This is a genomic window from Endozoicomonas sp. GU-1 (assembly GCF_027366395.1).
Taxonomy (GTDB): Bacteria; Pseudomonadota; Gammaproteobacteria; order Pseudomonadales; family Endozoicomonadaceae; genus Endozoicomonas.
The window spans coordinates 1,153,427-1,211,097 of sequence record NZ_CP114771.1 but is presented as its reverse complement, the minus strand read 5'-3'; the positions used below and the strand labels follow the sequence as shown (position 1 = coordinate 1,211,097).

Annotated in this window: 53 protein-coding genes, 1 tRNA gene and 4 pseudogenes (2 of these 58 running past the window's edge); 23 read left to right on the top strand and 35 right to left on the bottom strand. The window is 46.9% G+C overall.

Features of this window, described 5'->3' with window-relative positions; all coding sequences use genetic code 11:
- The 7 genes from O3276_RS04950 to O3276_RS04920 form a co-directional block, all read right to left on the bottom strand.
- On the bottom strand, positions 1–421 hold the 5' portion of the coding sequence (locus O3276_RS04950) for an SDR family NAD(P)-dependent oxidoreductase (RefSeq protein ID WP_269674638.1). The gene continues 233 nt to the left of window position 1, outside the view; only the first 421 of its 654 coding nucleotides appear in the window; the start codon lies at positions 419–421; its stop codon lies beyond the left edge, outside the window.
- Positions 418–1,110, bottom strand: coding sequence for a queuosine precursor transporter (locus tag O3276_RS04945; protein WP_269674637.1), 693 nt, complete (start codon positions 1,108–1,110; stop codon positions 418–420). Before O3276_RS04945 ends, O3276_RS04950 begins: the two co-directional genes overlap by 4 nt.
- 137 nt (positions 1,111–1,247) lie before the next feature.
- A complete protein-coding gene (locus O3276_RS04940) occupies positions 1,248–3,233 on the bottom strand; it encodes a hypothetical protein (protein ID WP_269674636.1) in 1,986 nt (661 codons plus the stop codon).
- A 379-nt stretch (positions 3,234–3,612) separates the two neighbouring features.
- Complete coding sequence (locus O3276_RS04935; RefSeq protein ID WP_269674635.1) at positions 3,613–5,931, bottom strand: hypothetical protein; 2,319 nt, start codon at positions 5,929–5,931, stop codon at positions 3,613–3,615.
- A gap of 50 nt (positions 5,932–5,981) precedes the next feature.
- Entirely contained in the window at positions 5,982–8,312 is a 2,331-nt protein-coding gene (locus O3276_RS04930) for a hypothetical protein (protein ID WP_269674634.1), read from the bottom strand.
- Between the two features lie 50 nt (positions 8,313–8,362).
- Entirely contained in the window at positions 8,363–10,714 is a 2,352-nt protein-coding gene (locus O3276_RS04925; RefSeq protein ID WP_269674633.1) for a hypothetical protein, read from the bottom strand.
- A gap of 105 nt (positions 10,715–10,819) precedes the next feature.
- Positions 10,820–14,107, bottom strand: a complete 3,288-nt coding sequence (locus O3276_RS04920; RefSeq protein WP_269674632.1) for a hypothetical protein — start codon at positions 14,105–14,107, stop codon at positions 10,820–10,822.
- Positions 14,108–14,604: 497 nt separating this feature from the next.
- Between O3276_RS04920 and O3276_RS04915 the strand changes: the two genes are divergently transcribed.
- Complete coding sequence (locus O3276_RS04915) at positions 14,605–15,045, top strand: hypothetical protein (protein ID WP_269674631.1); 441 nt, start codon at positions 14,605–14,607, stop codon at positions 15,043–15,045.
- A gap of 171 nt (positions 15,046–15,216) precedes the next feature.
- On the opposite strand, the gene glk is transcribed toward O3276_RS04915, so the two are convergent.
- Positions 15,217–16,191, bottom strand: a complete 975-nt coding sequence (gene glk / locus O3276_RS04910; protein WP_269674630.1) for a glucokinase — start codon at positions 16,189–16,191, stop codon at positions 15,217–15,219.
- 733 nt (positions 16,192–16,924) lie between these two features.
- Between glk and prfB the strand changes: the two genes are divergently transcribed.
- The 3 genes and pseudogenes from prfB (at position 16,925) to O3276_RS04895 (ending at position 20,732) form a co-directional block, all read left to right on the top strand.
- Positions 16,925–18,023, top strand: a protein-coding gene (prfB, locus tag O3276_RS04905) for a peptide chain release factor 2 (protein ID WP_269674629.1) whose coding sequence is annotated in 2 segments (ribosomal slippage) — positions 16,925–16,999 and positions 17,001–18,023 — 1,098 coding nt in all. Because the reading frame shifts where the segments join, the coding sequence is not laid out codon by codon here.
- Positions 18,024–18,053: 30 nt separating this feature from the next.
- A pseudogene (gene lysS / locus O3276_RS04900) lies at positions 18,054–19,557 on the top strand (lysine--tRNA ligase).
- 452 nt (positions 19,558–20,009) lie between these two features.
- Positions 20,010–20,732 (top strand): TetR/AcrR family transcriptional regulator, encoded by a 723-nt coding sequence (locus O3276_RS04895; RefSeq protein WP_241693334.1) that lies wholly within the window; start codon positions 20,010–20,012, stop codon positions 20,730–20,732.
- Positions 20,733–20,921: 189 nt separating this feature from the next.
- Here the strand turns inward: O3276_RS04895 and O3276_RS04890 are convergent, their stop codons facing one another.
- Positions 20,922–21,920 carry a Ppx/GppA phosphatase family protein gene (locus O3276_RS04890; RefSeq protein ID WP_269674628.1) on the bottom strand — a complete coding sequence of 333 codons (999 nt, stop codon included), beginning with the start codon at positions 21,918–21,920 and terminating at the stop codon, positions 20,922–20,924.
- 144 nt (positions 21,921–22,064) lie between these two features.
- On the opposite strand from O3276_RS04890, the gene ung reads away from it, so the two are divergent.
- Positions 22,065–22,751 (top strand): uracil-DNA glycosylase, encoded by a 687-nt coding sequence (ung, locus tag O3276_RS04885; protein ID WP_269674627.1) that lies wholly within the window; start codon positions 22,065–22,067, stop codon positions 22,749–22,751.
- Between the two features lie 114 nt (positions 22,752–22,865).
- Positions 22,866–22,942: transfer RNA gene (locus O3276_RS04880), tRNA-Arg, on the top strand.
- 24 nt (positions 22,943–22,966) lie between these two features.
- Here O3276_RS04880 and O3276_RS04875 read toward each other — a convergent pair.
- Together O3276_RS04875 and O3276_RS04870 are read right to left on the bottom strand one after the other, a co-directional pair.
- On the bottom strand, positions 22,967–23,935 hold the full coding sequence (locus O3276_RS04875; RefSeq protein ID WP_269674626.1) for a hypothetical protein: 969 nt from the start codon (positions 23,933–23,935) through the stop codon (positions 22,967–22,969).
- Between the two features lie 224 nt (positions 23,936–24,159).
- Positions 24,160–24,888 carry a hypothetical protein gene (locus tag O3276_RS04870; protein ID WP_269674625.1) on the bottom strand — a complete coding sequence of 243 codons (729 nt, stop codon included), beginning with the start codon at positions 24,886–24,888 and terminating at the stop codon, positions 24,160–24,162.
- A 605-nt stretch (positions 24,889–25,493) separates the two neighbouring features.
- Between O3276_RS04870 and O3276_RS04865 the strand changes: the two genes are divergently transcribed.
- Positions 25,494–25,688, top strand: a complete 195-nt coding sequence (locus tag O3276_RS04865) for a hypothetical protein (RefSeq protein ID WP_269674624.1) — start codon at positions 25,494–25,496, stop codon at positions 25,686–25,688.
- 759 nt (positions 25,689–26,447) lie between these two features.
- Here O3276_RS04865 and O3276_RS04860 read toward each other — a convergent pair.
- The gene (locus tag O3276_RS04860) at positions 26,448–27,158 is read right to left on the bottom strand and encodes a hypothetical protein (protein ID WP_269674623.1); all 711 of its coding nucleotides are present in this window, start codon (positions 27,156–27,158) and stop codon (positions 26,448–26,450) included.
- A 753-nt stretch (positions 27,159–27,911) separates the two neighbouring features.
- Complete coding sequence (locus tag O3276_RS04855) at positions 27,912–28,805, bottom strand: hypothetical protein (RefSeq protein WP_269674622.1); 894 nt, start codon at positions 28,803–28,805, stop codon at positions 27,912–27,914.
- Positions 28,806–28,954: 149 nt separating this feature from the next.
- Between O3276_RS04855 and O3276_RS04850 the strand changes: the two genes are divergently transcribed.
- The gene (locus tag O3276_RS04850; protein ID WP_269674621.1) at positions 28,955–29,137 is read left to right on the top strand and encodes a hypothetical protein; all 183 of its coding nucleotides are present in this window, start codon (positions 28,955–28,957) and stop codon (positions 29,135–29,137) included.
- Positions 29,138–29,262: 125 nt separating this feature from the next.
- On the opposite strand, the gene O3276_RS04845 is transcribed toward O3276_RS04850, so the two are convergent.
- Both O3276_RS04845 and O3276_RS04840 read right to left on the bottom strand, forming a co-directional pair.
- Positions 29,263–30,576, bottom strand: coding sequence for an IS701 family transposase (locus O3276_RS04845; RefSeq protein ID WP_442876589.1), 1,314 nt, complete (start codon positions 30,574–30,576; stop codon positions 29,263–29,265).
- Positions 30,577–30,623: 47 nt separating this feature from the next.
- Complete coding sequence (locus tag O3276_RS04840) at positions 30,624–31,163, bottom strand: hypothetical protein (protein ID WP_269674619.1); 540 nt, start codon at positions 31,161–31,163, stop codon at positions 30,624–30,626.
- A 634-nt stretch (positions 31,164–31,797) separates the two neighbouring features.
- On the opposite strand from O3276_RS04840, the gene O3276_RS04835 reads away from it, so the two are divergent.
- Positions 31,798–32,388, top strand: a complete 591-nt coding sequence (locus tag O3276_RS04835; protein WP_269674618.1) for a hypothetical protein — start codon at positions 31,798–31,800, stop codon at positions 32,386–32,388.
- A gap of 36 nt (positions 32,389–32,424) precedes the next feature.
- Here the strand turns inward: O3276_RS04835 and O3276_RS04830 are convergent, their stop codons facing one another.
- The 5 genes and pseudogenes from O3276_RS04830 to O3276_RS04810 form a co-directional block, all read right to left on the bottom strand.
- Positions 32,425–32,808 (bottom strand): hypothetical protein, encoded by a 384-nt coding sequence (locus O3276_RS04830; RefSeq protein WP_269674617.1) that lies wholly within the window; start codon positions 32,806–32,808, stop codon positions 32,425–32,427.
- Complete coding sequence (locus tag O3276_RS04825) at positions 32,808–34,049, bottom strand: GumC domain-containing protein (protein ID WP_269674616.1); 1,242 nt, start codon at positions 34,047–34,049, stop codon at positions 32,808–32,810. Before O3276_RS04825 ends, O3276_RS04830 begins: the two co-directional genes overlap by 1 nt.
- Positions 34,006–34,938, bottom strand: a pseudogene (locus O3276_RS04820) (tape measure protein). The gene O3276_RS04825 and the pseudogene O3276_RS04820 overlap by 44 nt, the downstream one beginning before the upstream one ends.
- Positions 34,907–35,494 (bottom strand): hypothetical protein, encoded by a 588-nt coding sequence (locus O3276_RS04815; RefSeq protein ID WP_269674615.1) that lies wholly within the window; start codon positions 35,492–35,494, stop codon positions 34,907–34,909. The pseudogene O3276_RS04820 and the gene O3276_RS04815 overlap by 32 nt, the downstream one beginning before the upstream one ends.
- Positions 35,495–35,617: 123 nt before the next feature.
- Entirely contained in the window at positions 35,618–36,055 is a 438-nt protein-coding gene (locus tag O3276_RS04810) for a hypothetical protein (protein WP_269674614.1), read from the bottom strand.
- A gap of 35 nt (positions 36,056–36,090) precedes the next feature.
- On the opposite strand from O3276_RS04810, the gene O3276_RS04805 reads away from it, so the two are divergent.
- Positions 36,091–36,489 (top strand): DUF2237 family protein, encoded by a 399-nt coding sequence (locus O3276_RS04805; RefSeq protein WP_269674613.1) that lies wholly within the window; start codon positions 36,091–36,093, stop codon positions 36,487–36,489.
- Here the strand turns inward: O3276_RS04805 and O3276_RS04800 are convergent.
- The 11 genes and pseudogenes from O3276_RS04800 to O3276_RS04750 form a co-directional block, all read right to left on the bottom strand.
- On the bottom strand, positions 36,486–36,713 hold the full coding sequence (locus O3276_RS04800; RefSeq protein WP_269674612.1) for a hypothetical protein: 228 nt from the start codon (positions 36,711–36,713) through the stop codon (positions 36,486–36,488). The genes O3276_RS04805 and O3276_RS04800 overlap by 4 nt on opposite strands.
- Entirely contained in the window at positions 36,703–36,996 is a 294-nt protein-coding gene (locus O3276_RS04795) for a hypothetical protein (RefSeq protein ID WP_269674611.1), read from the bottom strand. The genes O3276_RS04800 and O3276_RS04795 overlap by 11 nt, the downstream gene beginning before the upstream one ends.
- A 24-nt stretch (positions 36,997–37,020) precedes the next feature.
- A pseudogene (locus tag O3276_RS04790) lies at positions 37,021–37,212 on the bottom strand (major capsid protein); the annotation flags it as partial.
- Between the two features lie 58 nt (positions 37,213–37,270).
- Positions 37,271–38,044 (bottom strand): terminase gpA endonuclease subunit, encoded by a 774-nt coding sequence (locus O3276_RS04785; protein WP_269674610.1) that lies wholly within the window; start codon positions 38,042–38,044, stop codon positions 37,271–37,273.
- 75 nt (positions 38,045–38,119) lie between these two features.
- Positions 38,120–38,497, bottom strand: coding sequence for a transposase (locus O3276_RS04780; RefSeq protein ID WP_269675938.1), 378 nt, complete (start codon positions 38,495–38,497; stop codon positions 38,120–38,122).
- A 17-nt stretch (positions 38,498–38,514) separates the two neighbouring features.
- On the bottom strand, positions 38,515–38,709 hold the full coding sequence (locus O3276_RS04775; protein WP_269674609.1) for a hypothetical protein: 195 nt from the start codon (positions 38,707–38,709) through the stop codon (positions 38,515–38,517).
- Positions 38,710–38,820: 111 nt separating this feature from the next.
- Positions 38,821–39,579 (bottom strand): M48 family metallopeptidase, encoded by a 759-nt coding sequence (locus O3276_RS04770; protein ID WP_269674608.1) that lies wholly within the window; start codon positions 39,577–39,579, stop codon positions 38,821–38,823.
- Positions 39,539–42,838, bottom strand: coding sequence for a type I restriction endonuclease subunit R (locus tag O3276_RS04765; RefSeq protein WP_269674607.1), 3,300 nt, complete (start codon positions 42,836–42,838; stop codon positions 39,539–39,541). The genes O3276_RS04770 and O3276_RS04765 overlap by 41 nt, the downstream gene beginning before the upstream one ends.
- 131 nt (positions 42,839–42,969) lie before the next feature.
- Positions 42,970–44,145, bottom strand: a complete 1,176-nt coding sequence (locus O3276_RS04760) for a restriction endonuclease subunit S (protein ID WP_269674606.1) — start codon at positions 44,143–44,145, stop codon at positions 42,970–42,972.
- Positions 44,135–45,700, bottom strand: a complete 1,566-nt coding sequence (locus tag O3276_RS04755; RefSeq protein ID WP_269674605.1) for a type I restriction-modification system subunit M — start codon at positions 45,698–45,700, stop codon at positions 44,135–44,137. The genes O3276_RS04760 and O3276_RS04755 overlap by 11 nt, the downstream gene beginning before the upstream one ends.
- On the bottom strand, positions 45,693–46,304 hold the full coding sequence (locus O3276_RS04750; protein ID WP_269674604.1) for a restriction endonuclease subunit S domain-containing protein: 612 nt from the start codon (positions 46,302–46,304) through the stop codon (positions 45,693–45,695). Before O3276_RS04750 ends, O3276_RS04755 begins: the two co-directional genes overlap by 8 nt.
- Positions 46,305–46,522: 218 nt before the next feature.
- Here O3276_RS04750 and O3276_RS04745 point away from each other — a divergent pair.
- Positions 46,523–46,867: pseudogene (locus O3276_RS04745) on the top strand (DEAD/DEAH box helicase); the annotation flags it as partial.
- A 322-nt stretch (positions 46,868–47,189) separates the two neighbouring features.
- Here the strand turns inward: O3276_RS04745 and O3276_RS04740 are convergent.
- The 3 genes from O3276_RS04740 to O3276_RS04730 all read right to left on the bottom strand — a co-directional run bounded on the left by O3276_RS04740 (position 47,190) and on the right by O3276_RS04730 (position 48,238).
- Positions 47,190–47,435, bottom strand: a complete 246-nt coding sequence (locus tag O3276_RS04740) for a type II toxin-antitoxin system ParD family antitoxin (protein ID WP_269674602.1) — start codon at positions 47,433–47,435, stop codon at positions 47,190–47,192.
- Between the two features lie 251 nt (positions 47,436–47,686).
- Entirely contained in the window at positions 47,687–47,962 is a 276-nt protein-coding gene (locus tag O3276_RS04735) for a site-specific integrase (RefSeq protein WP_269674601.1), read from the bottom strand.
- A 24-nt stretch (positions 47,963–47,986) separates the two neighbouring features.
- Positions 47,987–48,238, bottom strand: a complete 252-nt coding sequence (locus tag O3276_RS04730; RefSeq protein ID WP_269674600.1) for a site-specific integrase — start codon at positions 48,236–48,238, stop codon at positions 47,987–47,989.
- 116 nt (positions 48,239–48,354) lie between these two features.
- Here O3276_RS04730 and O3276_RS04725 point away from each other — a divergent pair, with 116 nt between their 5' ends.
- From O3276_RS04725 to O3276_RS04710, 5 genes are all read left to right on the top strand, one after another.
- Positions 48,355–48,609, top strand: coding sequence for an ISAzo13-like element transposase-related protein (locus O3276_RS04725; protein WP_332328184.1), 255 nt, complete (start codon positions 48,355–48,357; stop codon positions 48,607–48,609).
- A gap of 39 nt (positions 48,610–48,648) precedes the next feature.
- Entirely contained in the window at positions 48,649–48,852 is a 204-nt protein-coding gene (locus tag O3276_RS04720) for a transposase (protein WP_269674599.1), read from the top strand.
- Positions 48,853–48,913: 61 nt separating this feature from the next.
- Positions 48,914–49,141 (top strand): transposase, encoded by a 228-nt coding sequence (locus tag O3276_RS25635; RefSeq protein WP_442876561.1) that lies wholly within the window; start codon positions 48,914–48,916, stop codon positions 49,139–49,141.
- A 233-nt stretch (positions 49,142–49,374) separates the two neighbouring features.
- Positions 49,375–50,769: a hypothetical protein gene (locus O3276_RS04715; RefSeq protein WP_269674598.1), complete on the top strand. Its 1,395-nt coding sequence runs from the start codon at positions 49,375–49,377 to the stop codon at positions 50,767–50,769.
- An 871-nt stretch (positions 50,770–51,640) separates the two neighbouring features.
- Positions 51,641–52,249, top strand: coding sequence for a hypothetical protein (locus O3276_RS04710; protein WP_269674597.1), 609 nt, complete (start codon positions 51,641–51,643; stop codon positions 52,247–52,249).
- A 335-nt stretch (positions 52,250–52,584) separates the two neighbouring features.
- Here the strand turns inward: O3276_RS04710 and O3276_RS04705 are convergent, their stop codons facing one another.
- Complete coding sequence (locus O3276_RS04705) at positions 52,585–52,788, bottom strand: hypothetical protein (protein ID WP_269674596.1); 204 nt, start codon at positions 52,786–52,788, stop codon at positions 52,585–52,587.
- Positions 52,789–53,602: 814 nt separating this feature from the next.
- Here O3276_RS04705 and O3276_RS04700 point away from each other — a divergent pair.
- The 7 genes from O3276_RS04700 to O3276_RS04670 form a co-directional block, all read left to right on the top strand.
- Positions 53,603–53,827 (top strand): type I restriction endonuclease, encoded by a 225-nt coding sequence (locus O3276_RS04700; RefSeq protein WP_442876560.1) that lies wholly within the window; start codon positions 53,603–53,605, stop codon positions 53,825–53,827.
- A 57-nt stretch (positions 53,828–53,884) separates the two neighbouring features.
- Positions 53,885–54,316, top strand: coding sequence for a type I restriction enzyme endonuclease domain-containing protein (locus O3276_RS04695; protein ID WP_442876588.1), 432 nt, complete (start codon positions 53,885–53,887; stop codon positions 54,314–54,316).
- Entirely contained in the window at positions 54,313–54,693 is a 381-nt protein-coding gene (locus tag O3276_RS04690; RefSeq protein ID WP_269674594.1) for a type I restriction enzyme endonuclease domain-containing protein, read from the top strand. The genes O3276_RS04695 and O3276_RS04690 overlap by 4 nt, the downstream gene beginning before the upstream one ends.
- A 169-nt stretch (positions 54,694–54,862) precedes the next feature.
- Complete coding sequence (locus tag O3276_RS04685; RefSeq protein ID WP_269674593.1) at positions 54,863–56,515, top strand: IS1634 family transposase; 1,653 nt, start codon at positions 54,863–54,865, stop codon at positions 56,513–56,515.
- Positions 56,516–56,543: 28 nt separating this feature from the next.
- A complete protein-coding gene (locus O3276_RS04680) occupies positions 56,544–56,795 on the top strand; it encodes a hypothetical protein (RefSeq protein WP_269674592.1) in 252 nt (83 codons plus the stop codon).
- 89 nt (positions 56,796–56,884) lie between these two features.
- Positions 56,885–57,094 (top strand): hypothetical protein, encoded by a 210-nt coding sequence (locus tag O3276_RS04675; protein WP_269674591.1) that lies wholly within the window; start codon positions 56,885–56,887, stop codon positions 57,092–57,094.
- Positions 57,095–57,398: 304 nt separating this feature from the next.
- Positions 57,399–57,671, top strand: the 5' end (the start) of a protein-coding gene (locus tag O3276_RS04670) for a hypothetical protein (protein ID WP_269674590.1). Its footprint extends 441 nt past the window's final position; 273 of the gene's 714 nt are visible here — the first part of the coding sequence; it begins with the start codon at positions 57,399–57,401; its stop codon lies off the right edge, out of view.

Here is a 57,671-nt window from a genome sequence, read left to right as displayed (position 1 = left end):
CACCGTATTGAGCAACCTGCAGCGCAGTCCATTTAGTGTAGGCGACAACACCGCCTTTGGAGGCAACATACTCTGGAAATTCAGCACCGGAATGAGCACTGGCGGAGGCAACATTGACAATGGCTTGAATCGCCGGCTGCAGGCCGTACAGCCTGGTACAGTTCATCACCCCGCCTAAATTGATGGCGATGTCCTGTGTGGTGTTTTGCACCCCGGCGTTGTTGATCAGATGTGTTACGCCCTTAATGTCTGGGAGCGATTCCGGGTTGGCCACATCGGCTGAAAAATGGTGATAACGGTCGTTAACCAGTTCGCCGGGATTAACATCGATACCCACCACGGTGATGCGCTCATCTTGCAGAAAACGCTGACAAACCGCCAGGCCAATACCGGCACTGGCTCCGGTAATAATGACTTTCATGTACGTTCCCATATTTCCCTGACCTTGATTTTTCTGCACAGATACACGGCAGGAGTATCACACAGGCTGGTCACCACAAAGATACCATAGCTGGTGATGATGATACTGAGCAGGTCCGGCACCGGGAACACCCCGTAAAACGCTCCGAAAGTAAACAGAACCGCATTCAGGAACTGGGAAATCATGGTGGACACATTGTTGCGCAGCCACAGATAATTCTCGGTAAGCCCGGTCCAGTGCCAGATTTTGTGGTAAAGCCACACATCAAAGCGCTGTGTAATGGCATAAACCAGCAGGCCGGTAATCATCAGGCGAGGCGTGTTGCTGAAGATGGCCTGAATATGCGGCATGGCAAAATCCAGGGAATTGGGCATGAAATACAGCCAGCTCTGGGAAATGGCAATAAACAGTGCCGAGGTAAAGAAGCCGACATTGACTGCGTAGTCAGACCATTTTTTACCACCCACCTCACTGAGGATATCGGTCACCAGGAAGGTGGAGGCAAACATGATATTCCCCAGGGTCATCTCCATGCCGAAGGCATTGATCTGCACCAGTACTTCAATATTAGCGGCCACGATGGCCAGCACGGTGTAACAGAGGAGCCCCATTTTGCCGAACAGGCGGTAAGTTAAAATGACCATGCCGTAAAATAACAACAGCTGGCCAATCAATAGTATTTCGTTCAAGTGTACCCTCAGATATCAATTGCTTGTTATGTTGCTACGAGTGCCGATTAACGGATGTTTGAGAGCAATTTTCAATACCAACATATACCGAATTATTGGTGTCACCGGCCATCAGGCTGTTGCCTTATGGCGTGCTCTTATTTTTTATGTCTTGATATTCTATGGTGCGCTAAGTCTGTATCGGCTGCCAGCCAGCCAGATTCCTTCAGCTTTTCCGCTCTTGCATGCATCTCAACCATTTGGTCTTTAAATGCGTAATCCATCAGATCATCGGGTAGTTTGATGTTGTGTTTTTTCAGGCTACTGATAAAACTGAAAGATCGAAGAGCACAACCTGTTGAGCCGACATACAATAATTTGTCGTATAATTCTGAATGCTTTTTCCGTGAGGTAATGCGTTTCAGCATTTGATAGATTGTACTTGTAGGAGCCTGATGGTAAATCTCTTTTTTGTTAAAGCCGTAATGATAGACATAGTACAACATCCAGTCTGCCTTCTGTGGTACGGAGTTAAACGTGATTCCTTCTATTGGACTTATGTTAACAATCAGGTTTGCATTCTTTAGCCTGCTATCGAAATTTTTGAAATTAAACTGATATCTGGTAAGTCTATTGAGAAACCAGGCGTGAAACTCCCTGGGTAAGGCTGGTATAACATTTTTTTTGCCAACGGCAGGATAGGGAGTAACCGTATTTGCCCAGGTGCCGCCAAACTTATCGACACATAAATCAGCCAGTTTTCGTAATGTCAATATATTCCAGCGGGTGATTCCTTCAATGGCAGGGAGGGGGAGGGGGGGAGTCCCTTCTTTAATGCTAATCAAGGCACTTTCCAGTACTCGGGAGCCCTGGTTTTTAACCAGCTTATTTTGCAAATACTCATGCAGATAGCGTAAATAGGTATCTTGTGATTCCGCAGGATTCAGTACTCGCATGACTTTAATGAGTTCCCAGTCTGAAAATGGTCGTTCCGGTTTGGCGACTCTATGCAGATGCCTGATATGGGCAGGAAGCCATTTTTTGTAAGGTAAAAAATATCTTTTGCATGGTTCGGGAAATGGAAATACATGCTTGATAAAGCGGCGGGTCATATTGGTAACATGGTTTGATGATTCGATGGTTGATTTACCTAAAAAGTCAATCAAATATTGATAGTAGTCCTCTGATTTTGGATTAATGATGGCTAAATCTTCAAGGTAAAGAACTTTTACATCAAGGTTCATTTTCCAGGCCAGAACTTGTATCAGACTGGTTGACCATGCTTTTCTGTGTGTTGATTTTACAGTGTTAAATGACGGGATCTTTACATTATTTCTTACCAGTCTTTGCCTGGTGATCTCAGTATCCTGTTGTTTACTTACGAACTCTGCAAGATAAAAATAGGCAGGTATGGCTGAATAGTCTGTGGTATCCCTGTTAACGGGCACTGCCTGTATATCGGCGGCCGGTAGTGCCTTAACGGCAGTTTGTGAATGATAGGGCGTTATTTTTACATTTATCTTCTTATAATCTTTACCGGTTGTTGATAGATATTGGTCAGCTATAGTGCTGATATATTGCTGCCACTGGCTGCCTGGCCAATATTCATGCTGACATGGATCAGCAATGTAAATATCGGAAGCAGCCAGATAAGATGGCTGATGATAGCTCCCGTCAGCACAATGCAGATCACTATGCATATAATGGTGTTTAGCTTCATACCATTGGCTTTGCGTCTGTACACTATCACCTGAAAGACTTGGGCATACCATCAAACATACATGGGTGGTGGTTCCATCATTACCTTTCTTTGGTCCGGTTCTTACACAAAGAAAGCTGATAACCATTTTGAACAGGCTGATGGTCGGGTTTTCCAGGCAGCAGGAAGCCATTAAATGGGTCATCTCATCACATTGGGCCACTTTGTAGGTTTTGACTAACTCTGCTATTTGCATGGCATATTTGGTCTGCTGTTGTGTCAAGTCATTAATAGGGGAAAGTTCTTGTATCAAGTGATGAATCTTCGGTACCAGTAAATACTTATAAATGTTTTCAAGACAGATGAAATTACCGTGAATGGGTAATCTTTTATGCTCTGGCATTTGAGCGGATTTATCAGAGGTTATGACATACTCAATATCCATTTTACCAATGTCATCCAGTACTTTACTCAGTATTGTGGGGATTGAATGACTTTCAGCGCTCTGCTTTGCATCAATCTGCAGTTTACTTTTCTGAGAGTTTTGGTAAACAGGCTGGCCTTTTGCCATGGCAACCTGATATTCCGGTAGTTTCTTTTGAACGCTTTTCTGTTTAACACGCCCCTGATGATTAATCCGGGTGGTGTCCAGTCTGATCTTTTTCGAGGGATTGTTGTTATCCTGTTGCTGTTTTCTTTTATTTTGACGGTTTTTCTGGGGCTTTTGATCATCCATAAGCCGTGTGTGGTGATGGGTAGCAGTGGATACCAGCATATTATGATTTAACCTGTTAATGGCAGTGGTGTTGTGATCTCTCAAGGCATTAGAAAACTTTTTTATGTTTTATTTTTTTATGGTGTGACAGGTCTGTATCCGCTGCCAGCCAGCCAGATTCCTTCAGTTTTTTCGCTCTTGCATGCATCTCAGTCACCTGCTCTTTGACTGTGTAATCCATTAAATCATCGGGTATTTTAAAGTTGTGTTCTTTCAGGCTCCTGATAGCAGTGAGCGATTGAAGACTAAAACCTGTTGAGCAGACATACAATAATTTATCGTATAATTCTGAATGCTTTTTCCGGGAGGTAATGCGTTTCAACATTTGATAGATTGTTCTGGTCGATGCCTGATTGTAAATCTCTTTTTTGTCAAAGCCGTAATGGTAGATATAGTACAGCATCCAGTCTGCCTTCTGTGGTACGGGGTTAAATGTGATACCTTCTATTGGACTGATGTTAACAATCTGGTTTGCACGCTTTAGCCTGCCATCAAAATTACTGAAATTAAACTGATATCTGGTAAGTCTATGGAGAAACCAGGTGGCAAACTCCCTGGGTGAGGTTGGTATAATTTCTTTTTTGTCAACGGAAGTACCGGGAGTAACCATTTTTATTGAGATGCCGCCAAACTTTTCGACACATAAATCAGCCAGTTTTCGTAATGTAAATATATTCCAGCGGGTGAGTCCGTTAATGGCCGGGAGGGGGATGTTAGCCTTTTTAATGGTGCTGAAGGCATTTTGCAGTATTCGAGGCCCCTGGTTTTTAACCAGCCTACTTTGCAAATACTCATGTAGATAGCGTAAATAGGTATCTTGTGATTCCACAGGATTCAGTACTCTCAATATTTTAATGAATTCCCAGTCCGGCAATGGTCGTTCAGGTTTGGCTACTTTGAGCAGATGCCTGATATGGCCTGGCAGCCACTTTTCTGATGGTAAAAAATATCGACTGCATGGTTCAGGAAATGGAAAACCCTGGCTGTTAAAGCTGTCGGTCATATTGGCAACATGATTTGATGATTCGACTGTTGATTTAGCTAACAAGTCAATCATATATTGATAGTAGTCCTCTGATTTTGGATTAATGATGGCTAAATCCTGACAGTACAGAACTTTACTATCAAGTTTCATTTTCCAGGCCATAACTCGTATTAAACGTATTGACCATGCTTTCCTGTATGCTGATTTTACGGTGTTGAATGAAGGGATCTTTACTTTATTTTTTATCAGTTTTTGCCTGGTGATCTCAGTAGCCTGTTGTTTATTTACGAACTCTGCAAGATAAAAATAGGCCGGTATGGCTGAATAGTCTGTGGTATCCCTGTTAACTGGTACTGCCTGTATATCTACGGCCGGTAGAACCTTAACGGCAGTTTCCGAATGATAGGGGGTTATTTGTACCTTTATTTTCTTAAAATCTTTACCCGTTGGTGATAGATATTGATCGGCAATATTGCTGATAAATTGTTGCCACTGGTTTCCTGGCCAATATGCATGCTGACACGGATCAGCAATGTAAATATCGGAAGCAGCCATATAGGGTGGCTGATGATAGCTCCCGTCTGCACAATGCAGATCACTACGAATAGCTCGGTGTTTAGCTTCATACCATTGGCTTTGTGTCTGCACACTTTCACCAGAAAGACGTGGGCATACCATCAAACATACATGAGTGGTGGTTCCTTCGACAACTCCTTTTTTTGCTCCGTTTCTGACAAAAAAAAAGCTGATAACCATTTTGAACAGGCTGATGGACGGGTTTTTCAGGCAGCAGGAAGCCATTAAATGGGTCAACTCATCACATTGGGCTACTTTGTAGGTTTTGACTAGTTCTGCTATGTGCATGGCATATTTGGTCTGCTGTTGTTGCAAATCAGTAACATGAGCAAGTTCTCGTATCAAGTGATGAATCTTTGGTACCAGTAAATACTTATAAATTGTTTCAACACAGGTGAAATTGCCGTGAATAGATAACCTTTTATGCTCTGGCATTTGAGCGGATTTATCAGAGCTTATGGCATACTCAATATCCATTTTACGAATATCTTCCAGTACTTTACTCAGTATTGTGGGAATTGAATGACTTTCAGTGCTCTGATTTTTGTCAATCCGTAGTTTACTTTTTTGAGAGTTTTGGTGAACAGGCTGACGTTTTGCCATAGTAACCTGGTATTCTGGTAGTTTCTTTTGAACTCTCGTCTGTTTAACACGCCCCTGATGATTCATTCGGGTAGTGTCCAGCCTGACCTTTTTCGGGGGATTGTTGTTATCCTGTTGCTGATTCCTTTTATTTTGACGGTTTTTTGGGGGCTTTTGATAATTCATAAGCCGTGTGTTTTGATGGGTAGCAGTGGATACAAGCATATTATGATTTAACCTGTTACTGACAGCGGTTGTTATGATTTCTCCAGGTGTTAGAAAACTTTTTTATGTTTTGATTTTTTATGGTACGACAGGTCTATATTCGCTGTCAGCCAGCCAGACTCCTTCAGTTTTTCCGCTCTTGCTTGCATCTCAATTATCCGGCTCTTGACTGTGTAATTCATTAAATCATCGGGTAGTTTGATGTTGTGTTCTTTCAATTTTTTCCAATAATGGTGGGTGTGAAGACCACTGCATGTTGAACTGAGATACAGTAATCTATCGTATAATTCTGTGTGCTTTTCTGGTGAGGTAATGCGTTTCAACAATTGATAGAGTGTTGTTGAAGAGGCTTGGTAGTAAATCTCTTTTTTGTCAAAACCGAACTGATAGATATAGTACAACATCCAGTCTGCCTTCTGCGGTACGGGATCAAATGTAATACCTTCTATCGGAGTGATGTTAACAATCCGGTTTGCAGTCTTCAGGCTGCCATTGAATCTATTGAAATCAAATTGGCAGTTAGTAAGTTTGTTGAGAAACCAGTGGGCAAACTTATTGGGTGAGGTTGGTATAACTTCTTTTTTGCCAGCAGAAGGATCGGGAACAACCATTTTTGCGGAGATGCCGCCAAACTTTTTTACACATAAATCAGCCAGTTTTCGTAATGTCAATATATTCCAGCTGGTCATTCCTTGAATGGCAGGGGGAGGGATTTTTCCCCGCCTAATGTAGCCGATGGCATTTTCCAGTACCCGGGGGCCCTGGTTTTTAACCAGCTTATTCTGCAAATACTCATGTAGATAGCGTAAATAGGTATCTTGTAGTTCCACAGGATTCAGTACTTTCAATACTTTAATCAGTTGGTAGTCCGAAAATGATCGTTCAGGTTTGGCTAGTCTGATCAAATGCCTGATATGGCCTGGCAGCCACTCCTCCGATGGTAAAAAATATCGACTGCATGGTTCAGGAAATGGAAACCCATGGTTGTTAAAGCTTTTGGTCATTTTGATAACATCCATTGATGATTCGATGGTTGATTTACCTAAAAAGTCAATCATATATTGATAGTAGTCCTCTGATTTTGGATTAATGATGGCTAAATCCGTACGGTGCAGAACTTTAACATCAAGGTTCATTTTCCAGGCCAGAACTCGTATCAGATTTGTTGACCATTTTTTCCTGTGTGATGATTTTACGATCTCAAATGAAGGGATCTTTACACTATTTCTTATCAGTCTTTGCATGGTGATATCAGCAGCCCGTGGTTTATTGATTGGTTTCTTTACAAATTCTTCAAGATAAGAATAGACCTGCATGGCTGAATAGTCTGTGGTATCACTGCTAACTGGCGCTGTCTGTACATCTTCCGCCGGTAGCTCCATAACGGCAGCTTCGGAATGATAGGGCGTTATTTGTACCTTTATTTTCTTAAAATCTTTACCTGTTGGTGTGAGATATTGATCGGCAATATTGCTGATAAATTGCTGCCACTGGCTTCCTGGCCAAAATTCATGCTGACACGGATCAGCAATGTAAATATCGGAAGTAGCCATATAGGATGGCTGATGATAGCTCCCGTCAGCACAATGCAGATCACTATGAGCATGTTTGTGTTCAGCTTCATACCATTGGCTTTGCATCTGCACACTATCACCTGAAAGACGTGGGCATACCAGCAAACATACATGTGTGGAGGATCTTTGCATCCTTCCTTTCTTTGCTATGGCTCTTGCACTAAAAAAGCTGACAACCATTTTGAACAGGCTGATGTCCGGATTTTCCAGGCAACAGGAAGCCATTAAATGAGTCATCTCATCACATTGGGCTACTTTGTAGGTTTTGACTAACTCTGCTATGTGCCTGGCGTATTTAGCCTGATGTTGTTTCAAGTCATTAACAGGAGAGAGTTCTTGTATCAAATGATGAATCTTTGGTACCAGTAAATGCTCATAAATCATTCCAATACAGGTGAAATTGCCGTGAATGGGTAATCTTTTATGCTCTGGCATTTGAGCGGATTTATCAGAGCTTATGGCATACTCAATATCCATTTTGCGAATATCGTCCAGTATTCTATTCAGTATTGTGGGGATTGAATGAGTTTCAGCGCTCTGCTTGGAATCAACTTGCAGTTTACTTTTCTGAGAGTTTTGGTGAATAGGCTGACCTTTTGCTATAGCAACCTGGTATTTCGGTAGTTTCTTTTGATCTCTCGTCTGATTATCATGCTCCTGATGATTAATCCGGGTGGTTTCCAATTTGATCTTTTTTAAGGGGTTGTTTTTATCCTGTTGCTGTGTTCTTTTCTTTTGACGGTTCTCCGGCGGCTTTTGATAACCCGTAAGCCGTATGTTTTGATGAGCGGCAGTGGATACATGCATACTATGATTTAACCTCTTAATGGCAGCAATTGTTATGATGTTTCAAAGCGCTAGAAACCGTTTTTATGCTTTGATGTTTGATGCTGTGACAGGTCTATATCCCCTGCCAGCCAGCCTGATTCCTTCAGTTTTTCTGCCCTTGCATGCATCTTAATCATCCTGCTTTTGGCTGTACAATACATTAAATCATCGGGCAGTTTGATGTTATGTGCTCTCAAGGTGGTCAAATAGCTGCTGGCTTTGAGGTCACTCCATGTTGAGCTGAGATACAATAATCTATCGTATAATTCTGAATGCTTTTCCCGTGAGGTAATGCGTTTCAGCATTTGATAGAGTGTTGTCGAAGAGGTCTGATGGAAAATCTCTTTTTTGTCAAAACCGTATTGATAGACATAGTACAATATCCAGTCAGCCCTCTTTGGAACGGGGTTAAATGTGATACCTTCTATCGGGGGGATATGAATAATCAGGTTTGCAGTCTTTAGCTTGCCATCGAAATTATTGAAATTAAATTGATTATTGGTAAGTCTGTGGAGAAACCAGGCGGTAAACTCATCGTGTGAGGTTGGTATCACTTCTCTTTTGCTAACAGAAGGGTAGGCAGTAACCGTTTTTGCCGAGATGCCGCCAAACTTTTCTACACACAAATCAGCCAGTTTTCGTAATGTCAATATATTCCAGTTGGTGAATCCCGCAATGGCGGGGAGGGGGATGGGGTGGGGCCCATCTTTAATACTGCTCAGGGCATTTTCCAGTACTCGGGGGCCCGGGTTGTCAACCAGCTTATTTTGCAAATACTCATGTAAATAGCGTAAATAGGTATCTTGTAGTTCCACAGGATTCAGTACTCTCAATACTTTAATCAGTTCGCCGTCCGACAATGATCGTTCAGGTTTGGCCACTCTAAGCAGATGCCTGATATGGCCCGGTAGCCATTTTTTTGATGGTAAAAAACATCGGCGGCATGGTTCAGGAAATGGAAATCCATACTTGTTAAAGCTGTTGGTCATATTGTTAATATGTTTTGATGATTCGATTATTGATTTGCCTAAAAAGTCAATTATATATTGATAGTAGTCCTCTGATTTTGGATTAATAATAGCCAGATCTTCACGGCACAGAACGTTAACATCAAGGTTCATTTTCCAGGCCAGAACACGTATTAAATGGGTTGACCATTTTTTCCTGTGTTTTGATTTTACGGTGTCAAAAGCCGGGATCTTTACAGCATTCCTTACCAGTCTTTTCTTGGTGATCTCAATAGCCCGTTGTTTTTCTCCCTGAACTTTTTTCCTTAATTTGTTTACAAATTCTTCAAGATAAAAATAGGCGGGTATGGCTGAATAGTCTGTGCTAGCCCTGTTAACTGGCACTGTCTGTATATCTGTGGCCGGTAGCTCGTTAACGGCAGTTTCTGAGTGATAGCGCGTTATTTGTACCTTTATTTTTTTAAAATCTTTACCCGTTGGTGTGAGATATTGATCGGCAATACTGCTGATAAATTGTTGCCACTGGCTTCCTGGCCAATATTCATACTGACACGGATCCGCAATGTAAAGATCAGAAGTCGCCATATAGGGCGGCTTATGGTAGCTCCCGTCAGCACCATACAGATCACTATAGGTATGTTTGTATCCCGCTTCATACCATTGGCTTTGCATCTGCACACTATCACCTGAAAGTTTTGGGCATACCATCAAACAGACATGAGTGGTGGATCTATCCAATTTTCCTTTCTTTGATCCGGTTCTCGCAAAAAAAAAGTTGATAACCATTTTAAACAGGGTGATGGTGGGATTTTCCAGACAGCAGGAAGCCATTAAATGCGTCATCTCATCACATTGGGCTACTTTGTAGGTTTTGACTAACTCTGCTATTTGCATGGCGTATTGGGTCTGCCGTTGTTTTACGTCATTAATTGGGGAAGATTCCTGTATCAAGTGATGAATCTTCGGTACCAGTAAATGTTGATAAATCTTTTCAACACAGGTGATATTACCGTGAATGGATAATCTCTTATGCTTTGGCATTTGAGCGGATTTATCAGGACCTAAAGCATACTCAATATCCATTTTACGAATATCATCCAGTACTCTATTCAGTATTGTGGGAATTGAATGACTTTCAGTGCTCTGCTTTGAATCAATCTGCTGTTTACGTATCTGTGAGTTTTGGTGAACAGGCTGACTTTTTGCCATAGCCACCTGATATTCCGGTAGTTTCTTTTTTAATCCCGTCTGTTTAATGCGCCCCTGATGATTTATCCGGACAGTATACAGCCTGACCTTTTTCGAGGGATGGTTGTTTTCCTGTTGCTGTTTTCTTTTGTTATGATGGTTTTTCGGGGCTTTTTTATAATCAATAAGTCGTCTATTGTGATGGGCAGCAGCGGATACAAGCATCTTATTTTGCAACCTCTCAATGGCAGTGATTGTTGTGATTTCTCAAGGTGTTGGAAAACTCAGTGCATACTTCTTTTTTAGGGGTGCTTATCATTTTATGCAAGCTTACCCCGGCGATGGCCTTGATTCAGGCTGAATCATCGCAAGCAGTGTTGTGACAAAGTCCTTTCTTTTGATCTCAAAATCACTCTCATGCACAGCTGTCAATAACCAGCTGTTAACTCTGTGCTCAAACGCTTGACGGTAAATATGGCTCTTCAATTTCACTTGAAGATTCTCCGTCAGCACTTGCAGGCGCTGTTGTTGTTTTTGCCGCTGGTGAGTCTGGCAGTCAGGTTTTCCGGGCTTGTTTTCACGGTGCAGAGCGATGAACTGCCTGGCTTTATTCAGGGTGAGCAGGGAGCGCATCAGCAGGCCATAAATATGCTCCTCCGGGTTTTGTGGAAAATTAAACAGAATGGTTCGTGGTATGGAAGATATCTCTCTTCTTTGCAACCGATCTGTCAGCAGCTCAAGGTTATCGGCAAGGTATGCCAGCGTATTGTTCAGTAATCCGGTTTCTTCAGCAAACGACAAACACCACACCGGCCTGTTCACGCCTGGAACGTCAATGGCCAATCGTGCTGTATTTCTGTCTGTTACCAGGGCGTTAACACTGACCTGAAGGTCCATTACTTTCATACCCAGATCACCGTCTTTAAGCTGAATATTGTAAGCTGTCGGGAGTTTGATCGCCGGGCATCCGGGAGCCCGGCTGATGGTCATGCTCTTGGGGATTTCTGAATCCCTGTCGGTGTTAAGTACCTGCAGCTTTTCAAAGAGGGTTCTGGCCGACTCATCTGTCGTGCAAATAATGTCAATATCATTGAATGAGGAGCAGAGGTTCTGTAAACAACGCGCGTATGAACCGGTCACCAGTATGGCGGGAACGTCACAGGCGTCATTGATTTCCTGGATGATCTCCAGTGTATTCAGTATCAGCACATTTAACCGGGAAGCCTGCCTTTCCGGGAAGCCCGGTCCGTCTGCTGTTGCTACGGGATACTTCACGGGAACCGCCGCTTTGTGTTGACTGGCAGAGGCTGCGTGTCTTTGGGGACTGCTCCCTGAGGCAACGGTATTTGCCCGTTTATACAGCAAACTGTCAATTATCCTGGCTTTATGAACTTCGCAGTTGCGTTGTTCAAACCAGGAGACCAACGCATGACGCCGTTTGCTTCCTTCCGGAAAATGCTGAAGGCAATTCAGAACCTGTTCCTTATGGATGGCTTGTCCATTAATAGACTGGCTGGTGATATAGCAGTGTGCCAGAAAGAAAAAATGTATACGTGAATTCTTGAATGAGCGCCTCAGGCCTGTGATGGATTGCAATACCTGTTGCGCTGACACCACCTGATGATCAATTGACAGCCCATGCTGCATAGCCATGAATTTCAATAGACATTCCAGTCGATCATGCTCATCGTCTTTGACCGATACGCTGTTCAGGATTTGCCAGGCCTCTTGCAGTGTCTCCTGAGCTTCGCTGGTTTCCTCGTACTTTTGAGATTGTTTCAGCTTTTGAATCAAATACCTGATTTGCTTTGCAGACTGATCGCCGGGTGCTTCATTAAACGCTGCCAGTACTTTCCGATTATCCAGACAGGCGCTATTCAATTCTCTTGCATTCAATGCCAGCTGAGAATAAAAAACCGCTTTTTCGAGCAACCAGCCACTGCGTTCATAATCCTTAACCACCGCCTCCGGTGTAACCTGCTGACCATTGAACGCCAGGCCCCTCAGACAACATTGATCCTTGAAGCGTACTATTCCCAGTTTGCCGTCCGAACTTTCCGGAAAATCCTTAACCACTGCATCCGGTGTGACCTGCTGGCCATTAACCGCCAGTCCCCTCAGGCAACATTCCATTTTAAAGCGTGCCTGCGCCAGAGGTGCCCTGGCCGCCCTGAAACCCCTGACCACCTCATCCGGTGTGACCTGCCGGTGATTCAACGCCAGGGCCCTCAGGCAACATTGTTCCTTAAAGCGCGCTATCCCCAGTCTGCCTTCCCGGGTATCCGGGAAATCCTTCACCACCGCATCCGGTGTGACCTGCTGGCCATTCAACACCAGACCTCTCAGGCAACATTCCTCTTTAAAGCGTGCCAGCTCCAGTGTTGCCCCGGCTGCCTGATAACCCTTAACCACCGCATCCGTTGTGACTTGCTGGCCGTTCAGCACCAGTCCCCTCAGGCAACATTCTGCTTTAAAGCGCGCCAGCTCCAGTGTTGCCCCGGCCCCCTGATAATTCTTGGCCACCACATCCGGTGTGGCCTGCCGGTTCGGCAACGCCAGGCCCTTCAGGCAACATTGTTCGCTGAAGCGTAATGTCCCCAGTCTGCCTTCCGGGCTGTTTGGGAACCTCTTAACCACCGTGTCCGGTGTGATCTGCTGGCCATTTAATGCCATGCCCTTCAGGCAGCATCGTTCCATAAAATGCGCCAGCCCCAGTCTGCCTTCCGGATTATCCGGGAAACCCTTAACCACCTCATCCGATGTCACGTGCCTGCCTTTCAACAGCAGGCCTTTCAGGCAGCATTCTGCTTTGAAGTGTGCTAGCTCCAGTGTCGCATTGGCAGCCTGATAATCGTTAACCACGGCATCCGCTGTGACCTGCTGGCCATACAACACCAGACCCCTCAGACAGCATTCCGCTTTGAAGCGTGCAATACCCAGTTTACCAAGCGGACTGTCCGGGAAATCCTTAACCACTTCGTCGGGTGTGACCTGTTGGCCAAGCAGTGCAAGGTCTCTCAGGCAGCATTCCGCTTTGAAGCGTGCAATACCCAGTTTGCCTTGCACACTGTCCGGGAAATCCTTAACCACCATAGCCGGTGTGACCTGCTGGCCCTTCAACAGCAAGCCTTGCAGGCAGCATTCTGCTTTGAAGCGCGCTATTTCCAGGGTTGCTCTGGCTGCCTGATAATGCCTGACCACGGCATCCGGTGAGACCCGTTGGCCATTCAATATCAGGCCCTTCAGGCAGCATTCCGCTATGAAGCGTGCTTTTCCCAGTTTGCCTTCCGGATTCTCCGGGAAAGCCTTAACCACGTCGTCCGGTGTCACCTGCTGGCTATTCAACGGCAAACCTCTCAGACAACATTGTTCCATAAAGCGCGCGATCCCCAGTTTGCCTGGCAGACTATCCGGGAAGGCCCTGACCACCGCTTCCGGTGTGACCTGTCGGCCCTTTAACGGCAGGCCCTTCAAACAACATTCTTCCATAAAGCGAGCCAGCTCCAGTGTTGCCCGGGCGACCTGGAACTCGTTAACCACCTCATCCGGTGAGATCCGCCGACCTTTCAACAGCAGGCCTTTCTGACAACATTCTGCTTTGAAGCGTGTGATTGCCACCAGATACTTAGTTCGATCTGGCTTCCGGGTGAATTCCTGGATGACCTGATCCGGGGTCACTTTTCTGCGGTTGAGTAGAATGTTCTGTAAGCACAGTTTTGACAGAAAAAAGCCAGTTCTGAGAGAGGTTCTGTCTTTTCCATAGGCGTTAAGCACCACAGCCGGGGTGACTTGCCGTCCCTGTAATGGTCTCTTTTTCCAAAAAGCGTCCTCAATACCTTTGGGATTATCCCGGGATGGGGCTATACCCCTGTGGTATTGATGGTTTGAGACTCTTTTGCCATTAAATGTACTTCCGTTGCGGTCAGGAACCCTGCCTGAAGCGGTTTGTTGGCGAACCCGGTCAGCAGGCTTTGGGTGGGCGTAGGTTGATGTGGTTGCTTTCAGAATAAAGCCCCGCGCACATTAGACTGTAAATATCGCTATCAGACCTCAAAATGCTGAACAGGTTCCGTTTCAGGTGGATTACGGGGGGTGAAGCTGGGAACACTAAAATTATGAAACTAATTGCTAAATTCAGGCTCTTAAAAGATTTAGACATCTTTGAGGGTAATTCAATGCAAGCATCTACATCAATTATTCAAATGCCTCAGACTCAGAGTGCGGAAGCCTCTAATCTACCATTTATTCCAGAACCAATATCTTGTCAGTGTCAGTGTATGGGACGAACTGTTTCACTGTTGGAACGAACAGCTGTTAATCTGACCTTTAGCCTGCCTACAGCCTGTGGTGTTGCAATTACTGTCGGACATGTTGTTACGGCGTTTGCCGGTGCTTATGCAGGATGTTTCACAGGTTTTTTTGCAGCTTTAGTCGTAGGTGGTGCTGCTGGTATGGTCGCCGAGCATGTGTATGTTCAGTGTCGGCATGTAGTCCCGACGGAATCACCTGTACGGCTTACAGAGTTGATCAGTCATGACCCTGAGCAGGTTGTTTGAAAATAAAGTAATTGTTCTTCTTCTGAGAGTAATAACCGGTACTCACTGTCCTGGCATTGACCGGTCGATTATTCACTCTCAGTCAACACTATTTGTCTGGCCCTTGTGGACCAATTGCTGCTCTTCCAATATCTCTGGAAGCTGACCCGGATCAGGGCCAGCCACGAAAAATCAATGGATCAACGGGTTGCCTAATGCTTCACACGCACCGGTCAGGCCTGGATTGTCGTGAACAATCAGGTTGGTGGGGATACCCGCCAGATAACCGGCCATCTTATCGTTCAGGTCGAATGATGTCCTGAAGTCCGATTGAGCGAAGAACTCCGGGAAGCGTGGAATAATACCGCCAGCAATATAGACGCCCCCCTGGGCTCCGGTGGTCAGTGCCGCATTACTGGCGGCCCTGCCCAGCAGTTCGCAGAAATGCAGTAGTGTCTGGCGACAGAGGGGGTCCCCGTTCAGGGCCCGGGCCGTGATCTCATGATTTTTCAGTGTCTGTGTTTGGCCAGACAACATACTGTGGGCTTGATACAGCCGCTCAATGCCAGAACCGCACAGTACCGATTCCCAGGAAACATAGCCCAGCTGCTGCTGAATAATACCGAGAATCTCCTTATCCATGGAGGATATGGGAGAAAACGCCGCATGTCCGCCCTCTCCGGGCAGAGGCAGCCAATGATCGCCTACCTTCTTTAATGCGGCAACGCCAAGGCCCGTGCCTGGTCCAATAATCAGTTTGGTGGCCCCCGGGATTGCCTCTCCGTGGCCAATCCTGACCAGGGTGTTTTCAGGCAGGGCAGGGAGGGCAAGCGCCTGGGCGGTAAAATCATTGATCACTTTGAAGGACCGCAACTTCAGCGTGTCTTTCATGTCAGACTGGTTGAATGCCCAATGGTTGTTGGTCATTTTTATCGTCTGGCCACTCACCGGGCAGGCAAACGCCATGCAGGCATGATCCACGGCGACTTGCTGATGTTTCAGGTAAGCGCTGACCGCATGATCAAGGTTGTCGTAGTCATTACAGGCCAGCACTTGTACCGAGTCTGTTTGCAGCTTGCCACCCAGTGAGAGTGCAAACCTTGCGTTGGTGCCACCGATATCCGCTACCAGTGCCATTGAGTCATTCGATAAAGTGTCACGTGACATAATGAAGAGTGCTTCTGTTATGTACCCAGAGCGGACGATCCTGTTCTAGGGCCTGTTGACGTTTCGTTGCGTGCTCAGCGTATCAGGGCGCTCCTATGACGAGGCGCGGCATTGCAGGAAGGCTGGTTGCCTTTCAAAATGCCGCAACGAAGTCATAGGGGCGCCCTGATACGCCCGAAGGGTGGCTCAGAAAGGCGCCATCTGCTTTGTCAGACTTGCTTGGCGTAGAATAACTACGCGCTGCACAAGTCTTTCGCGCATCTGACGCCTTTCTGAGCCAGACTGCGCGTCCCGCTGAGCACGCAACGAAACGTCAACAGGCCCTAAAGGCTTTGGGGCTCTGGCTACGGGTGAGGGTGAAGTAGCGGGCGGGAGTTTACCTTACTGTTGAGTAAAGGCGTAGTGTGCTGTCATGACATGAGTCAATGGGCGGGTATGCAGTGTTTACTCCCCGGGTTGGCAAGACAACGTCGACAGGTCCTGGTGGCTGGATATCGGAGCAATTCCAACCAACAGGCTATTGTTGTAAAATCACTCAGTTGTATTACAGGTTTTGGTAATGGCCTTGTCGGCCAGCTGTTGTTGTGAGCAGTGTTTCATAGGCAGCCATGTGTTGCCAATTTCATTCCCATTGTATTTTCAGAGCGGCTGGTATTGGTCAGCTCTTGATGGGGCTATAGCAGTATTAAAGTTTGGTGCCGTGTGCACCTGAAAAAGTGAGTGATATAGGGCAATGTTTGAAGTCAATCCCATTAAGGAGCGTATCAAGGACCTGAGAGCGCGTACTGACGTGCTTAGGGGGTATCTTTGACTACGCTCACAAGAGTGAGCGGTTGCAGGAAGTAGAGCGGGAGCTGGAAGACCCGAACGTCTGGAACGATCCGGAGTACGCCCAGAAGCTGGGCAAGGAGCGTTCCACCCTGGAAGCGATTGTTTCTACCATTGATGAGCTGACCAGTGGCCTGGGGGATTCTGAAGAACTGCTGGAAATGTCGGTAGAAGAAGAAGACGAAGAAGGTGTCCAGGGCGTTGTGGATGAGCTTGATGAGCTGGCCCAGAAACTGGAAGTACTTGAATTTCGTCGTATGTTCTCCGGTGAAATGGATCCTAACAGCGCCTTTCTGGATATTCAGGCCGGTTCCGGCGGTACTGAGGCCCAGGACTGGGCCAATATGCTGCTGAGGATGTACCTGCGCTGGGGTGAGGCCAACGGTTTCAAAACGGACATCATTGAAGTCTCTGCCGGTGAAGTGGCAGGGATCAAATCGGCAACGGTGCAGTTTAACGGGGATTATGCGTTTGGCTGGTTGAGAACGGAAATCGGCGTTCATCGCCTGGTGCGTAAATCACCGTTTGATTCCGGTAATCGCCGCCATACCTCCTTTGCTTCCGTCTTCGTTTCTCCTGAGATTGATGACAATATTGATATCGAAATCAATCCGGCAGATCTGCGAATTGATACCTACCGTTCCAGTGGTGCCGGTGGACAGCACGTCAACACCACCGATTCCGCCGTGCGTATTACCCACGGGCCAACGGGAATTGTTGTACAGTGTCAGAATCAGCGTTCCCAGCACCAGAATAAAGACAAGGCCATGCAGCAGCTGAAGGCCAAGCTTTATGAGATGGAGATGCAAAAGAGAACGGCGGAGTCTCAGGCGATGGAAGATTCCAAGTCGGACATCGGCTGGGGTAGTCAGATTCGCTCCTATGTACTGGATGACTCCCGTATTAAGGATCTTCGTACCGGGGTAGAAACCCGGAATACCCAGTCTGTGCTGGATGGTGACCTGAACAAGTTCATTGAGGCGAGCCTGAAAAAAGGCCTGTAACTGGAAGAATATTATGTCTGAAGAACATTTTTGTCGCAACAGGCGCAGGAAGAAAAGGCTGCTGAAGCCCATGAAGAGAACCGCCTGGTGACCCTGCGCCGGGAAAAACTGGCGGCCATTTCGCGCAAAAGGGGTGGCCTTTCCCAATAAATTCCGTCGTGATTCGCTGGCTGGCGATCTTCAGGAGCAGTTCAAGGATCATGACAAGGCTGCCCTGGAAGGCCTGAACCACTACGTTAAAGTGGCTGGCCGTATTATGTTGAACCGTGGCGCGTTCATGGAACTGCAGGATATGTCTGGCCGTATCCAGCTCTATGTGAACCGCAAACAGCTGCCGAAAGAGACCCTGGACGCCATCAAGACCTGGGATTTGGGGGATATTATCGGTGTAGAAGGTGCTGTTCAGCGCTCTGGCAAAGGCGACCTTTACGTTGATATGAGTGCTGTCCAGCTACTGACCAAGTCTCTGCGTCCACTGCCTGAAAAGCACAAAGGCCTCACCGATACCGAGCAGCGATACCGTCAGCGCTATGTTGACCTGATCACCAGTGAACACTCCCGGGAAACCTTCCGGATCCGTTCCAGAATCATTCAGGGTATCCGTAACTACTTCCTGGGTCAGGACTTTATGGAAGTGGAGACGCCGATGCTGCAGGTGATTCCCGGTGGTGCCACGGCCAGACCGTTTGTGACCCATCACAACGCGCTGGATATCGATATGTACCTCCGTATCGCCCCGGAACTGTACCTGAAGCGTGTGGTCGTTGGCGGTTTTGAACGGGTATTTGAGATTAACCGGAACTTCCGCAATGAAGGGCTGTCTACTAGACATAACCCGGAATTTACAATGATCGAGTTCTATCAGGCTTACGCGGATTACACCGACATGATGGATCATACTGAAGCCATGCTGAAACAGCTGGCTCAGGACGTTCTGGGTAAAACTGAGTTCGAGTACCAGGGGCAGATGATTGATTTTGGCAAGCCGTTTGCGCGGATGTCGGTATTTGAATCTATCTTGCATTTCAACCCGGATCTTGATGCCGCTGATATTGACAACCTGGAGTCAGCCACACAGGTTGCCGGTAAACTGGGCGTTGATGTGAAGCCGATCTGGGGGCTTGGCAAGGTTCAGATGGAAATCTTTGATGAAACGGTGGAACATCACTTGCTTAACCCTACCTTCATCACGGATTACCCGACCGAAGTGTCGCCTCTGTCCCGTAAAAATGACGACAACCCATTTGTTACTGAGCGCTTTGAGTTCTTTGTGGGGGGTCGGGAAATCGCTAATGGTTTCTCTGAGTTGAATGACTCAGAAGACCAGGCTGAGCGCTTCAGACAACAGGTAGCTGAAAAGGATGCCGGGGACGATGAGGCAATGCATTACGACGCAGACTATATCAATGCGCTTGAATACGGTCTGCCACCCACTGCCGGAGAAGGTATTGGTATTGACCGGTTGGTGATGCTGTTTACGGATGCGCCGTCCATCAGGGATGTGTTGTTGTTCCCTCACATGCGTCCTCAGTAGATATTGACGCGGGAGTAATTGTGCTTAAGTTTGTACTTGTCAAATATGTGAATCGACGATGCAGGTATCATTTGCATTGGTTATATGAACCTGCCGTTTGGTTACCGTATTAGTAATTACCTGCTTAACTCAGTTATTTTCTGAGTCGCTGATAGTTCAGGATTGACGACATGAGCAGGCCAAGCCTGCTCATGTAGTATCCGGGAGCCTGAAGTTGAGTCGATGCGCTTTGCTGGTGAAGCCAGGAGCTTGCCATACGCCCGGTCTGATCGGTCTATAAGGATATGGGGAGTACTCCAGGTATGGCGGTCTGATAACCCTGAATAGTGGCAGGGCCGGTTTTCATACGTATGGTTGATTTCTGTACTAAGATGCTTGTTCAAGCGACGGTACTGGACGAACGCTATAAAACAATCAGGCAACTGTAAGGCAGTCTTAATATGGTCTCAACAATGGATTCCTCATCAGAAGGCATGAAAAGCTCTGGTAAGCACGACAGTGATATGAAACTGAAATATCAGGGGCGAAAAACCAGTCGTGCCAATAGTGAACAGCGTCGTCGTACAATTCTTGAGGCGGCATTAAGAATCGTTGTCAGAGATGGAGTCAGGGGTGTCCGTCATCGTGCTGTTGCCAAGGAAGCCAATGTTCCTCTTTCTGCAACCACCTATTATTTCAAAGACATTACGGATCTGATCACTGACACCTTCACTCTGTTTGTGGAGATGGGTGCCCAGAAGTTCAAGGCGTACTGGGAAGAGTCTGACAGTATGCTGAAAATGGCCATGAAAGAGCTTGTGCCATCGGACCAGGCCAGTCGTCAGGTATTTGCTGACCGGATCAGTGATCTTGCTATTGAGTATGTTCTGATTCAGCTGGCAGAGCATCGTGACTACCTGATCGCAGAGCGTGCTTTTCAGCAGGAATGCCTGCGTAACGAAAACCTGAGGCCCATTGCCTTCAGTCACCAGAAGTTCTTTCTCGACAGTCTCAAAACATTCTTTGCAAAAATCGGCTCTAACCATCCTGATATTGATGCTGAACTATTTGGCAGTATTATCATTCATGTTGAGTACCAGGGATTAATTGCAGGTTTTGAAGACGAAACAACAGTGGACAGGCTCCGGGTAATGCTCAAGCGTCAAATAGAGTTGATGCTGGGTGTATACAGTTAGTACGGCCATCTTAATCTGCCCTTCTTCCACCGTGGAAAAGCCTGCAGAACCATTTAAACACTCATGATTCTTCAGGCTTTCATCAATCTTTCAATGCATGGAAGGGAAAAGCACAATCAACGAAGAGCAAAAGAAAATATTATCTTTTCTTTTCTTTTTACTCTTATCCGAAATTCATTGAAACGTTTATTAATGCCAGAGAATTGGAAATTCGAGCATTCCGACAGTGCTGTTGTGGTCGGAGATAAACATCTGCGTAATGTCCAGCTCTTCCATGAAACCAAATACCAGAATTGCACTTGAAAGACTGGCCTCATTGGTACCGATGGATGAGGCCTGATCCAGGATATATCGCTCCAGTTTGCCCTTGTCCAAAGACATTTGGTGCATGGTGATATCTTCTGCGAAGCCTTCCTGAAATACCGGGCCGATACCGGTGATTTTAACCTGATCTTTCTTCAGCTCATTGCGAATAATAACCGGCGTTCTCCGGGCAAGATATCGTGCGAAGGTGATACCTGCTTCGAGCTCTTCAGTTGATATGGGGGACAATGACCCCGGCAAATGCGTTGGTTTGTTCTGGACAACTTCCTTCAGGTATTCCATAAAGGAAACTGAACCAAAATCACCTTTGTGGGCAAATGGGCCAGCTTCAGGATCGGAGATAATCAACTGAAAACTCTCCTTCCCGATATCCCAGACGACGGGTGTTTCAGAATGATCAGTCGCCGTTAAAGCTGAGAAAAAATCCATTCGATCTTCTTCTTCAGGGGAGAGAATACGAATGTCGATACCGGATGTACGCCGTATCTTTTGCACCAGCTCTTCGGCGTTATGAGCCTCCCTGAAAATGTCAGTAGCAATGGCCCTTACTTGCACCGCCTTGAAATGTTCCTGCCGGGTTCGCAGTTTTTGAAAAAGTCTCTGGGCCTTTTTTAGCATAAAGTTGCTGAAAAAACCGTTGTCGCTGGCTGACAGGTCATCGTAGAAACCCGCTTCCAGAGAGCCGTAATCAAGGTGCCGGTAAACTTTGTCGGTCTTATTGTTTACGTCGGCGATGGCGAAGTAAATAGAATTGGCATTGATTTCGATGGCCATCCTGCGTTCGAGCATTGCCAGGGACTGGCAGCTAAAAAGAAGGGCTGCAACCGCAGAAATTCTGATCGATGCTTTATTAAAAGTTTGCATTGTATTGAAGGCGATCCGTAACGAAGACTGAGTTGTTATTAGTAAAGGTGTTGCTGTGCTAAAGTGCGTTGGCTGGCAAAGAGTGTAGTTGGCTCTTATGCGGTTGGAGGTAATTTATTTGTCAATGTTATTTGAGGTAGGGTGATGCCAGACATCAAATTGGAGCCTTCCTGGAAAGCCATGCTTCAGGATGAATTTACCAAAGAGTATATGCAGACCCTGCGCAGTTTTCTGCAACATGAAAAGGCTCAGGGCAAGATGATTTACCCCAGGGGGGCAGAATACTTCCGGGCCCTGGACCTGACGCCGTTTGCGCGGGTCAAAGTGGTGATTCTTGGGCAGGACCCTTATCACGGGCCGGGCCAGGCCCATGGGTTAAGCTTCTCGGTACGTCCCGAAGTCGCCATTCCTCCTTCACTGGTTAACATGTATAAAGAGTTGGAGTCAGATTTGGGCATTCCGCCAGCCAATCATGGATTTCTGGAACACTGGGCCCATCAGGGAGTGTTACTGCTCAACAGTGTGTTGACAGTCGAGCATAAGCAGGCTGCTTCTCATCAGGGCAGGGGATGGGAGACATTCACTGACCAGATTGTTGCCGCGTTAAATGAGCAGCGAGAGCATATTGTTTTTATTTTGTGGGGCAGCTACGCACAGAAAAAAGGCCGGTTTATTGATACCGGTAAACATCTGGTTCTGGCATCCGTTCACCCATCGCCACTATCAGCTTATCGAGGCTTTTTTGGCAGCCGACCTTTTTCCAGGAGCAATGATTATCTGGTCAGTCATGGAATACAGCCTATAGACTGGCGACTGCCATCCTTGAATTGACCGGTGATATTTTGTTCCATGAGTACTGTACACAGGGCATTGGTTTATGTATGATCCACGCCACTGAATGCAGACGGTTGTTGCAATACAGTTTGCAATCGTTTCAGTCTTTACGCGCTCGTAGCTCAGCTGGATAGAGTACCTGGCTACGAACCAGGCGGTCGGAGGTTCGAATCCTCCCGAGCGCGCCATCAAAAGGAATAATTCATCAGAGTTTACCACTGAATTGGCTGATTGAAGATGTTGATCTCCTGCTCAAACGCAGCCTTTCGAAGCTGCCATTCATACGCCAGATAAGCATGGTATTTGCTAATCTCCTCTTGGCGATTTGCTTGATTGGAAATATTCTGTTTGCGGCGTCTAATGTACTCCCTTTGCACCATTCTTTTACGCTCTAAGTAAACGGGATCATGACTGCGATTCCTGTAGTAATCCCTGTTTATCTTCCTTTTAGACTCTGCGTAAGAGGGATTCTTAATACGCTTCCTGTAGTACTCCCTGTTTTTCTTTAAATACTTCGCATCAGCGGGATCGTTGTAACGCACGGAGTTCCTGATTCTCTGCCTTTTACATGCATCGTTGGCGGGGTCATTGCGAAACTTCCTTTGATCCTCAACTATTGTTGCGTTACCCTCAGAGAACCACTCTGTTTGGGGTATTTGGCTATAACTTGTCGTTTGATTTAGATTTTGTGGGCTAAAAGGTGTGGTAGAAAGATTGATTATCTGATGATCTGGATACCAATGGCATGCAGGTATCGGATTTCTGGTTTCAGACTCACTCACCGATAAGCATGCCTGTGGAATAAAAGGGGTAACTGGTTCTGGTGCTAGCCTGGCCTCAACACGTTCATTATCAGAATCCCAGGGTACATAGTGACCAAGCTCTGATTGTTGTATGTCAGGTAGCTCATTGCCGAAAGTGGCTGCTGGATCGGTTAGAATCAGATTATCAATATCATATTCAATCAGGGAATGAAAAGAACTGACATTATTTTGGCAAAAATCCGAATGACTATGGTAAGCAGGTAAAGATAATTCCGGCACATGAACAGACTTACCATGATATGAAGGCTGCGAGTTGTTATAATCAGGTGGAATCAGTTGTTCTACTGAATATAATGAGCGGGAACGAGTATCGGAACAGGCAGGCTCGAATGGAGGTAAGTTATTAAAGAGATACATTGCATTATAAAATTGTCGAATTAAAGACTGAGACAATTATTATATAAAAAAGTTCCTTCCTGAAAAAAAAAACGGATCAAAATTTTTGTCAACCAAATATAAAATTTTTCTGTCTATCTATCCAGCCAGTAAACAACACCTGCTTACTTTTTGCTTGTTGACCGTCCACTCAAGGCAGATTGTGTTTGAACCGGATTGTTGAGATTTATTCTTTTATTAAACTGCTAAGGATGGGGGAGCAATGAAGAAAGCTTTGCTTGTTTTGCATTAGCTGCCTCTTTTCCCTTTTCCCTTGCTACTTTATCACTAAAGCCTTTACTTATAGCTTTTTTATAGGCCATTAACTTTGCACTGTATATGGCCTTTTTTTCCTTGCCTTTGACGGATGAGTAATATTTGGCTCTAGCCCTGTATGTTGCCATCTTGCCGCGGTCGGACGTACGGTATCTGGCTCTGGTCTCCTTGCCTTTGTCAGATGCCTCGTATCTGGATTTGGCCTTCTTACCTTTATCAGATGCTTCGTATCTGGCTCTGGTTTTCTTACCTTTATCAGATACTTCGTATCTTGCTTGGTACTTTCTGGCTTTATTGCATCCTTTATCATTGATCATGATGCTTCTATACGACATTGATATAGTTTCTTCGAGAGTGTTGACCTGAGATAAACGACTCACTACAGGTTGATCTTCGTTTGCCGGGTTATTAATGATTGCTATTGACCTTTTTCCAAGCGTTGGATTATCAGATGATTTATGAAAAATCACCGTTGGATACTGAAGGGCATATTTGTTGGTTGTATTAATACGCATCGAACATAGAATAGTAGCTGCTTCAACAACTTCTCGGGAGAAAGCCTGAACCGATACTCCAGATAAAGAATAAGTATTATCTTTGAAATAAGGGCATAGTTCAGAAGTAATGTTTGATTGAAAAGAAAAAACAGAATCTTTCATTGAATTATTGAATTGTTGAGTTTTACAGTAAGACTGCTCTATCTTATAAAAGTTCATCTCTGAATAATCAATATTTAAGTCAATAACAGTGAAAAGCTTTTTATAACTATTTGATCAGGTTGTTAAATAAATTGAAATAAAATAGAGCTTGAATCAAGCTCAGTTTTTCATCGATCGATAAGAATCCAGGATAATGGCGGCAGCTTCCTTTCCGGCAATTCTTGCCTTTTTCCTATCACGATCGACTCCGTATAAAACTGAATTGTAAGCCTTTCGGTATGCTTTCATGTAAGCCTTCCCTTTCTCGGACTTTGCCCATGTTTGTTTGGAAGACTTTCGTTTCCGGGTACGAGCGTAAGCCTTTACGGCAGCCTTCCCAGCCTTGGACTCACGGTATGCTTTCTTATAAGCCTTGGTATTTCTGGGCTGAGCGTAACCTTTCTCGTGTGCCTTCCTTTTCCTTGACTGTTTGTTAGCTTCTGTGTGTGTCAGGGGCAGGGATTCCTCAGAACTGCACGATTCATGTGTCTTACTCTCAATGGTTGCAGTTATAACTTGCTCTTGTCTGTCTTTATGCAACAGATCAGGTGTAGTCCCTGGGCGTAATGACGGCTGAGACAAGCCTGCCAATGGATTTTCCGGAGGTAATTGATGGGCGGTTTGTTCTGCGTTTGTTAATGCTGGATCTGTGCATGAATGGTCACAGGAAAAAATGTCGTCAGGTGGCTCCGGTGAATAAAGATCTGGGCGCATTATTTCTTTTTCAAATAATGGGGAACAAGATATTGAAAAATCATTAAGTGAGCATGGAGATGGTAGTGTGACCTGATTGAAACATCTATCCACGAAAAAAACATTGTGAGGTGGGTCATGTTTCCGTACACAATGACCAGTCATGCTTGGCAGCGAACTGGAATCCTCAGGTAGTATTACAGTTACGTCTGAAGAATCCTGAAAACAGGAAGAGGCAGAAGCGAAAGGTGAGTCAACGTTAAGTCTGTCCATTGAATTATTGCACTCTTGAATTATAGATTAAGACCGATATTTTTTTAAAAAGTTCCTTCCGGGAAAAACTAATTTATCTCAAGTGATCTGACGTTTTTAGCTGATTGACTGCTTTGATTCCAATAGTTGAACTTTTTATTATAAATTATTTGCTATACGTGATTCTCTTATCAAGTTAGAAGCCTGCTTGCCAGCGATTCTTGCTTGTACTCTATCGCCGGTATTCTTGAAGGCTATATAGTCACTATCGACCTTTTTTCCAGCTGGGGAGTGTCAATTAAAATATGAACAGGCTCCATCAGCCGCTGAAGGCGTCTTCTGGTTTTATCAATATGCATGGCACATAGAATATTCGCTGCCTCTACAACTTCACGGGAGAATACTTGACTGGAAGAGCCGAATTCAGAAAAAGTAGGTCTTTCCATTGAATTCTTGAATTATGGAATGCCGACTTATGACAGATGTTCTTATTAAAAGTTCCCCCGATGACAACCCACACTTGATATTTACGTCAATCCGGATGTACAGGATGACTTGAGACGCTTTTCCGTTGTTTAACTGGGAACATTCTCGCAGCCCGTTGTTTGCTGCGCGCATTGACGTTTTAAGTTCGCCTGATTTCTGCGGTGCTGCCTAAGGCGCTCCCTTTCGCGCTCTGCGAAGGCAGGATCTTTGTAACGTTCTCTATGGCGCTCCCTGCGACGCTCCCTTTCCCGCTCGGCGTAAACAGGATCTTTGCGACGCTGCCTGGAGCGCTCCCTATCGTGTTCTGCGGAAGCAGGATCTTTGCGACGCTGCCTGGAGCGCTCCCTATCGCGTTCTACGAAAGCAGGATCTTTGCGACGCTGCCTGATACGCTCCCTTTCGCGCTCGGCGTAAGCAGGGTTTTTACGAAGCTCTCTTTGGCACTCCCTCTTGCGCTTCAAGTAAGCAGGATCTTTACAACACTCCTTGTGCCGCACCCTCTCGCGCTCAACGTACGCAGGATTACGGTGAAGCTTTCTCTGGTGCCTGGCTATTGAAGCGTTACTATTAACAATTGCCTCTGACTGTTTCGTGTGGTTGTCACTTGTTTTTTTGTTAAGGCTTTGCTGCTTGGAAGATGGGACAGAAAGATTGGTTATCTGATCATCTGGATTCCAATGGCTCGTTGTTGTTGGCTTAACGATCTCAAGCTCACTCTCTGGTAGGCATAGCCACTGAAGAAAAGGAATATCTGGCATTAATGATAATGTTTCATCTTCAGGTTTATCACTGGAGCTCAAGGGGAAATATTGATTAAGAACTGATTCTGGTATGTCAGGATCATCAGTACTGATAAACTCAGCTGTATCGTCAGGCGTTATAGGTTTAATGCCATGTTTATTCAATGAATTACAAAAATTATTGTTGTTTTTGGGTATATCTGATTGGTTATGGTAAATGGGAAAAGGAGTTGTCAATGCCTGAACAGGCATACCCTGATACGTCAAATGACATTTGCCTGAACCTGATTCACCCGTTCTTTCTAATAAATCTGATGAGCTGAAACAAGGATCAGGAAAAGCAAATTCAAATGGAGCCGACTTATTTGAGAGAATCATTGAGTTGTTGAATTATTGAATCAGTACTCTGACCTCTTCTTATTAAAATAGTTCCGCCTTTAAACAAACAACCCATTCGTTATGATAACAAGGAATAAAATTATGATACTGCTATTTAGAATGAAGATGTAAAGTTTTTCGAAAGTCAGCGTTATCACGGCTTGAAGGGTAGTGGTTGTCGTCTGGTTAGTGGATGTTCAGCCTGATTGTAAGGAGGGCAGGAGAGGAGAGATAGGGGATTTTGTGGACTTGGCCCAACATGCCCTTTCAGAGATTACCTCTATGAAGGAGACAGGCTCCTGAACTGCATAGCGGTGCTGTTTGAATATCACACCGCAGTATTTTTATGCCAGCAGCTGACAGTATAAAATTGATACTTACGTCCTGTTTTGCATCCGGTGAGATTTCAAGCCGGAAGTACAACGGAGGTCAGTGTTATGAATTCTCTAAGGCCGTTTTCAGATCTTCAGCAAGATCCACCCGGCTTATGACATTTGATTTTAAAGGATCAATCAGAACAGATGTCTCATACCCTCTAAGGGCAAGATCATTCAGAAATGTCAGCATTGCTTTTGTGAAATCATTCGGGCATTCAAATTCAACTTTTCTTGTGTATTCCGAATTGAAGGGAGTACCAATGGAGAGGGCCAGGCGTTTCCAGAGGGTGGGAAATTCACCGACAATACGTAATGCTACTGGAAAGTTAAAATCACTTAAGTACAATGACTCTCCCGTTGCCGTTATTGGTTCCAGATGATCCAGTAAGTCAGGACAAACATCATCCAGTTGGAACATCTGATTTTTATGGATAATTTCGCAACTTCGTAACAGGTCAAGCTTTTCTAATCCGGCCTTCAAGCCTTCCTGAGAAAAATAGTGGCGGAAAAATTCAATTCTGGTTTTTTCCAGACTGCCTTGATTATTCTCGCACGCCTCAGAATATTGATTGAAGTGGCGGCTGGCAAAGGCAAAAGCGATCAACTGTTTGGGGGATAGAAAGGATAGTTTGTTAACAATCCACTGATCCAGTTTGGGGAACCTGGTCGCAAAGTTATCCTGTTCGGCAAGCACCAGGCGATTGGCCGGAGTTTCTGCCATGGCATTATGTTTTTCAATCACTCGCTTTAATACGGCAGTTTGACTTTCTTGTTCGTAATCCAGATTTTTCAGCCCATCCAGTAACAATTTAGCTGCTTGCTCAATTGATACTTTTGGTTGCTTGGACTGACCGGGCCAATAAGCCTCAGGAAGCAGGTGAAACGGTGATTCACTGCCCTGCGAATTGCTGTTAGAAGCAGCCGGAATAGTTGGCATTTTGTCCTGAATCATGATGATAACCTCAGTTAATGGTTCATTATTATGGACTGCCAATTACTTAGATAGTTCCACAAGATAAACAGATCCCGATAAATTACTCTGGCTATCTTTAAATCCCTGTTTGATATTGCACCGAGTAATGCCTGCTGTATTTTGCTGACGTGACGCGAAGAATTGAAGTCCTTGTTTTGCGACTGACGGTTATGAACCTGTTTGCTATTGTTGGGGTAGCCAATCAATCCATGGCGTTGATGCTCGCAGATAACCGGCAGTTCTCCGCAGCTTTTGATCATTTCAATGGCGCTCCCGTAAAGGCGCAGCAGATTTACCGGTTGCTTATCTAAATCTGGACTTTAGACTTTGCATAACACGAAAGACTGGCCAGGTTTCAATAAAATAACAAGCCGACATCAGCGAACAATTTTTTCAGGTTCGCTTTTATTGCCGGTTTTTCTCTAAATGGCTGTATTTATGCAGCCTCTGCTTTATCTATCTTCAACTGGCCGGACAGTTCATCGAAATTGAACTCATATTTTTGATGATATCTATCCCAGCCCTTACGAATGGGGAACCTTGGAATAATTCGTGACAGGGCAATTCTCATCATGCCTGCGGTTGTTGTATCCGGAGATCTCCAGGGTATCCGGGAAATCTTCAGGCATGACTGATTTTTGCAGACGGTCAACAACTGTAATAATGCATAACCTGCCATTTTCAAATGCATCCAGCGCAGAAGTGTTCTCAATTTTTGCTGCCACAGATGACAGCAGCCAAATGCATGTTTGAGCTGGTGAAACATAGGCTCAACTGGCCACCGCTTTGCATAACCACGAAGTACATCAAGCCCTTCGTGTTCTGTATTGGTTGAGATGAAAATTCTTTTTTCAGTCAGCCCCTTATCATTCTCAAAACAGCTCCAGACAACCCGAATTTCTCGCCCTTTGAGGAATTTTGCCCGACAAATCAGAGTACGATATCGCACGGTGCAAAACTTGCTATACATCCATACTATGGCTTTGTGCTCAGGGAGTTTTTCTACCTTCTCAGCTGTCATCCTGGTGCCGTATTTTCTGGGACGTCCCGGTTTTTTGACTGCGGGTAATGTCGGTAATGCATAAAGGGCCCGGTTTGATGGTATTTGACCAATGACTTCAATACCCATTTCCAGTGTTGGCTGCATCAGCGTCCGATTCATGTACCAGCAGTCCGCCACCAGCCGTAATGCGCGGTCCCGTACTTCCTTGCGTACAACCTTGAGCATGGCAACAGCGATTTTGAGTTTGCTGGCGTTACCTGAAGCAGGGGCCGGAAATGAAATAATAGGGATGCCGGTGAAAACCTCGTCTGCTACCCGTTCGAATATAACGGCCAGTGACACCCAGCATTGCCCCCAAATGTACTGAGGTCGATTAGTCTTCTTGCTGTGTTGATGGTGGGTACGACAAGCAGGGGCATTGTCAGAAAACCGTTCTATCACCCAGTCATCAAGAGCAAGAGTAATCGGTTCATCTGGCGGTGCCTTTGAACAGACCAGTCGGATCAAGCGACACGCCAGGTGCTTCCATCGCCATTTACCCTGTGAGATCCAGTGGTGGTAACTGCTCCATACACAATGAAAATCAATGGATAAAAGTGCCTGTGTAACGAAACCATCGGTTGAAAGCATACAGCCGAAAAGTAGCTCGCAGAACGTTGGTACCGCAACTGGTGATAGCGCTCTGGCAAGAAAGGTTGTATATAAAGCGAGCTCCTGAAGGATTACTCGGTGATCTGATGTGAGCATGGCAACCATCTCGGATTTCATCGTTGGGGATGGTTGCTATTAGCAGTTTATTCACTTTTTGCTGAACTATTGTGCTTTGGGAACTCTAAAGTCGAGATACGAATGAACTGGCTGTTTTTTTCATCTGGTGTTGTCAACTTATAAACTTCACCAATTTCAGGAACCGCCCATTCCTCCCGCTGATAGCCGACAACGGATCGCTGCTCTTCCAGCTGATCACCCACCAGCTCCCACGATGCCTTAATGCCCGGAACCACATAGCTTTCAATTCGGTCTCTGGCATCAAGGCGCTCATCAGTTTGGCTGTCGGTATTGAATAACAAAACAGAAACATTCTGATCCTTGGGAGGCTCGGTCAGGATCAAATGGCCTCCAAGGTAAATATCATTGTTGTCGATGCTGATCCCGATAAACGCCTTACGCGAAGCCACATCACCAATGGTGCGGTCAATCCGGGAAATGTCCTGAAACAGATTGTTAACGTTGCCATCAATGACCTCGTTTCCAGTAACCCGACCGCCACCGTCTTCTTCATCGGTGAGGCGCTGACTTTCGAATAGTTTTACGTCGCTATTAGTAATAGCCATAGCAATTCCTTATGTTTGGTTGACATAAATAAATGGTGAATGAGTGGCGAAAGGGAGGAACTTTTATAAGAAAGCGTAGTCTTAATCTGTAATTCGATAGTTCAATAATTCAATGAATCAAACCAATCAACTTCCTTCATTCAATGCTGCTTTTTCTTATCTTTGTTCCAGCGCATCAGGTTTAGTAGATCAAGAACAGCAATTTGGCACCACCGAACAGCAGCCTGTTTATCAAGGCATACCAGTTCAAGTGATGAACCCTATTCCTACTTACAATAGCGGACCACATACATATCAAAATGAAGCTAATTATTCTAATTCATTGAATAAATATAGTATTGAATCTCTAACAAATTTCGATTCAGAAAACGCTCCTGGAACAAGTATTCAAGAGATACAACAATCCATTCTTGATGAATATGACCCTTACCAGCTTAATTATGAACCCGTTAATGATGGATTACTACTAACACCAAGTACTCCCTTTCAGCAGCTAATATCATGGGGCGAGCTTGAAATTAGAGAGCAAACAACAGCGAATCATACAAGCTCAGGTTTACAGTTAACTAATCTTCCTGCCGGAATTCATAGTTCACAAGATTTACGGCCAGTTGCTGTCGTTAATCCGTTATGCATGCATCAAGCGACAAGCGAAAACCCAACAACCCAGGCAGAAGTTAATGTTGAGGGCAGTTCTTCACTTGCCGAGCGCAAAAGGGAGCGCGAAAGGGAGTGCTACCAGACAGATCCCGCTTATGCCGAGCGCCAAAGGAAGAGCCATAGGGAACGCCAAAGGGAGCGCCATAGGGAGCGCCAAAGGGAGCGTTACCAGACAGATCCCGCTTACGCCAAGCGCAAAAGAGAGCGCCAAAGGGAGCTTCGCAAAGATCCCGCTTACGTCGAGCACGAAAGAGAGCGCCAAAGGGAGCGCCTAAGGGAACTTCGCAAAGATCCCGCTTACGCCGAGCGCAAAAGGGAGCGCCAAAGGGAGCGTTACCAGACAGATCCCGCTTACGCCGAGCGCCACCGGGAGCGCCAAAGGGAGCTTCGCAAAGATCCCACTTACGCCAAGCGCGAAAGGGAGCGCAAAAAGCAGTATCGTCAGTCAGTCAATTCAGCTAAAAACTCAGATGATTTACCACTGACTTCTAATTTAACTGAAACGCCCCAGAGTTCCAGTAAAAATTCAGAAGGTAATGTCACCGCTTTTCAGTCGTCAAGCTGAAGGAATATTTACAGTCCCGATCGCCCCCTCTCAGCCTTAGTGAACGGTTAACAAGCGAAGGGTAAGAAGGTATTGGTCGCTATCGTCCGGGTAGGCAAACGGCATAAGCTGTTGTGCCTCAATGGGAGTCCCATTGGAACGATCAAAGATAACGGAAAACTGCCGGTTATCCGGGAGCGTTAGAGTCATCGTTTTATTGGCCGCTTTGGAGAGAGCAAAGAGGCTCTTGACCGTCAGCCGGGAAACCCAACCGGCCTCGCCATTGCCAGAGAGAATGATTGGCCTACCGTGGCTTAGTTGACCTTCTTGAATTAGCAAAGCCCCGGTCAGGCTGCGCTCGGTGGTTTGCTCTACCGGGTTCCATTCAAATTCATTGATCCAGAGCAGATCGTCGGGAAGTGTTATGGTATCGAGTTGCATCAGACCGTCCTCAAACCTGCATTTTTAAGCGCATCAAGCAAACTTGCTTCATCCGTTGGAGCAATGCCAATATTCACACCACCGCCCGGATATTCGAGCCGGATAATACGCTGAGGGGATTCTGAAGCAGTGCGGGGGGCTGTTGCTGTCGTGTTCACCTGGCTCTCTTGAAGGGCTTTGGCTTTTTCATTATTAGTCTGCCGCAAACGCTCATTGTAAATCTGCTCGCTGATCCGCAGGGCAGAGGTAATATTCATGACTGCCTCCTGATCCCCTTTGGCAATAGCCTCCACCTGCTGTGCCTTTAGATCGTCACGCTGGCTTTGATAACGGCGCTTCTCAATATCAGACTGTCTGCCCTGCAGTTCATCCAGTTCATCTTGCAGGCTGTTTAGGGTATTGCGGGAACTGTCACCTAAGCTGGCCATGTTTTGTTTGGCTGAAACAATGGCGTTATTGAGCCGGTCTAAATCCTGATTATTCAGGAGACTCATTGTATTAGCCGCTCGCTCGCCCTGAAGGATAAAGCTTCTCGCTGTGGAGCCACCGATCTCATAGCTCTCTAATAGTTCTTCGAGGGCGATCTTCTGCTCCAAGTACTGACTTTTGACATAGGCAGCATTTTTTGCAGTCTCATTCATCCAGCTGCTGATGCCGGTAACATCAAAGGTATAAGAGTGCTGTAGCTTGTTGAGTTCTTCTCTGGTTTCTTCGAGCTGACTTTTCAGTTCGGCAATACTGCTAATAGCCTGCTCGGTGTTTACGTTGCCAATACCATTCATAGCAACAAAGGCATCGTGTGCAGCACCACTCATGCCCTGAAGTTCTGCGGTGAGGGTGTTGTAATGACCGGTCATTACTCCGGCAATAGAGGTGACATCAGTCAAGGCTTCGGCCTGTTGCTCCCCGGCTTCCTCTGCAGTGTCGCCAACGTCTTTCAAGAATTCCTTGGTTTTGTTTGCCTCTTTGTTGAACTGCTGAAGCTTTTTCCGGCTAGCCTCGGTCGCCTCGTAATATTCCTCCTGAGACAGGATGCCAGCACTTAATGCTTCTGCCAGAGCTACCCCTAAACTGGCTGCCCGGGTTTCGGCACTATTAACCTGTGCCATTGCATCAGCGGCGTCTTTAAAAGTAGTTTTTGCAGTTTCCCCAGTATTTTTAAATGCATCCTGAACCGTTTTCTGGCTATTAACCAATTCATCCGCGTAATTTTGCCAGAGTAGTTTCTGGCTCCTGGTCATGGTCTTGGCTGAATTGTCTGCTGTCCTTACCGCATCCCTGCTTTCCCTCGGCAAAGCTGTTGTACACCCCGCTCAGCGCATCCCGGACATCCTTGGCATCCTCAACCGTCTGCTTGGCAAACTCCTTGGTCAAACCGCCAAGAAAGTCTGTGGTGCCCTTCAGCTTTTCAGCAATGCCATCAAAGCCCAAAGCATCGCTATCCTTTTTAGCCAATTCAGCCAGCTGGCCATTCTGGTTCATCCGCTCAATTTCGGCAGCGATGCCAGCCAGGGTTTCCTTGGCGTAATCCAGAGCCCCGCTCTTGGCCACCTCATCCTGGAACTGCTGCCAGCTGTCTTTCAGGTTACTGACATAACCCGACAACAGACTCATGTTTTTGGCGGCAGCACCTTCTGAGCTTTTGCCAATCTCCTGAATAAGCCCTCTTATTGCCTCCCGGCCAAGCTTTCCGGCGCTGGAAAGTTTTTGGATCTCCTGTACATTCTTCCCGGTGACCTTTTCCAGCAAATCCCATACAGGGACACCACGCTCCAGCAGCATCAATATTTCTTCGCCCTGAAGCTTTTGTTTTGCCCAGGCTTTACCTAATCTCAGGGTGATGCCGTTTAGTCACTCCATGCTGCCGCCAAGCTTTGATGCCTGGTCAATAATGGCTTGCATAGAGCCATCGGTAGGATCAAGGCCAAACGCCTTTAAACGTACAAAAGCTTCAGACACTTCTTCCAGCTGGAATGGTGTATTCCGGGTAAAATCCTTGATCCACTGCATGGCCTTTTGGGCTTCTTCAGACGATCCGGTAATCGCCTCCATCTGAACGCCCAAACGCTCAAACTGGTCGCCTGTCTGCAATACCCCTTCAATGCTTCGCTTTGAAGGTATAGAGTCCACCCGCTGCCGCTGCCAGCCCAAGAAAACGCCGGGTAAGCTTGCCGACGGATGTACTGGCCGATTCGGCATCCTTGGCGGTTTTTTTCAGGTTGCTATTGCGTAGCGTTCTCGCTGTCTGCCGGGCGCTTTCGTTCGCCCGCTTAAATGCTGTCCGGGTCTCGCTCAGCTGCTGTTCGAGTTTGGCCTGCTGCTGCTTCAGGTTTTTGGTCGATAACCCCGCAGAGGACATTGAGCCTCGCAGTTTGGCCAGCGCCTCCCGTTGGCGGTTATATTCGGTATTCGCCTTTTTTACATCTCTCCGGGCTTTTGCCATGGCCGCCTGCATGGCCTTGGTTGGCTTGTCGGTCTTGCCCATTTCCCGGCCAAGATTGGCCACTTTATCTTCCGCCTCCCGAAAAGCCCGACCGGCATCTTGGGTGGCTTTGGTCTGCTTTCTGAAAGACGTAAGTAGCTTATTCTGGTTTTCAAGTTCCTCTAACTGGCCTTTAAGTTTATTCGCCTCTTTCCTAAAGGCATCCAAAGAGGCAGAGGATTTTTTTACGTCCTTTGATAACAAGTCCTTCGCTTTCAAGACCAAGCGGATTGCTGATTCTTTGATAGCCACAGTGCTGTACCGAACAAAAAGCCCCTGCTCTTATTCAGAAACAGGGGCTAAATGGACAGGACGCAAAAGGTTGCTTTATCCAGCAAGATCAATCTGCATGAAGGTGCTTAGCCCAGAGCCGGTGATGGTCGTATCTACCAGAACATCAATTTCCAGCGGAATACTGGCAAAGTCATCGGAGATAAAGTCAAGATTCTGGACCGGAGAGAACTTTATCCGATGAACCCGGATATTGGACGCCTTACCGTCCTGGGCATCGTTCAGGCCTTCCATAAACAGGACAAACTCTTTGCCTGATTCAATCAAGGCCTGAACCATATTGCTGGCGGTATAGCTCACGGTGACTCCCAGGTTATCAATGCCACCGAGATAGTTTTTCAGCTCCTTCTTATCTTCTTCAAAGCTGAATTTGAACTCGCTCACGTTGCCAACTGGCAGCAAGGGAGCGGAGTCATCTGCTGGCTTCAGGTAGATGCTACCAGCACCAATAAAACTACGGTCCATCGTAGACATGGCTTTTCTCCTATCCTGTAGGTCATGGGTTAATCATGGGAGGGTTTCACATGGTAGAACTGGTGTTTGAACAGCCCAATGTGCTCGGTACTGAGTTAGAAGCCTGCTGCCAGAGTCCGGTGACGGGCTTCTTTCGGGATGGGTTTTGCCATACCTGTCTGGAAGATTCCGGCAGTCATACGGTCTGCGCCCGAATGACCGATGAGTTCCTGCAATTTTCCCTGTCCAAAGGCAATGATCTCATTACACCTAATCCGGAGCTTGGCTTTCCTGGCCTGAAAGCCGGTGATCGCTGGTGCCTGTGTGCAGCCCGTTGGGCAGAGGCTCATGAGGCAGGTGTCGCCCCGCCCATTTATCTGAATGCAACCAATAGGGCGGCACTGGAAATCGTTGAGCTGGCAACGCTAAAACAGTTGGCTGCTGATGAGCCTTAAAGTACGACCTCGATGCTCACTTGCAGGTCTGCAAACGACAGATGGGCATTGCTTGGCGCAATATCAAACTGGGTTTCACTGAATTGGATATTTCGGGCTTCTGGAGTAAAGCGTTGGCCGGTAGTGAATAGCTCACGAATGGCCTGTTCGGCTTTTTCCGGGGACTGCTTGAACAGGGCGGTGAGTTCTTCAATATCGCTGCTGACTTCCTGCTCAATGAGCATGGATATTCCATTTGGCTAAATAGCCATCGTCTTTCAGTTTTCGGTCGACCTCATAAACCTGACCATTGGCCAACACGGTATCGCCACGCTTCAGCCGGATAGCACTATCCAAAGAGAGAACGGTGACTTCGCCCTGAACAGCCTCATACATACCAAGTGCCACCAATTCTTTATTAATGATTCCCAGGGTTTCCAGCGATGACTGATCCGAAAGCGTCAGTAAAACCGACTGCCCGAAGGTTGAAAGTATGGTGTGATCCATCACTTTGAAAGCTTCATCCATTGGTGCAGTCTCCTTGCTTTTGGGTTAGCTCATGGTCAGTTTGATTACTGCCCGTGGTCGTAAGTTGATGGGCAGTGGATTCGACTGGGTATGAACAATCACACCCTTCTCAAAATCCATCACCTTCTGCTTGGCATAGCGTGGCAGGCCGATGGTGTTCACCGTTTCCACAAAATCTGCCGACGCAAACCAGGTCCTGAAGATATCCGCACCGGTTGGGTAGAGATAGCTTCATTTTTAAAGGTGTACCACTGTCGATTATGACTCATCCCTGTCATCCTTTGCTGGTTGATTGGTAGCGTTGATAGACCAACTCCTTGGCGGTATCGGTGCCAACCAGCGTCAAATAGCCCCCTTTCTTGCTTTTGGTTTTGGGAAATGTAGCGATAGGTTTGCCAGCCTGAGAGGAACCCTTAACCGGAATCGCCCAATCGGCTCCCTGCTCCCGACAGAAGGCATACACTTCATCGGTGTAGTGGCCACCAGAATCGATGCAGACCTGAGCCACATTCATTTTGGTGCCATCCTGACGGGTATAAGTTTTGTGAAGCATATCCGCCAAGGCATCCCAGATACCTTGTCGGGAGAGGTCTCCGTATAAACGGACATAATCAATAGACCAGCTTTCCTCGCCAGCTCCCCAGCCGGTTACTTCAAACTCAAAGCGGTCATCCTGGACATCACAGCTAACCGTCAGTATCTCCACCCACCACGGCACCTCTGCCGGGTAATGTTCCCGTCGCTGGTAGAGCAAACTATGCTCAACAGTCTCACCTTGTTCCGTCCATGTCTCGCCAAGCACAGTATTGGTCCAGTCCTTGAACTGTACCGGGTTACTCTTGGCGGCGAGGAAATCCTCTACTGGATTTTGCCAGCTGTACCAGCCGTTAGGGCTGTAAAGCGAACTCAGATGAAAACCGGCTACCTTGCTGCTTTTTTCAGTTTCAGCCTGCCAATGGCCATTAACGCCCTTCTTGATTAATTTAGTGACATACCCTCGGGTAAAGCCCTGCTGTCTGGCGAATGCTGCCTGAGTCATTAAAGCCATAGCGTCTCATCCGGCAGCGGTAATTAAGCTGCCTATTTTCTGACCAATTTCGCAAATTCAGAGGCCGTTTTAAAACTACTTAAGCCTTCGCAGCATTATACGAATCATGCATATATAAACGAAGGCTTCTGAACTCCTTGGTAACTGTTCATAGTCTTTAGACAGTCGTCTGGAGCCTTCAAACCAGCCAAAGGTTCTCTCAACCACCCAGCGTTTGGCTTGAACTACAAACTTTCCCCGAGGGCGCTTTGTTATTTCAAGCTCCCTTTTGGGTTTGAAGCGACAAAACCACTCTTCAAGGTAACCCCGGTAGCCACAATCAGCCCAGACTTTCCTGATTTTCTTAAAGTATTTCTTAAGGTGAGCCAGTATGAACTGCCCTGCAAAACTATCACTGAATGCGGCAGTGTGTACCCATACCACCAGGATCAGGCCAAGAGTATCAACAGCTATATGACATTTTCTGCCTTTTATTTTCTTTCCGCCATCATAGCCTCGATCCCCCCTTTTACCGATGTTTTCACGGATTGGGAGTCGATGCTTGCTGCTGTTGGTTGTGGGTCTTTGCCCACCTGGATTCGCACCTGGCCACGAAATGCATCATGCACCTTTTTCCATGTTCCATCTTTTTGGTACAGCCTGGTTTTCAGCAACCCCCTATCCACGTTTTAATCACCCGATTTCAAGCAACTTTAAAACGTTCAATCAAACGCTAAAAAACATGTCTTCACTCCCACCACAAACGCAGTGAGCCCGCCACGGCACCTTTTAACAAGTCAGCTGAATATAAACCCAGCTGACTGATCCAGCCTGTCTTTTACGGCCTCCCAGCCAGGCATCGCATCTTCCATCAGGCGATAGAATCGCTCGCTGTGATTATGCTCTGCCAGGTGGCAACATTCATGAATAATCACATAATCAATGCATTCTCTCGGAGCCTTTACCAGTAAAGGATTTAATGTAATGGCACCTTGTGCAGAACAACTGCCCCATTGTGTCTGCATGATTTGCAGTCTTAGTCTGGGAGGCGCAGACACCCAGAGCAGCTGAGGTAGCAACACTGATAAGCGTCGATGAAACACCTCCTGTGCCCGAATCTTGTACCATTGAGCAAGCAGGGCTTTCACCTTCTCGCTGGACTTTTCCCGTACAGTAACCTCCAGTCGCCCCCGCAACATTTTGACTTGGGCCTTATCATCAGGCGACACAAACACCTTCAGGAGATGCCGTCGCCCTAGATAAAGATGAGACTCGCCACTGACATAGTTTCTCGGTATAACGTGTTCAGCCTGCTCACGGAACTGCCGAAGTTGTGCAAAAATCCAGCGAAGCCGCTTCTTGACCGCAGCAATTACCTCAGCATCAGAGGCCGACACAGGCGCTTTTGCCAGCACCCGACCATCCGGTTGAACCTTGATCAGCACCTTGTTGGCATTCCCCGATCGAGCCACCCGCTGAACCAGCACCTGTTCATCACCGTAGTTGACCTGCAGCTCAACCGGCATGGGCTGAGCCTTTGCGGGTAATCTGAACAACGTGTTCCACCATCGCTTTAGCCTGATCCATTCCAGCTCCGGCCTCCTTGCAGGTTTTGAATAACAAAGGCAATAATCCCTTACGAATACTGGCTTCGATATTCTGTGGATTGATGGAGTTTTCTGCCACCGCCGCTGTTACCAGAGTGTCCACCTGGAAGGCAAGATCAATCCAGGATTGCAATTCCCCCTCCTGCGACTGTTCCACCGCCTCTGGAAGCACCAGTTTGAAAATCCCGAACAATGCCTGCGCATGCCGGTTACCTTCAAACTGATCCGGAATCTCATCCAGTTTGCGATCCTGAACCTGCTCTTCAAACTCCTTAAACAGCAGGAACTGTTTTAACGGGTAATCAAACATAGCCTCCGCTTCTTTGATCGCATCCCGCAACAGCTCTGAAAACTTCGCCTTGGCATAGGGGTCATTATTCAGATCCTGCTCAATCTGCCGGGCTATGCGAGTCTTGATAATATCCGTTTCATTGCGGGTTTTATCGTCGCTCCACTCTTCCGGTTTCTGATGGTGCCCCATTCGGTTCACTTCATAGATACCCTTAGACTCACGAACCTCAATGCCCACCACATGCTTGTCCATCAGTTTTTTGATTTTCTCGGCGTACTCATCATAACTGACCGCTTCGCCCGCATCCTGCATGGCCAGCTTCCTCAGGCTACTGAACTGTTTCACTGTCTCTTTATAATGATTCCGGTCCGCTTCCGAAAAACTCTTGTCTTCAAAAAAGGTAGATGACTGCAAGGCAACTTTCAGGCAGCTGGCAAACGAAGACAACGCCGTATAGAAATCGTCCCGGACTTTGAGGTGAACATCCACCAGCTCGCCATCACGTTCTTCTATTTTGGGTATCAGCACCTGCCGCATGGCTTCAATATCAGCCTTATTCTTTACGCTGGCAAAGATAGCCCATAACTCATCATAAAGCCGTGGCAGCCGTTTATATTCGCTACTCATCTGATGGTAGAGACCTTCCAGGTCATCAATATCAAATCCACTCTGAGTGCGCGCGGCAAGGTCCTGGTATTTCGCCAGTGTGGTATCCAGCTCACCCAGAATGCCCCGATAATCAATCAACAGGCCGAACTCTTTCAGGGGATGCAGTCGATTCACCCGGGCGATGGCCTGAATGAGGTTGTGCTGTTTCAGAGGCTTATCAATGTAGAGCACCGTGTTTTTCGGTTCATCAAAACCCGTCAGCAGCTTATCAACCACAATCAATAACTTGAGGTTGTCGTCGGTATCAAAGCGCTCAACGATGTTATTGGTATAAGCATCATCATCTTGGCTGCCAACATTCTCCTTCCACCACTTGGTCACCTCCGGAAGATTGGACTCATCAATATCTGTATTGCCTTCTCGGGAGTCCGGCGCTGAAATCACCACTGCCGATTCAAACTCCCCAATCTCATCCAGAAATTGCTTATAGCGAATGGCATCCAGTTTACTGCCGCAAGCCAACTGCCCCTTCAGCCCCTCATCGATGTTGCCGGAAAAGTGAAAAGCGATATCCAGAGCGATCATTCGCAACCGGTCCTCCGCCTGGTAAACGGCTTTTTTGCGGGCGTACTTTCTTTTTAAATCGGCCTTCTGCTGGGGTGAGAGATCTTGAGTGACCCGCTCAAACCAATGATCAATAGCCCGTTTGTTCACATCCAGATCAGGAATACGCTCTTCATACAACAACGGCGTTACCGTCTTATCTTCCACCGCCCGCTGCATGGTGTAAGCGTGAATAATGGGGCCAAACTTATTGGTTTTCTTGCTCTCTTTGAGCAATGGCGTCCCGGTAAAGGCTACAAAAGCCGCGTTGGGCATAGCCTGCCTCATGCGGATGTGGTTTTCGCCGCCATGACTCCGATGCCCTTCATCCACCAGCACTATCAGGTCAGCACTGTCGTTACGACACTCCGGCAGCGTGGTAGCGGTGCGGAACTTATTAATAATGGAGAAAATAATCCGCTTTGAACCGCTGCCAATCTCTGCGGCCAGCTGGCGGCCGGTGGACATTTTTGCGTTACTTTTCCCCTTTTTGCCCGATAGCTCGCCGCCGGTTTCAAAGGTATTACTGAGCTGGTTTTCCAAATCTTTCCGGTCAGTCACCAGAACAATCCGACACATGACCAGGTCTTGCCGCAGCACCAGTGCCCGGGAAAGAAACACCATGGTAAAGGATTTACCAGAGCCGGTGGTGTGCCAGATAATCCCGCCTTTGCGGCCACCGTCTGATCGTCGGTTCTTGATACGCTCAATCAGTCGTTTAATGCCAAACACTTGCTGGTAACGAGCCACCACTTTACCGAGCTTTTTATCGAACAGGACAAACAGCTGAGTCATCTCCAGCAGCCGTTCCGGAGTCAACAAACTGATCAGCAACCGATCCTGCCCCGTTAGCGCCAGTTCACCACCAGTAATCAGGCTCTCATACCAGTCCCGGTCTTCTGGTGTGCGATGGTGAAACAAGCGGTCTTTTTGCTCAGATGTCAGTGCCCGATTTTTAATATCGTGCATCTCCGCTTCCGAGAAGCCTTCTTCCCGCCAGGCAGACCAGAATTTGGCGGGCGTCCCTTGGGTGGCATAGCGGCCTTCGCTGCCATTAATGGACATCAACAACTGACTGTAGGCAAACAACCGGGGAATTTCGTCCTGTCGCTGGTTACGCAGAGTCTGGGAAATACCTTCATCCACCGTAGGACCACCGCCGGTTTTGCCATCGGGCCGTTTGGCCTCAATCACCACCAGGGGCAAACCGTTGACAAAACAGACAATATCCGATCGTCGGTGGTTAACACCACTGGCTCGCTGTACCTTGAATTCTTCGGTGAAATGGAAGCTATTGTTGGCCGGATTGACCCAGTCCACTAATGGAATCGTGGGCGTGGCTCTTTTGCCATTGTCCACAAACTCGGTGACCGAAATACCCAGCAGCATATGGTTGTAGAGCTTTTCGTTGGCGTAGGTCAGCCCTTCATTCAGTGCCGGTGTGCTCATTTCCGTCACCATGCCATCGATGGTTTGTTCCGACAGTGGGTAGGTTTTTCCGCCATAGGTAAATCGTCGTTTACGCAGTTGTTCACGCAAAATATCGTGCAACACCACCTCGGAGGTTTTGTCACCCCGGGCAGCCAACGCCGCTTTTGGCGGAAGGAAGGTCCAGCCGAGATTGTGAAGCAGTGTCAGGGCCGGAATTTTTGCGGAGAGCTCCTCTTTGAATTGAGGCAATGGATGTTGGACGGCAAGGTTCATGATGCGAATGACTCCCTGGCTCATGGCCGGTGGTTATACTGTGTCAACCGGTGACGTTGAGTTCCTGTGTATTTGAAAAAACGTCGATGGAAATGGCTCTGTTGGTGATGAAACAGAGCCTTATTTTGGGTTTATTCCGTGTTAGCCTCTTCAACAGTGACCCGTCGTTTACCGGTGAGCAGTTGTTGCATCAGGGCTTTTTTCTCCAACTTCAAGTTTGCAAGCTTCTGCTGAAAATTGGTTATTTCGTGATCTGACACCAAAAGAACCTCAGCTATAGCCTGCTGTTCCTTGTATGCAGGAAGTGCGAACTGGATGTTTAACAAATCCTTGGGGTTAACCCTTCTGGCTTTACGCCCCCCATTGGCTAAACCAAGATTTGCAACATAAAAATCTTCACGAGAAACGAAATTGATAAACCACGTTTTATCGACATTACTCTTAATGTCAAAGGCTGGAAGATCCAGTGTCGACTCATAGCGATCAAGCTGTTCAGGAATAATGCCAAATGCACCGTTCAAAAAATCAAGTTTGCTATAAATAAACTGCCCGGCTCGTCTCTGGTAATACTTAGTGGAAGAGCTACCAGAACGTTTTTCCTCCTTGGCAATGACTCCTTTACCATAAAGCTTGACGGTCAGTTTTTTTGCAATTGCTCCATCAGAGCCTGATATACGACTCTCCTCAATCAAATCGGACATCTTGCAAGTTTGCCAATCGTCAAACCCCGGCAAACGCCTCTTTCCCGTTAACAACTGCTGCATCAGCGCTTTTTTCTGCTGCTGGCTGTTGGTAAGCAGTTGTTCGGTAGTGGTGATGGCTTTGTCCCAAGCTAAAATCGTTTGAGCAATTTTTTTCTGCTCTGATAAAGGTGGAACATATACAACCTGATCAGTTATATCCGACTTTTGGACATGAAGAAGGGTAGCTTTAAAACCATGAGCTTTTTCTTCGATACGCTCTGTGACTGTAAGCAAGGATTTGTAGAGCCAAGTAGGATCAATTCCCTCTGCTGGAGTTAGCTTATATATATGTTGATTAAGAACACCTTTCGGGCCATCCCATATCTTTGGACCAAAGGACGCTCCTTTAGAGCCAGCCCAAGCAAATAAAAGCTGTCCAGGCTCGATAACCCACTGAGTTTTTGGTTCACCAGCAAAATAATTAAATTTTTTGGAACCATTCAAATTTTGAATACGAATGATAGGTAAGCCGCTATCCGACCATTCGCTGGCCTTAAAACCTGCTCCGTTACCAAAGCTGCAAAGCTGGCCAACTGTAGCTTTCTTCCACCCATCAGGCACCATAACCCAACTCCTTGAGATAACCTTCCATCTTCACTTCCAGCTCCGCCAGCTCTGCTTTCAACTGCAAACGCTCGGCACGGACCACGTCCAGATCGATCTCTTCCTCTTCCTCAAAGGTATCCACATAGCGGGGAATATTGAGGTTAAAGTCGTTCTCCTTGATCTCCTCAAAGCTGGCAACGTAGGCGTATTTATCCACATCCGCCTGGGCGCGGTAGGTGTTGATGATCTTGTTCAGATTTTCTTCTGTGAGCAGGTTCTGATTTTTACCCGGTTTGAATTCACGGCTGGCATCAATAAACAACACATTGGTATCGCTGCGTTGTTTTTTGAAAATCAGAATCGCCGCCGGAATACCGGTACCATAAAACAGTTTTTCTGGCAGACCAATCACGGCATCCAGCAGGTTTTCTTCTATCAGTTTCTGCCGAATTTTACCTTCAGCGGCACCCCGGAACAGCACGCCGTGGGGAACCACCACCGCCATACGACCACTGCCCGGTTTTAGAGTTTCGATCATATGGAGAATAAAGGCATAATCGCCTTTGGTCTTTGGCGGAATGCCCCGGCGGAAACGACCAAACTTATCATTGGCAGCACCATCGTGCCCCCATTTATCCAGAGAGAACGGCGGGTTGGCGACCACGATATCGAACAGCTTCAGATCACCCTGGGAATCACGGAGTTTAGGGTTACGAATGGTGTCACCCCACTCAATGCGGTGATTATCTTCACCATGCAGGAACATATTCATAATGGCCAGCGACCAGGTGGAGCCAATGGCTTCCTGACCGTAGAGCGCGTACTTTTTGCTGCCAGTTTTCTTGCGGATTTTCCGGCCCAGTTTCATCAGCAAGGAGGCAGAACCACAGGCCGGGTCACACCCTTCATCGCCTTCCTGAGGGTCCATGAGCTCAGCCATCAAATCAGAGACTTCTGGCGGTGTATAAAACTCCCCGGCTTTCTGACCACCACCGGCGGCAAAGTTTTTGATCAGGTACTCGTAGGCATTACCGATCACATCCAGCCCACCCACACGGGATGGACGCAGATTCAACGCCGGTTTGGCAAAGTCTTCTAACAAATGACGGAGAATTTCGTTTTTCTGCTTTTCTTCGCCCAGTTTGTCGGTGTTGAAGGAGATGTCCTGGAACACACTTTTGGCAGAATCCCTCAGCTTGGTGCCATTGGCTTCTTCCAATTCATGGAGACAGCGATCGATACGTTCACCGTTGCCCGGCTGGTGGCGGCGTTCCCACAGGCTGGTAAAGTTAGCCTTAAAGCGGTCTTTTTCGGAGCCATCGTCGTTGCGCATGATCACATCGGGAATGATGAAGCGTTCGCTTTTCATCATCTCATCGATCAGTTCCGGCTCGTTGCCATACTCTTTTTCGTATTCATCGCGGTGGTCCTGCCAGACATCGGAGATGTACTTGAGGAACAGCATGGTCAGGATAAAGTCTTTGTAGGTGTCGGCGCTGACGGTTCCACGGAAGGTGTCGCAGGCAGCCCATAAAGCTTTGTTGATAGTGTCCTGGCTGACTTGATCAGTCATTGTCGTTTTCTCCCTGAGTAGATTCGGGGTTATTGAGTAATTCACTGGCCACCTGTTGCAACTGCTGTGAACGGTTAGCTATAAGACAGTGGTAAAGCTGTCGTTCCTGCCGGGCGGTTTCGGCCAGTGCCAGTACGCTTTTCTGCCGGGCAATGGAGGGCACTACGATCTCCATCGCCTCAAGCACGCCACGGCGAATGCTGGTCTGGGCGGTGCCAACGCTCCCCATTTGCAGGTATCTCTGGCTTTGCTGCTGATTGATCTGCCACGCCAGAAACTCGGGCAGCAATGTTTCTGGATTATTGACTCGCAAATGAAAGAAATGAGGCGAAGAAATGGTCTGCTCTGGTGTGTTCTGCAAACAGACAGCGATGTTGTTTTGCCCCCGCATGACAAACAGCACATCACCATCCATCAACCAATCAGGTTGTTTTCGGCCCGTTAGTTCAGTGCAGATCAGATTTGACCACTCTATTCCCGTAGCTTCAGGCTTAATGTTGCGAATCTGAACCACCAAGACACTCCCATTGATGACTTCTTTAATACTCCCCCTGAACGGGTAACCCGACTTGATCTGGGCGAGCTGCTTTAAATGATATTTCATGTTTTTTCTGCATCACTCTCGATAAAGCAAATGTTAGCTTTACTTTCGTACCAATGCAATCAAAAATTTACATCACTGACAATGATGCATAAAAAGGAGGGTAAATTGAACACCAAAATTGCTCAACAGTAGTAAAACCGGGGTCATTCATTATGCACAACAATTGACGTTTTGGTGATAAGTAAAGAAATTTCCACAATGAAAGACATGGCCCCAAGCTTTCCTTGGTCTGCGTCAGTACCGGCGGCGGCAAGTCAGTGATCATCGCTGACTTTATCCATGGGGTTTTACAGCACTGGCCAGACCAGCGCTTCCTGATTCTCTCCCATGTGAAAGAGATCATTGAGCAGAACCATGAAAAGATTATTGCCCAGTGGCCAGAAGCCCCGACGAGCATTTACTCAGCCTCTATGAATTCCCGCAATACCGATGCTCAGGTACTGTTTGCCAGCATCCAGAGTGTTCATAAAAGAGCAGAGCAGTTAGGCCATTGTGATTTACCCATTATTGACGAATGCCATCTGCTCAATAGTGAAAGTTTAGAAACATCGCTGCGGTTTTGAGACTATTCGGGAGTGGGTCTGTTTCCAGCATGGTGGTTACGCCCGGCAGAAAGCGGTCATGTGGTGGGTAAAGTGGGTTGAGCAGGCTCCGGTGCCAGAGCTGACGATGGATGCATACCAGCACCTGACTGAACAGAACGAAATGAAAGAGCACTGTCGTATTTAGATACATCAGGAGGATCGGTGGCATCGCATAAAAAGCTTCGATTTCACCGTAAAACCCGATACACCCAGCGCCTGGAATCATAACCCTGCCGAAAGACCAAAACCAAACTCGAATATTCGCTCTATATCCTGCCCAGCTTCCGCCGACAGGCGGTACTTAGCCATGCTTGACTCTCCGGGCTAATACACGATCCCGGATATCATCTACTGTATCGTTGCTGGTCCCGCTGTTTTCACCGGTAATAAGTGCACTCCGAAGAGACTCTGTCGCCTCCTGACGCCGCCTGGCCTGGCGAATCAAATCATTCACTACTTCACTTTTACTGCCATACTCGTCGCTCTCAACCTGGGCCTGCAACCATTGGTCATTGGGTGAAGTGAGGGTAATGCTTTGCCTGGCCATGGTTCATCTCCTGCCTATCTATTGTGGTGTAATATTACACCAGATTAGCACAGATGTGACCATTGGCCAGGTGTCTCAGGAATGAAAAGCAAAAGATGGGAACGGGTTCATGGCACGCAACATTACTGCCGGTAGATCATGAACCCGGCATTAACGCTTGCTTTGTCGCAAGATTGGCCATTTAAAGCGTATGAGTAACCGGTGCGCTGATCTTGCGGAAAGCGGGAGGAGTATTATTGTCCATAGGGCTATTAGCGATACAGCACAATAATATCTGCGCTGTGCTCAGCCCCTTTTACAATTCCCTGCTGCCAGCGAGAATTCAGACACTCATTTCTGGCCCAATAATTCTCTTCCATAGCCTTACAAACAGCCCAGTAATCCGGTGGATTCCGATGGATCAGGTGGGTATAACGGCGCAGGTTATCCCAGGTCTTATGACCACTACGAATGGCCACCTCCGGAATACTCATTTTCTGCTCAAACAAGCGGGGAATACCTTCATGACGGAAAGAGTGAAACCGCAATTCCGGGAAACCCAGAGCCTTGGTTCACTCTGAAAATTTGGTAGAAACTGTCTGCGCCTTGTAGGGAAACATCCGGTCCTCATCCTCGGTTCTTGGCTGCATAGCAATAATTTCGAGGCAGACCGGACACAGCGGCACTTTCTGGTGATTGCCGTATTTCTTCTTGGGGTCTTTCCTGTCCCGGATAATGACCTCGCCGTTTTCCACATCCAGGTCGCTGTAGCGAATATTGCAAATCTCCCCTTCCCTAAATGCACTGTATATGCTGAATAACATCAGATGGTGGTGAAACTGCACCAGCTTGGCCTGATTAGTCGGATACCTGGTCAGGCCCGGACAATGAAGGTGGAGCTTCCTGTTGAAGAGTTGCCCTTTCTTGATTAAATAATACGTTGGTCCCGAAGTTGAATGACTTCCAGACTGGCTTGTGGTGGAATGAGGAGGGGCGAAGGGACTATCCGGCTCAGAATGAATTGCTCATGTTGTGTGACGGTGGTGGCAGTAACAGTGCGTCGGCATATATATTCAAGGAAGATCTGCAAGCGCTGGCGAATCGTCTGGGTGTGGAGATCCGGATAGCGCACTATCCACCGTACTGTTCTAAATACACCCCCATTGAACATCGCTTGTTCCCTCTACTTTGCTGATGAAAGCAGCGCACGTTCTGACTACCACAGCGGCACAACTTGTTTTGTTGGGGAAAGAAAGACCGAACACCTGTCGTAAAAGCAACAGGGGCGCGGTTCGGTATCAACCTGATTTCTGCTGTCAGTGGTGAAGGCACCATGCGCTACATGACCATCAATGGTCGGTTTAATGCTGATCAATTTATTAGTTTCCTGAAACAGCTGGTGCGCACTCATGACCAGCCGGTACTGGGTGGTGGCTGACGGGCACTGTGCCCATAAGGCGAAAAAGGTTCTCAAATATCTGCAGCAGTAACCCCGTTTATTGGGCATCCATATCTTGCCTGCTTATTCACCAGAGCTGAATCCCAATGAATACGTCTGGAGCTACCTGAATTCAAGTCACACAGGAAGAGTGATACTGCGAACCAAGGAAGCCTTTTTGAATGCAGTTAAAAAAGGACTCAGGTCACTCCAGAAACAACCGGATAAAATCCTGGGCTTTTTCAGTGCTGAAGATACCGCCTGTGCCTGTCTACAAAGATTTGGGTAGCATGGGCGCATATCAATAATGCCCGGAACCACATAGCTCTCAATCCGGTCTCTGGCATCGAGGCGCGCGTCGGTTTGGCTATCGGTATTGAATAACAAGACAGAAACATTCTGATAGCCATAATAATTCCTTATGCTTGATTGACATAAAAAAATGGTGAATGAGCGGCGAAAGGGAGGAACTTTTATAAGAAAGCGTGGTCTTAATCTGTAATTCAATAGTTCAATAATCCAATGGAACAAATCAATCAACTTCCTTCATTCGATGCTTCTTTTTCCTATCTTTATTCCAGCGTATTAGGTTTAGTAGATCAAGAACAGCAATTTGTTACCACCGAACAGCAGCCTATTTATCAGGGCATACCAGTTCAAGTACTGAACCCTATTCCTATTTACAATTGCGGACCAGATATATATCAAAATAAAACTAATCATTCTAATTCATTGATTCAATATAATATTGAATCTCTTACAAACTTTGATTCAGAAAATGCTTGTGGAACAGGCATTCCAGAGATACCACAATCCATTCTTGATGAATATGTTCCTTACCAGCCTAATGATGAATCCGTCAAGAATGCATTATTACTAACACCAAGCACTATCTTTCAGGAGCAAATATCGTGGGACGAGCTTGAAATTAGAGAGCAAACAACAGCGAATCATACAAGCTCAGGTTTACAATTAACTAATCTTCCTGCCGGAATCCATAGTTCAAAAGATTTACGGCCAGTTGCTGTCGTTAATCCGTTATGTATGCACCAAGCTACAAGTGATAATCAAACAACCCGGGCAGAAGTTAATGTTGATGACAGATCTTCACTTGCCGAGCGCAAAAGAGAGCGCCAAAGGGTCCGCAAAAGGGAGCACCTAAGGGAGCTCCGCAAAGATCCCGCTTACGCCGCGCGCGAAAGGGAACGCGAAAGGGAGCGCCAAAGGGATCGCTACCAGACAGATCCCGCTTACGCCAAGCGCCAAAGGGAGCGCAAAAGGGAGCGCTACCAGACAAATCCCGCTTACGCCGAGCGCCAGAGGGAGCACCAAAAGGAGCGCCAGAGGGAGCACCAAAAGGAGCGCCATAGGGAGCGCCAAAGGGAGCGCCAAAGGGAGCTTCGCAAAGATCCAGCTTACGCCAAGCGCGAAAGGGAGCGCAAAAGGGAGCTTCGCAAAAATTCCGCTTACGCCGAGCACGAAAGGGAGCGCAAAAGGAAGCGCTACCAGACAGATCCCGCTTACGCCGAGCGCGAAAGGGAGCGCAAAAGGAAGTGCTACCAGACAGATCCCGCTTACGCCGAGCGCCAAAGGGAGCGCCAAAGGGAGCGCAAAAGGGAGCTTCGCAAAGATCCAGATTACGCCGAGGGACAAAATATCTATATAAATACCTACAAAAGAATCAAAATAAAAACCTCCAACAAGGAAGAAGCTAAAAAGCAAGCTGTGATCGCAAGAGAGCAGTATCTTCAGTCAGTTAATCCAGCTAAAAACTCAGGTGATGTACCACTGACTTCTAACTTAACTGAAACGCCCCAGAGTTCCAGTAAAAATTCAGAAGGTACTGCCCCTCAGCTTTTCAGTTGTCAAACTGAAGGAATATTATCAGTCCCGATCGAACTATCTCACCCTGAGTGAACGGCTGACTGTCTCATCTGGCTTTGTCAGCTTATAGACCTCGCCAATTTCAGACACCTCCCATTCCTCTCGCTGATAGCCGACAACGGCTCGTGTCATTCCAGCTGATCGCCCAATAGCTCCCACGATGCTTTAATGCCGGGACCACATAGCTCTCAATCCGGTCTCTGGCATCGAGGCGCGCGTCGGTTTGGCTATCGGTATTGAATAACAAGACAGAAACATTCTGATAGCCATGGCAATTCCTTATGCTTGGTTGACATAGATAAATGGTGAATGAGTGGCGAAAGAGAGAAACTTTTATAAGAAAGCGTGGTCTTAATCTGTAATTCAATAGCTCAATAATTCAATGAATCAAACCAATCAACTCCCTTCATTCGATGCTTCTTTTTCTTATCTTTGTTCCAGCGCATTAGGTTTAGTAGATCAAGAACAGCAATTTGGCATCACCGGACAGCAGCCTATTTATCAAGGCATACCAGTTCAAGTGCTGCCCCCTATTCCTACTTACAATAGCGGACCAGATACATATCAAAATGAAGCTAATCATTCTTATTCATTGAATGAATATAATATTACTTCCCTAACAAACTTCGATTCAGAAAACGCTTCAGGAACAGGTATTCCAGAGATACCACAATCTATTCTTGATGAATATGTTCCTTACCAGCCCAATGATGAATCCGTCAAGAATGCATTATTACTAACACCAAGTACTCCCTTTCAGAAGCTAATACCGTGGGACGAGCTTGAAATTAGAGAGCACACGACAGCGAATCATACAAGCTCAGGTTTACAGTTAACTAATCTTCCAGCAGGAATTCATAGTTCACAAGATGTACGGCCAGTTGCTATCGTTAATCCGTTATACATGCATCAAGCTACAAGTGATAATCAAACAACCTGGGCAGAAGTTAATGTTGATGGCGGTTCTTCACTTGTCGAGCGCAAAAGGGAGCGCAATAGGGAGCGCCAAAGGAAGCTTCGCAAAGATCCCGCTTACGCCAAGCGCCAAAGGGAGCGCCAAAGGGAGCGCTACCAGACAGATCCCGCTTACGCCGAGCGCAAAAGGGAGCGCCAAAGGAAGCTTCGCAAAGATCCCACTTACGCCATGCGCCAAAGGCAGCGCAAAAGGGAGCGCAAAAGCGAGCTTCGCAAAGATCCCGCTTACGCCGAGCGCGAAAGGGAGCGCCAAAGGAAGCGCTACCAGACAGATCCCACTTACGCCGAGCGCCAAAGGGAGCGCCAAAGGGAACTTCGCAAAGATCCCGCTTACGCCGAGCGCGAAAGGGAGCGCCAAAGGAAGCGCTACCAGACAGATCCCACTTACGCCGAGCGCGAAAGGGAGTGCAAAAAGCAGTATCGTCAGTCAGTCAATTCAACCAAAACCTCAGATGCTTTACCACTGACTTCTAATTTAACTGAAACGCCCCAGGGTTCAAGTAAAAATTCAGATCGCTTCCAACTCCTCTTGAAGTAGCTCCCCCACTTTTCTCGGGTCATCCTCCGCCGCCAGCACATCCGCCATTCGATCAGGAATAGCCAGCAGTTCATCTCGAATAATCCGGCCTGCCTTGAAAGCATCCTGTTTTACCCTGGCGGCATCGATCAGGGTGCCGCTTTTTTCCTCATGTTATTAAACCAGTCACTCTGGATTAAAGACCCAGAGTTAGAAACCCTTGGCCTCCCGGATTTCTCCACCGCATTCCCGAACATTTCATGCGCTGATTTACCAGTGTTTTGCTTGCTGCTTCAATCACTCCGAAGCCGATGGGAAGACTTTTTGACAAATGCTCTACATACTTCATCCGTAAGCTATTTTTTCTGAAGTATTCCAGTTCGGTCTTCAGCGAGAATCTCCTGCTCTGCAAGAGCCATGAGGTTATGCAGTTCATTTTCGTAATCCTCCCAGTGGAGCCCATGGCATGACTGGTGAAGAAGAGATAACCGATGTTGCAGCATCTCGATTGCAGGGCAGTAATGACTGGCGGGAATGGTCAGTGGCTGACCTACTTGCATGAAGGGCAGCCTCTCGCAGATGATTCTTTTGCCACATGAAAATCATAATCATTGATTCAATATAATATTGAATCTCCAACAAACTGCGATTCAGAAAACGCTTCAAGGACAGGTATTCCAGAGATACCACAATCCATTCTTGATGAATATGTTCCTTACCAGCAGGATTATGAACCCTTTAAAAAATCCATTACTACTAACACCAAGTACTCCCTTTCAGGAGCGAATTTCGTGGGACGAGCTTGAAATTAGAGAGCAAACAAGAGCGAATCATAAAAGCTCAGGTTAACAGTTAACTAATTTTCCTGCCGGAATTCAGAAGGTAATGCCTCCCCGCTTTTCAGTTGTCAAACTGAAGTGATATTTTCAGTCCCGATCGAACCTATCTCACCCTGATTGAAGGGTCATAAGGTATTGGTCACTGTCCTCTGGATAGGCAAACGGTAAAACTTGCTGTGCCTCTAAAGGAACACCGTTAGACCGATCAAAGATAACGGAGAACTGCCGGCTATCTGGGAGGGTTAGAGTCGTCGTTTTATTGGCCGCTTTAGACTATTTAACTGCTGGGCCAACAGGGTTACGCCACTTTCACAGCGATGCCATCACTCACCAGCCCGAACAGGTACTGATCAAAAACGACCTGCGGCAATACCTGGCCAACCGCTATCAGTCCCACAGATATCACCGAGGGCGAAATAGAGTCCGTTATCCGCCAACTGGAAACCCTGCCCTCAAGCGATCTGTACGACAGCAATAAACAATCGAAGGCCGAAAGACCAGCTGGATTCCCGATGCCATTCTCTACATCAACGGTATGCCCCTGGTGGTGTATGAATTTAAAAGCGTCATCAGCGAGGATAAGGCCACCATTTACGACGCCTACCGCCAGCTCACGGTGCGCTATCGCCGGGATATCCCACAACTGTTTGTATTCGCCCTGTGCATTATCAGCGACGGGGTGAATAACAAGATGGGCAGCCTGTTTGCCCCCTATGAGTTCTTCTACGCCTGGCGCAAGATCACCGGCGATGAAGCGTAGAATAAGAGGGCATAGACTCCCTGCCACCATGGTCAACGGCCTGTTTAACCGGAGTACATTCACGATGACAGGATTGTCTCAGTAACCAGCCGGGCAGATCATATTCAATTTTATATAGCCGTGCGCTCCATCATCTTCAAACTGACCCATGGCACAGCATCGGATACCGCCCTGATGAACGCCCGTGTGAAGGAGATGTTGGCCGAGGCCATCAAGAGTGATGGCGTTGAGAAAATTTTTAAGCCTGGAGAAGACTCAACTACCGAAATTGATCTTTTCGATGATGACTATCTGGAACGCATCGACAAGATCAAACTCCCCAACACCAAAATCCAGCTACTTAAAAAGCTGCTGGCAAAGGCGTTGTCGGAGTTTAAAAAGACCAACAAAGTCAAGGCGGTGGATTTCCTCCAAACGGTTCCAGTCCCTGGTGGAAAAATACAACGAGCGCAAGGAAGAGGATTCCTTTACCACCGTTGTGCACGATGAAGCCATCAACGACCTGTTCACTGATGGCGGATTTGAAAACAGAAATGGGCTCCTTTGAAGCGCTGGCCATCTCCCTGGAAGAGAAAGCGTTTTACGACATTCTGAAAAAGATGGCAGACAAATACGAGTTCACCTTCGAGGAAGACCGCCTGCTGGACCCGAGCACCAAGGTAAAAGCCGTAGTGGATGACAAGGCGCAGTTCCCGGACTGGAACCATCGGGGGGATATCAAGGCCTCACTGCGGGTTGAGTTGATTATGTTGCTCTCGAAGTACGGCTATCCGCCGGTTACCTTTCACGGGGTTTACCGGGATGTAGTTGAGCAGGCGGAGCATTTTAAGGCGGGCCGGGGGGGGGTAGTAGGGGCTTTTATGTAGCCGCCAATTTCACCTGGGCAGATCTGACGTTCTGGCTTTAAAAATCTGGTAAAATGCCCCTTTGCCTTAAATTCTAGCTTAATGCATCTGAACTGCCTTTCACCACCCCGATTGATATTTTCCTGAAACCTGATGTCAAAGGACTGATCAGATCTTCAGGAGCACCGATATGCCGCCAGTTCAATACCAGTCTAAGAACCTTAATCACCTTGGCCTGGTTGCCGCCATGTGCCGGGAGCTAAAGATAGCCGAATATTTCGATGCACGCATAACCAATGACTCTGATGCACGCAATGTCACCATTGGACAGGCTGTGGTCGCAATGATCATCAATGGGCTGGGCTTTACAGGGCAGACCCTCTATCTGGTCCCTGAGTTTTTTGAGGACAAGCCGATTGATCGCCTCATTGGGGAAGGCATCCAGGCAGAACACTTAAACGACAAAATACTTGGCCGGGCTCTCGACAGTCTTTATGAAGTTGGCGTCAGTGACTTATACCTGAATCTTGCCATTAAGGTCGTCAACCATCTAAAGCTGCCCTGCAAGGCATTAAACCTGGACGGCACCAGCCTTCATACAGACGGTGTCTATAACAGTAATGAAAACCCTGATGACTTGAACTGCATCCATATCTGCCGCGGCTATAGCCGTGATCACCGGCCTGACCTGAATCAGGTTGTCTTGCAGTTAATCACCGAAAATGAGGCGGGTATCCCTGTGTTTATGGCACCTGCGAGTGGTAATGTAAACGACAAAACTTGCTTTCAGGAAATTATCAAAAATCATTTGTCGTGTTTTAAGGCAGCTTTGAATAACCGTTATCTGGTCGCAGATGCAGCCATGTACGTTGCTGAAACCCTCCAGTTGCTTGATAAGCAAAAACAGCTGTTTATCTCCCGGGTGCCGCTGAATATCAAGGATGCCAAGGAGCTGGTCGGCAAAGCGCCTGCGATGGCACTGGAGCCTGTTGAAGGCTATGAGGATTATTCTTTTACTGAAGTACCTGCCTGTTATGGTGATGTTCGACAACGATGGTTCTTGTTTCTCAATAAAAAGCGAAGGCTCAGTGAACAGAAAACGCTAACCAGAAAGATGCAGAAACAGTCACTGAAAGAAGCCCGCGATCTGGAAAAGTTGGGTAAAAAGGCTTTTCTGTGCCGGGACGATGCATTGGAGGCTTTTGCCTTGTGGCAGAAACAATCGAAACTCTGTCAAAGTGAAACGGAACCTGAGGTTATCTGTAAACCCTGCTATCCGGGCAAAGGGCGTCCATCGTCAGATAGTAAGCCTGATCACTTCGAATATTTTGTACAGAGCACATGCTTTGTTTCCTGCGAGAAAAGAGAGAATTCGCTGGCCTCACTGGGTTGCTTTATCTTGGGCACCAATGATTTGGACCAAAAGGGTTTGAATACCCACAAGGGCATAAATGCCGCTGAGCTGTTGTCTACCTACAAGTCACAACAGAAGGTTGAAGGTGGCTTTCGATTCCTGAAGAGCCCGGACTTTCTGGTTTCCTCACTCTACCTGAAGAAAGCGGAACGAATTGAGGCCCTGTTAATGGTGATGACACTGTGTCTGATGGTCTATGCTGCTATCCAACACAGAATAAGGTATGAATTGAAGAAGCAGAGCCGTGTATTCTTAAACCAGAAAAAAAAGCCCTGCCAGAATCCAACGGCGAGATGGGTGTTTTTCTGTTTTCAAGGGGTTAGTGTATTAACGGTCAATAATCAGGAACAACGTGTGGTCGGTTTGAAGGAAAGACAATGGACGATCATTCAAGTTTTAGGCATTTTATATGAGTCGGTATATTCCTGATTGGGGTGGTGAAAGGCGGATCTGAAGGATGGCTCAACAATCTTTTTTTCAGGCAGCCATTGCTGTCGGTGCTGATCCCGATAAACACCTTCCGCAAAGCCACATCACCAATGGTTCGGTCGATCCGGGAAATGTCCTGAAAGAGATTATTGATCTTGCCATCAATGACCTCGCTGCCTGTAACCCGACCGCCACCGTCTTCATTATCTGTGAGGCGCTGACTTTCGAAGAGTTTTACGTCACTATTATAGTAATCGCCATAGCAAATCCTTACACTTAGTTGATATAAATAAAGAATGAGTTGTGAAAGAGAGGAACTTTTATAAGGAGGCGTGGTCTTAGGCTGTAATTCAACAATCTGATAATTCAATGAATCAAAACAATCAACCTCCTTCATTTGATGTTTCTTTTTCTTATCCTTGTTCCAGCGCATTAGGTTCAGTAGATCAGGAACAGCAATTTGGTGCTACCGAACAACAGCTTATTTACCAAGGCATGCCAGCTCGAGTGCTAAACCCTATTTCTATTTACAATAGCGAACCAGATATATATCAAAATAAAGCTAATCTTTTTAATTAAATATAATATTAAATCTCTAGCAAACTTCGATTCAGAAAACACTTCTGAAACAGGTATTCAAGAGATACCACAATCCATTCTTGATAAATATGTTCCTTACCAGAATGATTATGAACACGTTAAAAATCCATTATTACTCACACCAAGTAATCCCTTTCAGCAGTTAATATCGCGGGATGAGCTTGAAATTAGAGAGCAAACAACAGCGCATCATACAAGCTCAGGTTTACAGTTAACTAATCTTCGTGCCGAAATTCATAGTTCTCAAGATTTATGGCCAGTTGCTGTCGTTAATCCGTTATGCATGTACCAAGCTACAAGTGATAACCAAACAACCCAGGCAGAAGTGAATGTTGATGGCAGTTTTTCACTTGCCGAGTGCAAAAGGGAACGCCGCAGGGAGCTCTACCGGACAGATCTCGCTTACACCGAGCGACAAAGGGAGCGCCAAAGGGAGCGCTACCAGACAGATCCCGCTTACGCCGAGCGCCAAAGGGAGCGCCAAAGGAAGCGTTACCAGACAGATCCCGCTTATGCCGAGCGCAAAAGGAAGCACGAAAGGGAGCGCCGAAGGGAG

What these genes read in the sequence shown, in the direction of transcription:
- O3276_RS04940 (WP_269674636.1), bottom strand. Translation starts at nt 3,233, where the DNA reads ATGGATATTGAGTATGTCATAACCTCTGATAAATCCGCTCAAATGCCA.
- O3276_RS04935 (WP_269674635.1), bottom strand. Translation starts at nt 5,931, where the DNA reads ATGCTTGTATCCACTGCTACCCATCAAAACACACGGCTTATGAATTAT.
- O3276_RS04930 (WP_269674634.1), bottom strand. Translation starts at nt 8,312, where the DNA reads ATGCATGTATCCACTGCCGCTCATCAAAACATACGGCTTACGGGTTAT.
- O3276_RS04925 (WP_269674633.1), bottom strand. Translation starts at nt 10,714, where the DNA reads ATGCTTGTATCCGCTGCTGCCCATCACAATAGACGACTTATTGATTAT.
- O3276_RS04915 (WP_269674631.1), top strand. Translation starts at nt 14,605, where the DNA reads ATGAAACTAATTGCTAAATTCAGGCTCTTAAAAGATTTAGACATCTTT.
- glk (WP_269674630.1), bottom strand. Translation starts at nt 16,191, where the DNA reads ATGTCACGTGACACTTTATCGAATGACTCAATGGCACTGGTAGCGGAT.
- O3276_RS04895 (WP_241693334.1), top strand. Translation starts at nt 20,010, where the DNA reads ATGGATTCCTCATCAGAAGGCATGAAAAGCTCTGGTAAGCACGACAGT.
- O3276_RS04890 (WP_269674628.1), bottom strand. Translation starts at nt 21,920, where the DNA reads ATGCAAACTTTTAATAAAGCATCGATCAGAATTTCTGCGGTTGCAGCC.
- ung (WP_269674627.1), top strand. Translation starts at nt 22,065, where the DNA reads ATGCCAGACATCAAATTGGAGCCTTCCTGGAAAGCCATGCTTCAGGAT.
- O3276_RS04875 (WP_269674626.1), bottom strand. Translation starts at nt 23,935, where the DNA reads ATGTATCTCTTTAATAACTTACCTCCATTCGAGCCTGCCTGTTCCGAT.
- O3276_RS04870 (WP_269674625.1), bottom strand. Translation starts at nt 24,888, where the DNA reads ATGAAAGATTCTGTTTTTTCTTTTCAATCAAACATTACTTCTGAACTA.
- O3276_RS04865 (WP_269674624.1), top strand. Translation starts at nt 25,494, where the DNA reads ATGACGGCTGAGACAAGCCTGCCAATGGATTTTCCGGAGGTAATTGAT.
- O3276_RS04855 (WP_269674622.1), bottom strand. Translation starts at nt 28,805, where the DNA reads ATGATTCAGGACAAAATGCCAACTATTCCGGCTGCTTCTAACAGCAAT.
- O3276_RS04845 (WP_442876589.1), bottom strand. Translation starts at nt 30,576, where the DNA reads ATGCTCACATCAGATCACCGAGTAATCCTTCAGGAGCTCGCTTTATAT.
- O3276_RS04840 (WP_269674619.1), bottom strand. Translation starts at nt 31,163, where the DNA reads ATGGCTATTACTAATAGCGACGTAAAACTATTCGAAAGTCAGCGCCTC.
- O3276_RS04835 (WP_269674618.1), top strand. Translation starts at nt 31,798, where the DNA reads ATGCATCAAGCGACAAGCGAAAACCCAACAACCCAGGCAGAAGTTAAT.
- O3276_RS04830 (WP_269674617.1), bottom strand. Translation starts at nt 32,808, where the DNA reads ATGCAACTCGATACCATAACACTTCCCGACGATCTGCTCTGGATCAAT.
- O3276_RS04825 (WP_269674616.1), bottom strand. Translation starts at nt 34,049, where the DNA reads ATGACCAGGAGCCAGAAACTACTCTGGCAAAATTACGCGGATGAATTG.
- O3276_RS04810 (WP_269674614.1), bottom strand. Translation starts at nt 36,055, where the DNA reads ATGTCTACGATGGACCGTAGTTTTATTGGTGCTGGTAGCATCTACCTG.
- O3276_RS04805 (WP_269674613.1), top strand. Translation starts at nt 36,091, where the DNA reads ATGGGAGGGTTTCACATGGTAGAACTGGTGTTTGAACAGCCCAATGTG.
- O3276_RS04800 (WP_269674612.1), bottom strand. Translation starts at nt 36,713, where the DNA reads ATGCTCATTGAGCAGGAAGTCAGCAGCGATATTGAAGAACTCACCGCC.
- O3276_RS04795 (WP_269674611.1), bottom strand. Translation starts at nt 36,996, where the DNA reads ATGGATGAAGCTTTCAAAGTGATGGATCACACCATACTTTCAACCTTC.
- O3276_RS04785 (WP_269674610.1), bottom strand. Translation starts at nt 38,044, where the DNA reads ATGGCTTTAATGACTCAGGCAGCATTCGCCAGACAGCAGGGCTTTACC.
- O3276_RS04765 (WP_269674607.1), bottom strand. Translation starts at nt 42,838, where the DNA reads ATGAACCTTGCCGTCCAACATCCATTGCCTCAATTCAAAGAGGAGCTC.
- O3276_RS04760 (WP_269674606.1), bottom strand. Translation starts at nt 44,145, where the DNA reads ATGGTGCCTGATGGGTGGAAGAAAGCTACAGTTGGCCAGCTTTGCAGC.
- O3276_RS04755 (WP_269674605.1), bottom strand. Translation starts at nt 45,700, where the DNA reads ATGACTGATCAAGTCAGCCAGGACACTATCAACAAAGCTTTATGGGCT.
- O3276_RS04750 (WP_269674604.1), bottom strand. Translation starts at nt 46,304, where the DNA reads ATGAAATATCATTTAAAGCAGCTCGCCCAGATCAAGTCGGGTTACCCG.
- O3276_RS04740 (WP_269674602.1), bottom strand. Translation starts at nt 47,435, where the DNA reads ATGGCCAGGCAAAGCATTACCCTCACTTCACCCAATGACCAATGGTTG.
- O3276_RS04730 (WP_269674600.1), bottom strand. Translation starts at nt 48,238, where the DNA reads ATGTTATTCAGCATATACAGTGCATTTAGGGAAGGGGAGATTTGCAAT.
- O3276_RS04715 (WP_269674598.1), top strand. Translation starts at nt 49,375, where the DNA reads ATGGAACAAATCAATCAACTTCCTTCATTCGATGCTTCTTTTTCCTAT.
- O3276_RS04710 (WP_269674597.1), top strand. Translation starts at nt 51,641, where the DNA reads ATGCATCAAGCTACAAGTGATAATCAAACAACCTGGGCAGAAGTTAAT.
- O3276_RS04705 (WP_269674596.1), bottom strand. Translation starts at nt 52,788, where the DNA reads ATGCAAGTAGGTCAGCCACTGACCATTCCCGCCAGTCATTACTGCCCT.
- O3276_RS04700 (WP_442876560.1), top strand. Translation starts at nt 53,603, where the DNA reads ATGCCCCTGGTGGTGTATGAATTTAAAAGCGTCATCAGCGAGGATAAG.
- O3276_RS04690 (WP_269674594.1), top strand. Translation starts at nt 54,313, where the DNA reads ATGAAGCCATCAACGACCTGTTCACTGATGGCGGATTTGAAAACAGAA.
- O3276_RS04685 (WP_269674593.1), top strand. Translation starts at nt 54,863, where the DNA reads ATGCCGCCAGTTCAATACCAGTCTAAGAACCTTAATCACCTTGGCCTG.
- O3276_RS04680 (WP_269674592.1), top strand. Translation starts at nt 56,544, where the DNA reads ATGGCTCAACAATCTTTTTTTCAGGCAGCCATTGCTGTCGGTGCTGAT.
- O3276_RS04675 (WP_269674591.1), top strand. Translation starts at nt 56,885, where the DNA reads ATGAATCAAAACAATCAACCTCCTTCATTTGATGTTTCTTTTTCTTAT.